We start from the raw sequence: 57671 nt of genomic DNA on the forward strand, positions 1-57671 counted from the left end.
ACGCTCAGGCGCGCCACCCGAGAGTGGGGCGTATTTGTTTCTCAATCGATCGCTTGGAATATCTCGGCAGCTTCCGGATGGTCGGCGGAATAGGCGTAGAGACGGCCGTAGCCTTCAGAGAGATGTTGGGACTGATACTGGAAGGAGAGATGGGAGAAGGCGAACAGCGTGGCGATGATGCCGGCGGCCTCTGCGGACACCTCCCCCTGAAATCCGGTGATCTCGCCGGTGATCCGAAACCGCGATTTGGATTGCGGAGCGAGGAACAGCGGCTTGCCCTCGTGTTCGTAGAAATTCCAGAAGCCGCCGCCATAGTCGAGCGGGCTCAGCCGCTCCATGAGGCTATAGACCGTGTTCTCGGCGACGATCAGGAGTGAACGTCCGAACAGGGTCGGCAGGAATTCCTGGCGACGCTCTTCGGGGACGATGGTGGCGCTTTGGGGTGCAATCGCGGATGTCGACATCGATTTGTCCTCCAGAGAGGCGACAGGGATCAGACCGGGCAACCCTCTCTCCATCGCCCGGCTTCGCCCCTCCTCCGGCCCCTCTCTTCCTCCTCCCGCGGACAGCCGCCCCTCCCCGGCAAGACATGCTTTGTCTCCAACGTTCAGAAATCAGAAAGGCCCGACACGATGGCCGGGCCTCCGATTGAGCAATGGGTTTGGCAGCAATTATTCCGCCGCTTCGCGATGCGGGCCGTCGCCCTCCGCACGATCGATGGATGCCTTTTCGGCATCCGCGCCTTCCGGCAGGAAGGCCGGCAATTTGATGCCAGCACTTTCCCCGGCATTGTCATCGATAATCCCGTCCGCATCCGCTACAGGGACAGAAGCGACCTCGACCGGGGTCTCGTCGACCGGGAGCCGCAGCACTTCAGGGAGCCATCCACTGCCTTCCAGCAGCCGGGCGGCCTCACGCGCCATGTCGGGCTTCTTGAGGTGATCGATGAGCTGCGCCGACTGTTCGCCTTTCGCCTCGCGGACAGCTTGCAGGATATGCGCCTTCGTGACGCGGCCGAGATAGTTGTCCACCGTCGGCGTCCAGCCTGTCTCGACCATGCTGAAGCCGATCGACTGGGCAAGCTGCTTCGCATGGGCGACTTCCCGCGAGCGCCGGTTCCAGGCCTGGACCGTGGCGTTCAGCGACAGCGAGACGCAATGAGCAAAAAGCGCCATGCGGCTCGCCTCGTCGAGGGCGATCAGATAGTCCCAGACTTCGTCGGCATTGCCGGGAAGATCATGGCCCCAGGACTCCTGCCGCTCACCGATCTCCTTCGCCCAGACCGTATCGCCGAGGCCCTGCGTCTGGCTGAAAGCGGTCTGCTGCGCGGTGATCTCCAGGCACGAGTCCGACCCGCGTCTGTAGAAGGTTTTCAGGACGAACACGTGCAGGGCGGCCACAAAGGCCATCACCGGATCATTGGCAAGCGCATTCCTGAGCGCGACAGTACGGGCGGCTGTCAGATCCTCGATGAGGCGGTCGGAGAGCGGGCGAATTTTCCCGTCATCTTCCTCCGATTCCTCGATACCGACAGGCTTGCCGTTGATCGAGACCCCGCCTGTTGCAGGAGCCGCAACGACACCGTCACCGCTTCTGCCGTTGTCGTCGCGATCATCGGCCTCGCCGCCATCCGTCTCGACCATAGGTTCATCTTCGGGCCGGACGAACCCGCGTTGGATATTCAGCTCACCATTGACACCAAGCGAGATGAAGGCGCCACCGCGGGCGACCTCTTGCCTGTCGAAGACATAAGGCCGATCGTTCAGGGCATCCAACGCGTTACCGAGTTCCTCAAGCCGGGCTTCGGTTTCCTCGGAATAATCTTCCGCCGCCGCATATTCGGCATCGAGCTTGTCATATTCCGCCTTCAGGGCATCATGGCGCACAAGCTCCTCCTCGGTGTACTCGATCCGTTCACCGTAGAAGCGGCGAAGGCCGGACGTGTGGCCATAAGGAAAGTCAAGGGCGGCATCGACCCATTTCCAGCCCTCGTCGGTCTTCAGTGCTTGGGCCTCGGCGCTCAGTTTTTCAAGCACGAGCTGTTCGAGCAGAGCTGGGTCCTGAAGCCATCCGCCGTTGTCCTCATCGAACAGGTCGCGCATCACCGCGCCGCCGGCGGCTTCATAGGCGCTGATGCCGACATACACGGCGCGTCGATCCGATGCCCGGACCGCGGTTTCGGTCAGCATCCGGCGGATATAATAGGCGTCCTGATTATGGGATCGTGAGATCGCGTCCCAAATTTGCTCCTGCCGGACGTGGTCATTGGTGATCGAAAATGCCATGACCTGGCCGAGCTTCATCTCGTCATTGGCATAGAATTCGAGCAGGCGCGGCGAGACGGAGGCCAGTCGCAGCCGCTGCTTCACCGTCGCAACCGAGATGTGGAAGCGGGCGGCGATCTCTTCCTCGTCAAGCCCCTGCTCGCGCAGCGCCATCATACCGCGAAATTCATCCAGAGGATGGAGATCGAGGCGCTTGACGTTCTCGGCAAGCGAATCCTCGACTTCCAGGGTTTCGCCCTTGCTGACGATGCAGGGTATTCCGGCGGTCTCGGACAGCTTCTTCTGGTTGACCAGCAGTTCCAGCGCACGGTAGCGACGGCCGCCCGCCGGAATACGGTAGATGCCGGTCTCTTTGCCGTCGCTGTCAACTTCGGCACGGACGTTGAGGCTTGTCAGCAGTCCGCGATGGGCAATGTCTTCGGCAAGCTCCTCGATCGATACGCCCGCCTTGGTCTTGCGCACGTTGTGCTGGCTGAGAACGAGTTTGTTGAAGGGAATGTCACGCCCGGCGTTGAGAGTGATTTTCTGGATGGCCTGTGCCATATCGTTTCTCCGTAGCGGGCTGGCCGGAGCCTCTCTCCAACAACCGCAACCCGCCGCGAATGCCCCCTTCCCCCTCTCCCTCCTTCTGCGTCCGCAGCCTTCGCCGTTCCGGCTGGCTTGCAAACCTCAGGTGAGGATCTTCCACTCGGCCACCGCCATTTCAGGACAAATTCAACAGGATGTCATAGTTCCGGGTCGGAGCTGTACGCACTGCTTTGGGCATCCCCCTGCTACCGGTTGGCGCCGCCGGAAGGCATCGAACTCCTTGACCTTTGCGGCCGGCAGGGCCTGTGGCGCATGCAACAGTCGGAGCGAAAGGCTTTGGGGCCGTCGTGCGAGGCTTCGAACTTCCCGATCACCAGGGGGCAATGAGCATAGGAGGCGGGGCGCACCGCCCAAAATCGCGGCCGCAACCGAGCAGCCGTGCCATAGCCGCCCGCAATGCCACTTCGCTGTTTGCAACGAATGTTTCGTTCTCCGCCCTCCATCTGGGGAACAATAAGCCAGCATTTGCATCCATGTCGCGGGATGGCTTCGCATTGCAGCGGCAACAAGGCCTGATTGCGCCCAACGGCAGAGTGTTGAATTCAATCAGTAGTCGCATGGTGAGCAAATTATCGTGAGAGATGAACTATATTGAGTCACCAACACCTCGCTGGAGGTAGCAGCGCGCGCTACTGGAAAAAACACCGGCGGACGTGTCCGCCGGGTCCGTTTTCACCCTCGTGAGACGTTATCAGGCGCGCAGTCTCTGCTGAGAATCCGCCGTTTCCGCCTGTTCCATTTCGCGTTCGCGCCTGTTGTAGCGGATCGACGACCAGAGCGAGATGCCGATGAGGGCAGCCCCACCGAGGCCGGTGATCACCTCCGGAATGTGGATCAGGGTCTGGAAGTACATGACCACCGAAAGGATCAGGATCGCGTAGAATGCGCCGTGTTCCAGGTAGCGGTATTCGCTGAGCGTACCCTTTTCCACCAGCATGATCGTCATGGAGCGCACATACATGGCGCCGATACCGAGGCCAATCGCGATGACGAAGAGGTTCTGCGTCAGCGCGAAGGCGCCGATGACGCCGTCGAACGAGAAGCTGGCATCAAGCACTTCGAGGTAGAGGAAGGCACCGAAGCCGCCCTTTGCCGCTGCACTCATGGTTTCCTGTGAGGCGTCGAGCAGGCCGCCGACCACCTCCACCACGAGGAACGTCAACAGACCGTAGATCGCCGAATAGACGAAGGTGTGAACCTCCGCCGGGTCGAGCAGGGTCGAAAAGCCGAGGATGAGTGCCAGAACGAAAGCGATCTCGATGCCCTTGATGGTCGCAAACCGCGCCATCTTGCTCTCGACCCATTTGATCCAGTGCACGTCCTTCTCATGGTCGAAGAAGTAGGTCAGACCGACCATCATCAGGAAGGTACCGCCGAAGGCGGCGATCGGCAGATGCGCGTCGTTCATGATGCGCGCATATTCCTCGGGCTTGCTTGCGGCGAGAACGATCGCTTCGATCGGGCCGATCTTCGCCGCGATGACGACGATCAACAGCGGGAAGACGATGCGCATGCCGAAAACCGCGATGATGATACCCCAGGTCAGGAAGCGATGCTGCCACTCGGGCGTCATGTCCTTGAGTTTGTTGGCATTGACGATCGCGTTGTCGAAGGACAACGAGATCTCCAGCACCGCAAGCACGGTGCAGATGAAGAAGACCGAGACCATCCCACCGACGGTTCCGGTCGACTGCCAGCCGAGCCAGGCGCCGAGCACAAGCCCGACCGCCGTGAAGATGAAGGCCCATTTGAAATAGCCGAGCGCGCTCGCGTGCGATTGAGGCTGTGTCATCGACGAGCCTCCTTCGCGCGAACAACGCGGGATTCGGTGAAGAAATTTGGTTTCAAAACGGAAATGCGCACAGCCGAAGGGGCACATGCGTGAGGCATGAGATCAGTTTTCATTGGAGCTAATCCGCCGGCTAATTTGCTGGCGGTACCGACATCACGAGAGCGCCGTAAAAACTCTCGCCAGAGGGGCCCGGCACCAGTGTTCCTCCCGCGTCTGATGTCTTAAGGGCGGGAGCGTCTTTTTACTTAGCAGCGTGCCGGCGAACGTCAAGGGGGCGTCTGTCGCTGCGATCAACAAACGGTTGTTACAGAGCGGTGTCTTGGTTCGGCGCCTGAACGCCCAAACCGATTCATTCGCAAAACTTATCGTTCCATATGCAGACGGCAATGGATCGAGGGGTCGGAATGTGTCATGGCGTGCGCAACTTGCTGAAGGCCTCAACATGACTGTGATCACCGCCCCCGTAACCGCCCCGAATGCCGCCCGGACCGGCGTCCTCATCATGCTGCTCGGCATGCTGATGTTCTCGCTGAACGACGTTATGGGGAAATGGCTGGTCGCGACCTATTCCGTCAGCCAGTTGATGGTGATCCGCAGCATTGCGGCCCTTTTGTTCCTCGCGCCCTTCATTCTCAGGCGCGGGTTGCGCTCGATGTTCCAGGTCGAGCGGCCCGGACTGCAGGCGCTTCGCTCGCTGCTTTTTGCGATCGATGCCTCCGCTTTTTATTTCGCGGTCGCCTATATGCCGCTTGCCGACACCATGACCTACTGGCTGGCTGCGCCGATCTATGTCGCTGCCGCCTCGCCGTTCCTGCTCGGCGAAAAGGTCGGCTGGCGGCGATGGACGGCGATCCTCATCGGATTCGCCGGTGTCTTGATCGCGCTCGAACCTTCCCAGGAAAGCCTTGGCCTGCCGGCATTGATCGCGCTTGCAGGCAGCACCGCCTTCGCCTTCGCGCTGATGCTTGGCCGCACACTGCGCTCGACACCGGACACCACCCTCGTCTTCTGGCAGATCGTCGGCGCATTGATCTTCTCGCTCGTCGGGGTCGCAGCCAATCCTTCCGGCTGGGCGCCGGTTGGCGGCGAAGCGCTGCTGCAACTCGGCATGCTCGGCGTCGTCGCAATGCTTGCGCATATGCTGGTCAACCGCTCGCTCAAGCTTGCCGATGCTGCGACGGTCGTGCCCTTGCAATACACGCTGCTTTTTTGGGCCGTGGTCTTCGGCTGGATCTTCTTCGGCGACACACCTCGTGCGACGGTGATCATCGGGGCGGCATTGATCGTCGCCTCGGGCCTCTTCATCTTCTTCCGCGAGCAACAATTGAAGAAGCGGCAGGCGAGGGCCTGATCGCAGCTCCCGCGCAAGCCGGCTTCACCGAGCGTGTTCCTGCTATCCCGCCCGCATTCAACGCCAAAGGAAACAATGATGGCCAAGGCAATCCATTCGATGATCCGCGTTCTCGACGAAAAGAAGTCAGTCGATTTTTATCGTTTGGCCTTCGGGCTTGAGGTCGCCGAAAGACTGGACTTCGAGACCTTTACCCTCATCTATCTCAGCAATGAGGAGAGCGACTTCGAACTCGAGCTGACGGTCAACAAGGATCGAACCGAGCCCTATGCACTCGGCGACGGCTATGGCCATCTTGCATTCTCGGTCGCCGATCTCGATGCCGAGCATCAACGCACCACCGATGCGGGCCTCAACCCTGGCAAGATCGTCGCCTTCAACCGTGATGGCACCCTGCTTGCCCGCTTCTTCTTCCTGGTCGATCCCGACGGCTACAAGATCGAGGTGCTTCAGGGCCACGGTCGCTACAAGTGACGCCACGCTGAAGGTGACAATCAACCAAAACAATACCGGTTATCGCGCCTATCTATTTCGCTTATAGACCTCGGCAGCATAGTCTTCCCCGGAAAGCATCAAGAATGATGCAAACAAGGGGAACGCGAATGAAGAAGCAGATTGCAGCAGCTGTACTCGCCATCATGGCGGCAATAGCCTCGTCGGCTCAGGCGGCGGAGAAGATCAAGATCGGTACCGAAGGCGCCTATCCTCCCTTCAACTTCATCGATCCCGCCGGCAAGATCAGCGGCTTCGATGTCGATGTCGGGCTTGCGCTCTGCGAGCGCATGAAGGTCGAGTGCGAAGTGGTGGCCCAGGATTGGGACGGCATCATTCCCGGCCTGCTCGCCAAGAAATACGACCTGATCATCGCCTCGATGTTCATCACCGAGGAACGCAAGAAGCAGGTTGCCTTCACCAATCCCTATTATCTTGCCGCGATGACGCATGCCGCGCCAAAGGGCTCGGGCATCACGGAGTTCAGCAACGAAGCGCTCAAGGGCAAGGTGATCGGCGCGCAGTCCGGCACCACCCAGGCCGAGTACATCACCGCGACCTATCCCGATGCCGAGATCAAGCTCTATCCGACCCAGGACGAGGCCAATCTCGACATGGTCAATGGTCGTCTCGATCTCCAGGTCGGCGACATGCTGCCGCTGCTCGATTGGGTCACAAAGAACGCGGATGGCAAGGGCTGCTGCGAGCTCATCGGCGAACCGATCACCGACAAGAAGTTCGTCGGCGATGGTGTCGGCATTGCCGTCCGCCAGGAAGACAACGATCTGCGCGAGAAAATCAACAAGGCGCTCGACGAGATTCGCGCTGACGGCACCTACAAGAAAATCAACGACAAATACTTCAGCATCGACGTCTACACGATGAAGTGACGCTCCGCGGCACGGTCGGCCAACCGGACGAAGGTCGACCGCGCCCTCAGGGCGCGGTCACACATCTCTCACATGCGGTGCGTTGCCGCTTTACGATCGCCTTGAACTCGGGATCACCGACGAGCGATTGCCTGGCCCATTGGCCCTCCAGCCATTCTGCTTCGCCTTTCCGGCCACCACCGACATGCGGGCGGAGAGCCGCCTTTGCCATCAAGGATCCAGGCATCGATCAAGGCCTGGTCGGCACAAGACGTTTCAACGCTGCATAGCGGCCGGCAGCCGGAGGAAAACCAGCCGGACAATAGGAGCCACCCTTCGCCAGCCGCGCGACGGTCAACGCGGACATTGCCACCGCTCGTGCCCTTGGGTGTGCCATCGGGCGCCGCCGAGACAGCCAGTGGCGCAAGGGCACGCGAGGGTATCCTTGGCGGATGCCGCGGCAGGCGCTAAAGCTCGTCTGTCGAGATTTGATCGACCTGAAAGCGGCCACTGAATCGGAGACAGATATGTTCGACCTCAGCGGAAAGACGGCACTGGTGACGGGCGGTGGTCGCGGCCTCGGCCTCGAAATGGCAAAGGCTCTCGCCAGAGCCGGCGCGGCAGTGACAATCAACGGTCGCAACCGCGAGGCACTTGAAGCGGCACGCGGCCGGCTTGTCGCCGATGGCATAGCGCTCGATATCGCCCCAGGCGACGTGGCGACGGACGCCACACAAATTGTCGACGCGGCGCTGGCTGGAACGGGACAGCTCGACATCCTGATCCATGCGGTCGGCGAGCGCGACCGGCGTGGTACGGACGCCATGGACCCCGCTTCCTTTGCTGCGCTGATCAACGCCGACCTGACGGCTGCCTATGGAATAGCGAAGGCGGCGCTTCCTTATCTTCGCCGCTCGGTCTCCGGCCGGCTGATTTTCGTCACCTCCATCGCCGCCTTCGTTGCGCGCCCCGGAGACCCCGCCTACACCGCCGCAAAGGGCGGCCTTGATGCCCTCACCCGCTCGCTCGCGGTCGAGCTCGGCTCCGACACGCTGACGGTCAATGCGATCGCGCCCGGCTGGTTCGCGACGGAGACCAATGCGGCGCTTGCCGCCGATCCGGCGCTCCAGGCCTTCGTCGATGTCCGCATTCCCCTAAAGCGCTGGGGGCGACCGGAAGAGATCGCGCCCGCGGCCGTGTTCCTGGCATCGCCCGCTGCAAGCTTCGTCAATGGCATTACCCTGACCGTCGATGGCGGCATGACCGTGCAGATGTAGTAGCCGCCCCTTCGCTCGATTCACGGCCTGCCGCCTTCGCCGGGCAAACCTTCGGCAAGAAGCGTCGCGAGACTGGAGGCAGCCTTGTTCGCCTTCGGCTTGAGCCGCAGAGAGAACTCCGCAATCGGTAGCGCCGGCAATGACAGAGCCTGGGGCGCGACGGCGATGCCCTCGCCTATAAATCGCGCGGTCCGCGCCGTGACCGCGATCCCGCTGCGAACTGCAGCGCGCAACCCCGAAAGGCTCGGGCTGGTCGCCGCGATACGATAGCTGTAGCCCGCTTTATCGAGCGCATCTGTGGCCGCTGACCGGAACCCGCAGGGTGGATCCAGCACCGCGATCGGCAATTCGCCGCCGGCGGTAGCCGGCTCACCCGATGCCGACAGCCACAGCATCGGCTCGCTCAACAAGGTGACCTCGTCCGGCTGCAGGCCCTCGCGCATGACGATCAGAACGTCGATCACTCCTTGATCATAGGCCGTCGTCAGCTCCCGTGACCGTCCGACCCTGAGATCAAGCCGGACGCGCGGATGCGTTCGGGCAAAGAGGCGCAGGAGATCAGGCAGATTGCTGTCGGCAAAGTCCTGGGTGCAGCCGAGCGCCAGGCGACCATCGGCCTTGGCGCCCTTGAAGCTGAGCCAGGCGTCACGGTGCACTTCGAGAATGCGCCGCGCGTGTACCAGCAGTTCCTCTCCTGCGGGCGTCAGCACACGTCCCCTTCCCGATGGAGCGAGAAGCGGCTCTCCCACCATTGTCTCCAACCGCTGCATCTGAGCGGTGACAGCGGAAGCGGTGCGGCCGACCGCGGCGGCCGCATGCGCGAGCGAGCCGCCTTCGGCAAAGGCGAGGAACGTTCGGAGCAGGTCAGGATCGAAGGCTTGCATCACTTCAACATAATCGAATCATCAATATCAAACAATTCGATTTTATCTCATCAACTGAAATGGCAGATTGAACGCAACAAGAGATCACAATCATCGAAAGGAGCCTTCAATGCCTATCATCAACATCACGGTCAGCGGCAAGGCCGACGCGGCTCTCTCTTCGCGGATTGCCGCCGCAGTCAGCGAGCTGACGGCCACGCACTTGCGCAAGGACCCGACGATCACCGCAATCGCCATCGCCTATATCGATCCCGCCCATTGGTTCGCCGGCGGCAGGTCGCTGGCGGAGCAGGATCTGAACAGCTTCTGGCTGGATATCAAGGTCGTCGACGGCACCAACACGAAGCCGGAAATGGCGGCCTATCTGGAAGCGGTCTACGGCCGCTTCGAACAACTGCTCGGCAATCTGCATTCAGAAAGCTACATTCTCGTGCACGAGGTTCCGGCCGCCGCCTACGGCTATGGCGGCAAGACGCAGGAGTTTCGGTACATCAGCGGGAAGCTGAAGATCACAGCATAGCTGGGGACACGCTCCCATCTGCCGCCCCTCCGCATAGCTCGGAAGGGGTGGGCAGATGCATTGCGCTGCCGAGTTCGCGCGGCGGAGGGCAACTCGCCGAAGGGAACAATCGCTTGGCAAGGCCGTTCGACGCTGAACCGACACCAGCAACGGAAGGCCGATCATGATGGATCCGGTCCGGCAGAGGGGGTTATTGGGCAAAGACGGCGACAGCAGAAAGTCCGAGCGGCGTTCGTCAACGACTTCGCGCGAACAGCATGGCGACAGCTTTTCGCGCAAGCTCGGCGCCGGCCTGATATCCGGTGCTGCCGATGACGATCCAAGCGGGATCGCCACCTACAGCCAGATCGGCGCGCAATTCGGCTTCTCGCTCGGCTGGACCGTGCTGTTCTGTTATCCGTTCATGGTTGGGGTGCAGGGTTTGAGCGCCCGGATTGGTGCCGTCACCGGTCAGGGTCTTGCGCTGAACCTGCGTCGGCACTACCCCGCGTCATTGGCGCGCGTGGCCACATTGATGTTGCTGATCGCGAACGTCATCAATATCGGCGCCGATCTCGCAGCGATGGGCGCGGCCCTGCGGCTGCTCGTCGGCGGGCCAGAGCTCGTCTATGCCGTGCTTTTTGGTATCGTCTGCGTGTTGCTCGAGATTTTCGTACCGTACCGACGTTATGCGATGTTTTTGAAGTGGCTGACGCTTTCGCTCTTTGCCTATGTCGCGGTCGTCTTCGTCGTCGATGTTCCCTGGATGGATGCGGCGCGTGGCGTTTTCATTCCCTCGTTTACCTTTGGCGGCGAACAGGCGATGGCGCTCGTCGCCGTGCTGGGAACGACGATCAGTCCCTACCTGCTTTTCTGGCAGGCGGGCCAAGAAGTCGAAGAGCTCGGACGACGGCATCACCCGAGATTGGGCGCCAACCCGCAAGCCGCCGAGCCGGAACTCGTGCGCATAGAGATCGACACCGTCGTCGGCATGGCATTGTCGTGCCTCGTGGCCCTCTCGATCATGATCGCGACCGCTACAACGCTTCACGCCAACGGCACCACACACATCGTATCGTCGGCGCAAGCGGCTGAGGTTCTGCAACCGATCGCCGGCAACGTCGCCTTCGCACTCTTTGCCGCTGGCATTATTGGAACGGGCATGTTGGCGGTCCCGGTTCTGGCGGGCTCGGCCGCCTACGCCGTTGCCGAACTGTTTCAATGGACAGAAGGGCTGGATCGCGCACCTCGGAGAGCGAAAGCTTTCTATGGCACGATCGCTCTGGCAACGTTCGGTAGCGTTGCTGTCTTTCTTGTGGGGGTAGATCCGTTTCTGCTGCTCTATTGGAGTGCGGTCATCAACGGTGTGCTCGCAGGTCCCCTCATCGCCATCATGACGATGATGGCTGCCAATCGCCGCATCATGGGCCAGCTCAATGCGCCGCGGTGGATGTTGGCACTCGGTGGTGCGACCGCCATGGTGATGGTATCCGCGACGGCCGCAATGTTGTTGCTCTAGGAGCATCCCGAGGAGCATCCCGCTTTCGTGTCGAACCAACGGAAGCGGAAAGATGCCTTAGAATTAAAGCCCTAAGCGTCCTTGTGTGTTCATCGGAACGCTTAAGGGATGCTCTATCCGGACTGTCGGCCGGGTCTCAAAGAAGAGGTGACGGTTTCTTTATTTCGTTTTCCGCGCCATCCGTAGCGCGGATTTCTGCGCGACTGACGATGTCCATCAATTCTTTGCTGAGGGCGTTCTGATAGGCAAAGTCCGGGCTTGGAACGACACCCGGATCCTCTTCGTGATCCTGAACGACGAGATCGTCGCGCAGATGGTCCATGAGCCTTTCCCAGCATGCATCATCGCGTGCAGCAACCGCCAGGAGCGCGGTCAGGATTTTTCGGTGAGCCATAAGCGTTAGTTCGATCTTCTCCATTTTGTACCTCGTCTTGGCCGACAAGCTCGGCTGGATTTCTTCCAAAGGCCTCTCCAACAGGAAAGCCATCTCCAACAGGAAGGAAGCGGCGTTGGTTCCATCGTGCCGCCGGGAGCGCCGGGCTCGGAACTTAAATGCCGACCGCGCATTGTCAAAAGAGCAACTCAGCTACTCCGAAAGGCAGTATCCCATGCAGTTCCCCCCTGAGATGGAAGACCAAATTCAGCCGCTGGAGACTCAGGTCATTGACCTCATTCCGGCATTGCGGGCGTTTGCGCGCACCTTCGTCACCTCCAACTTCGAGGCGGACGATCTCCTGCAGGAAACCCTTTTCCGCGCGTTGCGGGGCATCGATGGCTTTGAACCCGGCACAAATCTGAAGTCGTGGCTCTTCACCATCATGCACAATGCCTTCCGCACGCAGTACAAATTGCGGCGGCGTGAAGCGCCAGGCGTCGTCAATTGCGCCGAACTGCCGATACCAATGGCACCGCCACAGGAGTGGTGTGTGCTCAGCAGCGAATTGCGCACCGCGCTGGAAACGCTGGCGCCCGACCATCGGGAGGTCCTTGTCCTCGTCGCCGGCTATGGCCTGAGTTATAAGGAGGCGGCCGAGATCTGCGATTGCGCCGTTGGAACCATAAAGAGCAGATTGAGTCGAGCCCGCGATGAGCTCGCCTATCGCATGAACGGTGTGCCGGTAGGATGAACCGGCGCGCCTTCTGATCACTGCATGAAAATCAGGTAGAGCGCGCCGACGAGGACCAAGCAGAGCAGAACGACGAAAAATCGCTTCGCGACGCGATCGGCATTCTGCCTGCGAAGCGCCCGGCGGGCGGCATCACTACGTGCAGGCCGCGTCTCGCCCGCCAAGTTTGAGACGTCGGGCCCCAGGCCGTCAGCCGTTTCTTCCTGGTCTGCGAGCGTGTTCTTGCTGACCATTTCTTCTAGCAGGTGCAGCCGGCGTCCGTACTCGGCGCCACTTTTGCCTTGGCGTTCCAGCTGCGCGAGATTGTCGTTGAGATCCGCCCGCTTTACCTCGAGGCTAAGCGGGTTGGCTGTCGCGCGGATCGTCAACGCATCCTTCGTTTCACCCGGCCGCCGCGTCAGAGATTCGACAGCAGAAACGACCTCCGGAGAGAAGCCGGAATCCAGCAGCCTTTCAGCCGTCCATCCCGGCGATTTTTCAAGTACATCATGCAGGAAGGCAACCGTCTTGGCCTTGTCGCCCTGAACGGCATCGGCAACGCGTTGACAATGCCGAATGTATGGTTCGCCTGCCTTGTCGCGTTGGCCGGCATGGGCGTGAACGGCGACTTCTCGCGCCCAAGCATGCTCTTCGGACGCGGACAGCAGGACCGGGGAGCGCCACAGGGAACGTCGATCACGGGTGTCAGCCATTGCTACGGCCTTTGGTTGTGAGCGCCGCCCGGAGCGGTCACACCTCTGAGGCCGATCCCCGCCAAACCAGGGTCTCGACGCGCCGCATCTGCCAGCGAAACGATGCCGACAAGACGCTTGTTACGATCAACGACGGGCAAGCGGCGTACCTGCTCGTCGCCCATGTTGTGGGCTACCTCCGACACCTCTTCGTCGTCGAAGCAGTATTTGACGTCGGCGGTCATGACGTCGCCGACGCGGGTCTTGTCGTCACGACCGTCAGCGACACAACGTACGACGATATCACGGTCGGTAATCATGCCGACCAGGCGATCATTATCGCCGACCGGCAGAAATCCGATATCATTTTCGGCCATTTCCCGCGCAACCGCTGAGATCGTATCGTCCGGACTGGCAACGTGGACGTCCCTTGTCATGATTTCGGAAATTCGCATGGCTGTTCTCCGTTCCGTTCAGGATTCATCGGCTCCGCGGCCGGCCGTTCCGTGCGGAGCCGTCGACGGAGCAACCACGGTTCCGGTATCGTCGTCGGCGTCTTTCGCGGGATGGAGGCGTTCACGTTCTGCTATTTCACGGCTGGCCTGTTCCCAATGGCGCTGTTCGGCACCTTCTGGCCGTCCCTCGCTTTCCCAGATCGCATATGCGCGCCGGCGAATGAGTTCCTCCCTGTCGTCCATGACACTGGCCCTCCTTCTAGTGCTGCGCCTTGCAAACTCTGAATTCGTGGATTTGTTCCGGCACCCCTGCAAGGGCCCCGGATCGAATGCGCCGCACGCAATAATCCTCGAAAACTTCTCGGAACTATGCGGGGAACCGCCGGTTCTTCATGGGTAACGAGGAAAAAGGAATGAGCCCGACCCCACGCAGACCCGGCGAGCAACAGCCACCACCCCCGGAGCCGAACCGGACACCGCGGCCAATCGAGGAACCAGAACCCGAAGATCTGCCGGATGAGAAGCGGACGCCGAACCCGGACGAAGTCCGTGAACCACCCATGCACGCCGAACTTCGCCTATCGTCCATCTAGCCGCGAGTTACTGCTGTCAGTTTGGCCCATACGGGCTTTCGCCATGAATGATCATCATCAACTCGTGCAGCCATGCATCGAGCGGCTGTGTTCTCTGCCTCGTAGGGGCCAGGGCAATCGCACGTTCGAGCGTGCGCTCGACGAGGAAGTCCGCAGCCGTGACGCTCGACGTCAACACCCTGGCCCTGAGACGCAGGCCGGGAATGAGATCCGTAACGGGTTGATCGGGCAGGCTTCCGCAGATCGGGGCAAGCGTTGATAAATTCTGAAGATACTGCTCGAAAACCGCGCTCACCAAGTCTGACGAGCTAGTGCATTTGCTAAGGCGCGCGGCCGAGCTGAATCTTTCCGGAACGCTCAAATCATCGTAGCCGCTGAAGAAGATCAATGGCACCGATCGGCGCGCAAGCTCGTCCGCCACGGGAAAAACCAACTCGCCATTGAGGTTGATGTCGAGGACAGCAACCTGAATATCGTCAGCCTTCGAAAGCCGCTTCAGGGCATCTTGCACCGTTGGGGTGGGGCCAATGATGGTCGCGCCGGCCCGTTCGAGCCATAGGGCGATGTCATTCGCGACATAGAACTCATCCTCTGCCACCAGCACCCGCAATTGCTGCAGGTCCAGCATCATTTTCCGTCCTCAATCCTTCTGCCCATCTAAGTTCTTCTGGCGCTGTGCGCGGGCGGTCGCCGATGCTGCGGCTCGCCGGGATTCGAGAGCCCTCTGAAGCCTGTTGGCGAGTATGAGCAACCGATCCGGGATATCATCGACGAGCCCTGCATCCGGCTCGACCGCGCGAGGAGCCGAATTGTCCATCAACAAGGTCTCGTTTTCATTACCTGTTTTCTTGCCCGAAGCCATCGCTTCCACCTACTCGTCTATTACAGTGCACTCTCGGGCATGCTCGCCGCCGATAGCAGCAATACCGTAAGGATACGCCCCGCGGGAGCAGAAGCCAAGTTTTCCGGGTCCGGGGCGGCGGTCGCATTGTATCGGAACGAACGACGGCGCTGTCGGTTTGGTCCCCATGATGTTCCCGAACCGGATCAACAACGCTGGCATCTCTGGTCGAGCGAGATCAGCCGCTATCTCTGCGAAAAGCGCCCTGTTGGCTGTGCTCGCCATTATACCGACTGCCCATCCGACATTCCCCCAGACTGCCGATAAAGTTCCATCCGCCGATTGCCAAACCGGTCCCGAAACGCCTGAGAACGAGCAGTACGAGGACTGGACGCAGAAGCTCGAGAGATGCGCCGGCGTTCTTCTGCCGCCCAAGACAGGTGACCACGAACTGGTGGAACCGGCTCCGCCCACCGGGAACACACGCATTATCAAGCCCCACGAACTACCGCCCGATGAAGGCGCCGGTGACGGCATTGAGCAATGAGCCGCCGAAGCTCTCCGGCGCCGCGCATCCTTCAAGACACGAGAAGGTCGCCGTAGCATTTTGAATTGCTGCTATTTTTGCCCCTCGGCCGGCGAAGATTAAGGGAAATATGCAGTGGGCTTGCCTTCCGGCGCAGCGGTCGAATGGTTGATTCAAGCTCTATCGACTGACGCTGGTAGTCGCGTGCTCTACAGACGCTTTTGCGCTGAAGACTTGGCGCCGGCCTTCGGTGATTTCTAATTCGCGGATGTCCGATCTCGCCGCATCGAGTTTTGCTTCGACCTCAAGCAATCTCTTGCGCATGGTGATGACCGCAGCCGAAACCACGAGAATATCGGCGATCACGACAATGACTGCGCCGACAACACCTTCAACGCCAAACAGGATCAATATGACAGCGCCGACAAATATCGTAACGGCGCCGCATCGCAGGTTGCGGCCGCCTCTCAGGAAGAGCACGGCGGGAAAGGTCGCCAGCAGGACCGTTACGATCCCGGACTTGTCCGCAATGCTCTGCGAAGCGAATTCGATGAGTGTATCCATAGCGACCCACGGCTCGCTGAGACCAGTTCAAGTTGAGCGTCTGATCAACCGGGCGTTCCATCCGAACGCACCGATGTTCCGGTGAGGGCATTCATCAAAGTGTCGTCGAAAATGGCTAGGGTGCCAGCTCGGCGGCCTTTTCGGCGGCTCCGGTCTGCTCCGGCTCGACGATTACCATCTTGAGACACAGTTCGTCAGCAGTCTCATTCGCGTATTTCCCCCTTGGCCCTACCACAATAGTGGTACGCGCCATTCGCCTTTTGGCGATGCAGTTGGCCAAAAGTACTCGTCCTTTCATCCCTTGCTTCAGCTTACTACGCACTAGTGCTGATGGCACTGATATCAGCGAACCTGATATATTTTTCGGTGGCCGGCAGTTTGATCGGTCGACGGCGGAGCAGGATGACTTGGGCGTACGGCGAACCGGTGTGCGAATGCCGGGACTGCTGCGCGTGAGTTGCGCCTAACCATTAGCTCCTCAAACGTTTGTTTTACTGCAGGCCCCTCCGCTGGTGCAGCACCGGGAGAGCATAATCATTGTAGATATTTGAAGGGATTTGACGATGCAGGGCTCGACCGACCGCGTGATTGTGACACCGGAACCGGCGCTGCTCGACGTGAGGGAGATTATCGATTTTCTTTTCCGGCGCTGGAAGTTCATATCGTGCACCGCCGTCTTAACGCTCGGAGCTTTCGTCGGAATCTCGCTCGTCGTTACTCCGTCCTATACAGCGATCTCCAGGATTCTGCTCGACGCTCCCAAGGACTATATCCTCTCTCAGGACGCCGGGCCCGAACTGCGCGACAACTCCACATTCATCGAAAGCGAAATCGCCGTCCTGACGTCCGCCTCGCTGCTTCAGAAGGTTGTCGAAAGCGAGGGGTTGGCGCCAGACCCTGCGCTTGAGGCCGGGGCGCTGACGTGGCTCGAGGGCGCGCTCGAAGTCTCGCGCGTCGGACTGGCCGATGTCATCGAGCTCAACGTAACCTCGAATGACCCCGAACAGGCGGCACGCCTCGCCAATGCGCTTGCCCAGGTTTACGTGCAAGACCGCATCGAGTCTCGTTACGAGGGGGCCAAGAAGGCTTCCACCTGGTTGAGCGAACGCGCCGGAATTCTGCGCGAAGAACTGAGCCGCTCGGAAAACGCCGTGCAAAAGTTCCGCGCCGAGCATAATCTTCTGGCGACGCAGTCCGGGAGCCTGACCGGGCAGCAATTGTCCGAATTGAACATAGCGCTCATCAACGCCCGTGCTGAACTGGCGACGAAACGCTCTAAGTTCGAGCAGGCGGAGAAGGTCGTAAAGTCGGGTGGCGATGCCCAGACCCTGCCCGACGTGCTGCAGTCCGATGTCGTCAGCGCGCTGCGCACCCAGGCTGGAGTCGTGACGCGCAAGGAAGCAGATCTGCGGCTACGTTACGGCGACCAGCATCCTGAGGTGATGACGGTCCAGGCGGAGCACCGCGACATCGAGCAGCAGATCGCCGCCGAGATACAGCGGCTCGTCGGCAACCTCAGAAACGAGGTGGAAGCCGCCGAAGCGCGCGAAGCTGCGCTGTCTCGGGCACTTGCGTCGGTATCCGGTCAGTCGGCGGTCGAGGATCAGGTCGGCGTTCAGTTGCGCGATCTGGAGCGGATTGCGGCCGCGAACAAGGAACTGTTCCAGACATTCCTGTCGCGCGCCAAGATCGCCGAGGAGAAATCGACACTGCTGAGCAGCGGTGTGCGCGTTATTACACGCGCCGGCGTCCCGCTCGAGCCAAGCTTCCCGAATAGACCGCTTTTTGCGGCCGTGGGCCTGGTGGTCGGTGCTGCCTTGGGCGGAGCCGGCGCGCTTGTCCGCGAGCTGTTTTCATCCGGCTTCATGGCAAGGCGCCAGGTGGAAGAAGCACTGGCCGTTCCAGTTCTCGCCTCCCTGCCGCGTATGACGGAATGGACGCGGACAAAATCGCGCGTGCAGCCGGTGGCGTATCTGGAGCACCGCCCCCTGTCGCGCTACAGCGAGGCCGTCAGAAGGTTGCGCCTGGGTCTCGGCGGCATACCCGACACGGATCATTCGCCATCAATCACCCTCGTTACCTCGGCGATGCCGGGCGAAGGCAAGACGACGCTTGCACTCAGCCTTGCTTGCTCTGCCGCCGCAGATGGGGAGCGCGCGCTGGTAATCGATGCCGATCTCAGGGTTTCGGCCACCACCGCCTTCTTTGGCATGACCGAGAATGTCGGACTGGTCGACCTTCTGACACTCCCGATCGATCCTGCCAAGGCAATCCACCTGGACGGGCGCTCGGGCATTCACGTTCTGCCGGCCGGCGCAAAGACCTTGAACCCCCCCGCTCTCCTTGCCTCGGCACGGATGCGCTCCCTCATCAACGAGTTCCGGGCAAGCTATGACACGGTGATCATCGATGCGCCGCCGGTCGGCCCGGTGGCAGATGCCTCCATTCTCGCCGGACACGCCGACAAGGTGGTGTTCGTCGTGAAGTGGCGTGACACGTCCCGCGAAGCAGTGGCGGAAGGCATTCGATACCTCGGCGACAGATCCAAGCTCGCTGGGATTGCCCTGACGATGGTCGATGGGCCGAAATTGCCCAGATATGGACGCTACGCGTCTCTTGATGGCAATGGATATGACGGCCGCTACCTGAATTGATGAGCAACCTCGCTCGTTCCTTCGAGGAAAGGAAGAGATTCATCTTTAATAAATATAGTCAATACATTGATAACACATAACGGAAATCAATAAATCAAAGCAACAAATAGACATATACTGAATAAAAATCGAACAATTAAAAAACAGGAATGGAGGTGGAGAGATGCTGAGTGACAACTCACACGATGGTTCACGTTCGGTTCCACTTGACGATGCTCGCGATGCTCAGCCCGAACGCTGGTACGTGGTGCAGACACATCAACACTGTGAGACCCTGGCTGAAAAGCATCTGACTTCACAAAACTTGCGGACCTACCTGCCGAAACGGCGCCGAACCGTTCGCCATGCGCGCAGCATAAAGACTGTGTGCGGCGCCTATTTCGATGGCTACCTTTTCGTCTCACTGGATATTCAACGGCAGAGATGGTCGCCGATCAATTCGACCGTCGGCGTGCGCAAGCTCGTGATGAGCGACCGCAAGCCGATACCGGTCCCTTACGGAATCGTCGAAGCCTTGATCTTGGCGACCGACGAAGCGGGCTTCCTTCACCCCAAGGATATGTTCCAAGCGGGAAAAACAATTAAAGTAGAGAGCGGCCCCTTTGCAGATCAACTTGGCGTCCTTGACTACGTCGGGCGCTCAGGAGCAGTCCGCGTCTTGATGGATATTATGAATAGGGCCGTTCCAATTTATATAGACAGAGACAAGTGCTTGGTGATAAATTAACATCTTCTTAATTAGTGCTTTTGTTGAGTTTGTTGCTTTAGTTCTAGGTTTTTTGCGCGAACGATGAGCCAGATCGACTCACCCTCGCTGCGGCAGCCTGCGATGAATCGGCCAAGCCTGCGCTGCGTCGAAAGACTGGCAACGGCACATCACTGGATTTCACGGATGACGCTCCCGACAATCGATTGTGAAGAGCTCCCTCTGCCACTGGCCATGAGGACGGGCCTGTCTCATCATAGCCTCTCGAAGAGGCCCACGGAGCAAAAGAGCGGCAGTGAACTGTACTGGCAGATCCCATGAAGTCGCGGCCCATGTCGACTTGGCAAGAAAACGTCGTGACCAAGGAGGCCTCGACTTCGCAGGCGAGCGGTCTCGACCAGGCAGCGACGTTACGGAGCGGCCCAACCAGATGCCTCCCCTCACCTCCAGTTCCACCGTTGGCGATCGCGGCGGAACTGTTTGCGGCGCTGGATGCGGCCGATATCCACTATGGCATCGTCCAGGATCCGGGAAGCCTGCCGCAGGCCCTCGCCGGCCGTGACGACATCGACATGCTGCTCGATAAGCGGGACTACATGGCCTTTTGCGCGATCATGGCTCGGCTCCACGGCCGTCGCAGCGTCAGCCTCTCCTGCTACGACAATGTGTGTGACGGCAGAGAAGATTGGTTCGTTCCTGACTTCTCACGCAGCGCCTATCTACACATCGATCTTCATGTCGGCATCCGCGTCGGCTGGGAGTTCCGCAAGCGTTATCTGGCGTTCGACTATGCGGCCGTCGCGCAGTGGGAGCGCCTGTCGGTCGAGGGAGTAACCATCCCGGTCGCCTCTCTCGAGGACGAGATTCGGTTGACGATTGGTCGTTTCGCGTTTCGTCTTTGGGGATGGCCGTGGACACGATGGGTGGTCTTGCCTGGGGACTGGGAGGACCACCTTGCGCAACTGCCCTTTCGATCCGGCGAAGCAGGTGAACGTGTCATCGAATGCGCCGGTGGCGGCAGCGGCACTATAAGTTGCAGGATTCGGCCGAACGAAGGCGGCATCGAGGTCTGTCGCGCTGATCTCGCGCGGCTCAGGCACGCGATCCGTCATCGGTGCGGCTATTCCCGCGGCAGCGGTCTGGCGGATGCGACGGTCCACTACATCCGCAAGGCCTCCTATCTTTCGTTGAGGGTCCTGGGGAGACTGTGGCCAGGCAGCGTTCCGGCAAAGAGGCGTGCCTCTACGGGCGGGCTCGTGGTCGCACTCGTCGCGCCGGATGGCCTTGGCAAGAGCACGCAGACCGATCTGCTGACACGCATCTTCGCCTGGAAGCTCGGTTGCGCGCAGGTTTATGTCGGCACTGGAGAAGGCGATGGATGGTGGTTCCGCAAGGCATTGCAAAATCTGCTTTCCCCCCGCAGGCACCAATTCAAGGCGGTGATCCAGCGTGACCGCAAGGAACCGCGCGGCGGGGCGATAGGCAAGGTGCTCGCAGCCGGGCTGGCTTTGTGGGCCGTGCTGATTGCGATCGAGAGATACGGGGTCGTCAAGCGTGCGCATCGATGGGCGACACGCGGCCTGATCGTCGTGTGCGATCGGTGGCCGCAGACGCTTCGCAAGGGGTACCTGGACGGACCGATGATCCAGTCCGACCTGCCTGCCGTTCCCGGCCTTGCGGCGCTTGCCCGCTTCGAAGAGCGGCTTTATCACAAGATGAGCGAATGCAAGCCAGACCTTATCCTTCACCTCGTATCGGATTTCTCCGTCTCGCAGAGCAGAAAGCCGGGAGAGATCAGCAAGGAAGGGTTTGAGGCGCGGATGTCGTTGATGACCGAGCTTCGAGCACTCGACAAAGACATCAGGGTCGTCGACGCAAGCGGCAATACCGAAACCATCACCCGGGTTCTTTTCAAGCAAATCTGGCTTTCCCTGTAAGAGGCGACGCCTTCTCCCAAATCCCGGCAGGTCACACGCGCGACGTTCCGGCGCGGCCTTCTGCTTGTTCCCTAGAATCGTCGCCGACAAGGCGTGCGCGCCCCGAAACGCCGTCGTTTCGCAGCCAAGCCCCTCAACGAACTACCAGCAGTCATCAGCCTCGCGGAGATACACGCAGATGAAGATCGTTCATGTGTTGACTCGCCTACATCGCGCGGGTTCGGAGGAAAATACGCTGGCCTGTTGCAACGCCCAGGTGAAGCACGGTCATGAGGTCCTGTTGGTTCACGGCAACGAATATGATGCCAGCCTGCGGGCCTCCGTCGCCAAGACCATGCGGGTCGTCAGCCTTGACGCGCTGGTTCATCCGATATCCCCCATCAACGACTTCGCGGCCCTGCGGCAACTCAGCCGGCTTCTCCTCGAATGGCACCCCGACATCGTTCATACCCATCAAAGCAAGGCTGGCATTATCGGCCGGTTGGCGGCCAGGCAGGCCAATGTCCCGGGCATCATCCACGGCGTGCACATCCTACCTTTCGTGCACGTCGGCAATGCTCAGAAACTGACATTCCTTGCAGCCGAACGACTGACCGCACGGTTCACACGCGCCTTCATCGACGTCAGCCAATCGATGCGCGATATCTGCGTTTCCCACCATATCGGCAGCCCCGCACAGCACTATGTCGTCCATTCGGGTTTCGACCTTATGCGCTTTTCCCACGCCCATTGGCCGAGTGAGGCGCCGCGGCTTCTCGGCATTGCACCTGGCGAGCCCAAGCCGCCGGTCGTGTTGATGCTGGCGGCACTCGAACCGAGGAAGCGCCATGTCGAACTCATCGAAGCGTTTCCCAAGGTCATCGAGCGCGTTCCAGACGCGCGGTTGATCCTCGCCGGCGAAGGACCGGCACGGCGGGATATCGAAGCCGCCATTGCCCGCTCCCCGGTGGGCGGCAGTATCCACCTGATCGGATATCATTCCGAGCCAGAACAACTGATCAGCCTGGCCGATGTCTGCGTGCTGACATCAATGCGAGAAGGACTGCCGCGCGTGGTCATGCAATACCTGGCCGGCGGCAGGCCCTGTGTTGTTTCGGAGCTGCCTGGGCTGGAGGAAGTCGTCAGGCACGGTGTCAACGGCATCGTCACCCCCGCCGATGACGTGAACGCTGCGGCGACGGCCATTGCCGATCTCCTCGAAAACAAGGCGCTTCGCGCCCGTTTGGCCGAAGGCGCAAGACACACCGACCTCACATCCTGGGGAGTTGATGCGATGTGCGACAGCGTCGAGACGGTCTACCAGTCCGTACTCGGGGCGCTGCCCCAAAACGACCTTTCAGGCGCGCGGGCTTATCAGTCGCAACTGCAATAGCGATCACAGTGTCTGCAGATTTCCACACCTCGATCAGGGCGGGCTCACCGCTACCAAGGTAGCCGCGTCTGTCCTTCTCTTTCAAAGGCAATAGGTCTGTCCCGTTTCTCCTGGGAGATATATCGTGACTCAAATACCGGCCGAATCCTCACGTCCCTGGCACAAGGCGATTCCGCTCCCGATTGAGCAGATCAAGAATCGATTTGTGCTGCGCTGCCTGTTCTGCTCGCTGGCCATGCTCGGTGACCTCTGCGTGATCCTTGCAGCAGCCGTCACGACCAACCTGGTCAGCCTGCACATAACCGGCCGTGCGCACGGGCCAGAGCTCGCCTATGTCGTCTTGCCGACCTACCTGGTCGCCGCCTGGAACCTGGGCGCCTACCATTTGCCGACGCTGCGTTCGCGCTTGGCATCTGTCAGAAGTTGCCTTGCCTCCCTGGCGACCGCGGCCAGCTTCTCGCTCTTCGCAGCGCTCGCCTTCAGCGTCATCGGCAGCTTCTCATCGCGACAAACGGCCTTCTTCCTTGGGCTCACCGCCGTCGGCCTCACCGTCTTCCATTGGAGCGTGGCGGCCGGATTGCGCCGCCGGGAAGATCAAACGGAGACGAAAGTCATTCTTTTGGGCGACGACAGCGTCCGTTCAAATCGCCAGCGCAAAGTCGCAACGACCATTAACGTGAGAGCACGCGACTGGCGTCCGATGGAAATGGATCCGAACTTCCTCAATGACCTGTCGTTGGCGGTGGCGGACGCGGATCGGATCGTGTTGTCGTTCAGAGCCTTCAAGGAACAACAGAAATGGGCAAAGCTGCTCGGCGAACTCGGTTTCGAGACCGAGTTGCTTGAACCCGGACTTGCTGGCCTGAAACCGTTGGCGCTCCGCTACCTCGATTCCACGCCAACGCTCGTTGTCTCGACGGGACCGCTGACATTACACAAGCGCGCGCTCAAACGCGGCTTTGACCTGATGCTCGTGCTGCTCGCAGCGCCGATAATCGTGCCTCTAATCGCGGTACTCGCGGTTCTCGTACGCGCGGATTCGCCCGGGCCGGCGTTCTTTGTGCAGAAACGGATCGGCACCAACAACAGATATTTCAACTGCATCAAGTTCAGGACCATGCGCGTCGATCTGACCGATGCGGCCGGCAACCACCTTACCGAGCGCAACGACCCTCGGATAACACGGCTTGGGCATTTCCTGCGCCATACCAGTCTCGATGAACTGCCCCAACTTTGGAACGTCTTCATGGGGCAAATGAGCCTTGTCGGTCCTCGGCCACACGCGCTGGGCGCATCGGCAGAGGGTGCGCTTTATTGGGAAGTGGTGCCGGATTATTGGCATCGCCATTCGATGAAGCCTGGACTGACGGGCCTTGCCCAGATCCGCGGTTATCGAGGTCCGACCGAGAAGAAATGCGACATCGAAAGCCGCGTCGCCGCCGACATCGAATACATCCACACGTGGTCGCTCTGGCTGGATGTGAAGATCCTTTTCAGGACCTTGCGGGTCCTTGTGCACAGCAATGCATTCTGAAGTGTCTCGAGTATCGTCACGTCCCAGGCGTTGACGAAGGAGAAGGCGATGAAACCGTATGTCGATAGCTATGGCTCTTCACGGTTCGCCGGCGAATGCCGAGGCCCTGGAGACTTTCACGGCCCGATGCGCGTGGTCGATTGCGGCCGACTGCTGCTGCGAATTCTCGCGGTGGTGGCTGCCTTGCTGACCGCCAATCTCGCCCGTGCCGAGGGGTATGTGCTCGACACCGGCGATGTCGTGCGCGTCCTGGTCTTCGGTGAGGCGGCCTATCCTTTGGAGGTGGCGGTCGACGATCGCGGCTCGATCGCGCTTCCGCTTCTGGGTGACGTTCGCGCCCGTGGCCTGACGGCAGCCGCCCTCTCACAGAACATCCGACAAGCCTACCAGCAACGGAAATTGATCCTCGACCCCTATGTCAAAGTCGAGATCGGACAATATCGTCCGTTTTTCATATCCGGCGCCGTCGCGCACCCCGGCTCCTATCCGTTCCAGCCGGGGATAACCGTCCGGCACGCATTGGCGCTTGCCGGCGGCTTCCGCCCAACCACAGCCGGAGAAACCGTGCCGGCATTACAGATCGCGGACCTGCGTAGCGAGCGGGCAAACTTGATGATCGAAGAATATCGACTGAAGGTTCGCCTTGCCCGGCTCAACGCCGAGAGCAAGCTGGCCGACAGCTTTGCTATTCCGACTGATCCGCCAGCCGAACTTGGCCAGAGCCTGATTGACGAGATCATTGGAACCGAAAAGGCCCAGTTGAAGGCTCGGCTGGCCGCATACCGGGACGACGTATCTTATCTTGAAGCCTCGCTGGCGCGCCTGAAGAAGGAAGCCGAGACGCTGGCCGGCGCCAAGGACGAACGACAGCAGACGTTGAAGAGCCAGCTCGAAGAGTTGGAAGCTGTGCGGACCCTGCGCCAGAAAGGTTTGATTACCAATACGAACGTGATGGCGCTGGAGCGCGCCCAGAACAACTATCGCCTCGACCTCGCCCAGTTCGAAATGCAGCAGACGCGGTTGCAGCAGGATCTGCTCAACATGGAAAGCGAGCTGCGCAAGAAGCATCAGGACCACGAATTCCAGTTGATTTCGGACACGCAGGAGACACAGGTTCAACTGGCGAAGCTTGCAAGCCAGCTCAGATACCTGTCGGACAAACTGCTTTTCGTCTTCGAATATGGCGAGCATCGGACAATCGAAGAACTGCAGGGATCGGTAAGGATCCTGATTTTCCGGCGCGGCCAGAAGACGGGCCAGGAAGTCGCCGCAGACGAAGACACCGACGTCAATGCAGGCGACGTCATCGAAGTCTCGGTCGTGGCGAACAAGGGCTTCTATTCGTCGGGAGCTTCGCGTCCGGACCCGGCGGCGGACATGGAAAAGAAAGCGTTCTGACGGGAAGGCGAGCCGCCATCGATCATGTCGCGGGACGATACCTGCACCTTGCGACGCGATCGCAGCACCAGCAAGCCGGTTACGGACCCCAACTGAACCGTCATCACGGCGAGCAGGCTCAGTAAGATCACGGCGAATACACCATCGATGCCCCGGTGAAGCACCAGATAAACGGGCGTGATAAACAATACGACAATGGACGACAGGAAAATCCAGACGACCCGCCCGAAGCATCCTCCGAGAAATCCGATCGTCAGAAGGGTCGCGAACTCAAACACCTGATACCCCTCTCATGCTGCGCTCTTCGTCAGAGCGACAGTTGGAGTCACGTGTAAATATCGCAGTAACCATCAGCGAAAACAATGACAGTCGTGCAACAGTCCCACAAGTTTCGGATGCTCCGGCGTTGCTTTGCGGCCACTTCGGCGACCAGGATGCACTGAGTATGGTATTCAGCGGCCACAGTATTACCGACATTCTGACCTTCCTTTCAGGTGCAGTCTTCATGCTTGCGGCAAGTCATAGGCGCGCCGCGCCGCGCCGCAAGGCTGCGCCGGCGAAACATGGGCAGCTGTTGCGTGGGCCGCGGCAGAGGTCACGCCGTCGCCACAGCGCGGTCACGCCATTGCAGGTGGCCGGCGCATTCCTCTTCGTGCTCACCCTTCTCCGATTTGCATTCGAGTTCCTGCCCGCCAACAGCGCGTGGAAGACTGCGCGATCCGCGTTCGCCGTCGCCCCATGGCCGGCATGGATGGAGAGCCTCACCGCAAGCGCCGCCTCTCTAAGGGACCAACTGACGGAACTGACGGGCGTTGCTTTGGACGAGCCGTTATTTTGGCTGGCCATCGCGGTACTGGGCCTCATGCTGATGGTCGTTCCGCGGCGGCGCAGGCGAAGACGCGTTTCCGCCAACACGCCCGCAGCCACCCTTTCGGCCACGCAAAGGCGCGTGCCGGGCACGGAGCTTGCAGGCGCCTTGCGTTCCTGCCGCGGCGCACTCGCAGGTGTCGCGATCTTCAGCGGCGTCAGCAACATCCTGATGCTGAACGGCGCGATCTTCATGCTGCAAGTCTACGACCGCATCCTGCCGAGCCGGAGCGTGCCAACGCTCATCGGCCTGTCGATACTGGCTGCCGCCCTCTTCCTCGGGCAGGCGACCATAGATTTGCTGCGCGGCCGCATCATGACGCGGATCGGCGCCGAACTGGACGAATGCGTTTCGGGGCGGGTTTTCTCCGCAATCGCGCGCCTACCACTTCTCGTCGGGCAACAGGGCGAAGGACTGCAGCCTCAGCGCGACCTCGACAGCATCCGCACCTTCCTTGCCAGCCCGGGTCCCAACGCGCTTTTCGAGCTGCCGTGGCTTCCCTTCTACATCGCGATCATCTGGAGTTTCCACCCGATCCTCGGGCTGACGGCGATCGGCGGCGCGATCGTATTGGTGGCGTTGACGATCACGACCGAGATGCTGACACGCAAGCCGGCGAGCGCGGCGACATCTTCGGGAATCCGGCGCAACAACCTGGCGGAAGCCAGCCGCCGCAATGCGGAAGTTCTGGCCGCCATGGGCATGCGACGGCGCCTGCATGAGCAATGGCAGGAAACGAGCCGCGAACACATCGCCCAGCAGCAGCGCGTCAGTGATGTCGTCGGGGGCCTCGGCAGCCTTTCCAGGGCGTTGCGACTGATGCTTCAATCCGCGATGCTGGGTGTTGGTGCCTGGCTGGTGATCCATGGTGAGGCAACGGCTGGTGTCATCATCGCCGGCTCGATCCTGGCTGGACGGGCCCTTGCGCCCGTGGATCTCGCAATCGCTCATTGGCGCAATTTCATTTCTGCGCGCCAAAGCTGGCGCAGGCTGAGCCAGTTGCTTTCACGGCTGCCTGACGAGGTGGGGCCGATGGCCCTCCCGACGCCCCGTTCCAGCCTCACCGTCGATCGTGTCGCCGTCAGCGCGCCTGGCACGCAACGGCTGATCGTGCAGGGCATCGAGTTCAATCTCAGCGCAGGTGTCGGCCTTGGCGTGATCGGCGCCAGCGGTTCGGGCAAGTCAACCTTCGTACGCGCTCTCGTCGGCGCCTGGCGGCCGACGATCGGCCGCGTAAAGCTCGACGGGGCCGCACTCGATCAATGGCCGCAAGACCAACTTGGACGCTACATCGGCTATCTGCCGCAGGATGTGGAGCTCTTCTCGGGAACGGTTGCGACCAACATTGCGCGCTTTGAGCCGGTGGCGGATGCCGAGGCGGTTGTTGCCGCGGCACGGGCAGCCGGCGTCCATGACCTGATCGTCAGTCTGCCCAATGGATACGAGACCCAGATTGGCGAAGGCGGAACCGCACTTTCGGCCGGACAGCGTCAGCGCATAGCGCTCGCCCGAGCCCTCTATCGCGACCCATTTCTGATCGTGCTCGACGAGCCGAACTCCAACCTCGACGCGGATGGCGAGAGGGCCCTTGGCGAAGCGATCAAAAGGATCAAGGCTCGCGGCGGGATCGTCGTCATCGTCACGCATCGACCGAACATCCTCGCCGCGGTCGACCTGGTGATGGAAATGAAGGAGGGGCAGATGCAGACGTTGGGCCCGCGAGATCGGGTGCTTTCGAAGCTCTCCCCGCTGCAGCCGGCCAACAGTGATTTCCTCAGACCCATCGCCATCCACCCCAAACTGCCGAATTGAAGGCGGTTAAAACAATCGTCGCCATTCAAATGAACGGACCACACTCCCACCGACGCTCCATTCGCCGCAACCTCCTGGGTGGGGTCACGGTCATCGCCCTGCTTTTCGGCGTGGTCGGCGGCTTCGCTGCAACGATGGAGATCTCCGGCGCGATCATCGCTCACGGCGTGGTGGTCGTTGCCTCCAATGGCAAGAAAGTTCAGCACCCGACCGGCGGCATTGTCAGCAAGATCCTCGTGCGCGACGGTACGCATGTCGAAGCCGGCGATCTTCTCGTGCAGCTCAGCGATGTCGTGCCGCGCGCCAATCTGGCCTTCGTGACCAAGAGCCTGGACGAGCTCTATGCCCGAAAATCGCGCCTCGAGGCAGAGCGCGATGGCGGCGAGCAATTGACGATCGCCCCGACACTGGTGGCGCGGATGAGTGAGCCGGAGGTTGCAACGCTGGTCACGAGCGAGCGGCGACTGTTCGAAATTCGCCGCATCGAGCGCTCCGGCAACAAAGCGCGGCTTCGCGAGCGCATCGAGCAGCTCCAAAAGCAGATCGAGGGCTACTTGGCGCAAGGAAAGGCCAAGAGCAAGGAGATCGAACTGATCAGGGAAGAACTCGAGGGGATTCGCGATCTTGTCGCGATGAAGCTCACGCCGCTGTCGAAGCTGACGGCCTATGAGCGCGACGCGACCCGGATCGAGGGCGAGCGGGCGCAGCTGATCGCCAGCACTGCGCAGGCGCGGGGCGCGATCGCAGAGGTCCAGCTTCAGATCCTGCAGCTGGACAAGGAGTTTTCGAGCTCGACCGGCAGCGAGCTTCGCGACGTCGACGCCAAGATTGCCGAGTTCGAGGAACGACAGGTGACGGCCGCGGATCAACTGTTGCGCATCGAAATCCGTGCGCCCGTCAGCGGCTCCGTCTATCAGTCGACTGTGCACACCATCGGTGGCGTGATTGGTGCCGGCGAGCCGATCATGATGATCATACCGGACCAGGATGCCTTGGCGATCGAGGCAAAGGTCGCTCCTCAGGACATCGACCAGGTCCTTGTCGGCCAAAGCGCCCAGCTGCGGTTCACCGCCTTCAATCAGCGCATCACGCCGGAGTTCCAAGGTGTCGTCTCGATGGTCGCGGCCGACGTGACGCATGATCAGCGCACGAATGAGAGCTACTACGTCGCGCGGATCGCGCTAAAGCCCGATGGGTCGGAACACATGGGTTCCTTGGCCCTCCTTCCCGGCATGCCCGCCGAGGTGTTCATCACGATCGGGGACCGGACGATGCTCTCCTATCTGATGAAGCCCTTGTCAGACCAGATGATGCGAGCATTCCGGGACCAATAGGCGCAATGCAGGCGGCACCAACGCTGCCGCTCAATCGCTGTCTCCAGCGAAGGAGGATTGCTGTGATCGCGGACAAGCTCAGACCCCCGATATTCCTGATCGGCAACTATCGCTCGGGAACGACAATCACGCAGAAATTGATCGGCCTGCACCCGGACGTGGTGACCTGGTATGAACCGCGCACGCTCTGGCTCTACGCGGACCCCGGAAGGCAACATGATGTGTTCACCGAACGTGATGCGACGGAAAAGGTCATCCGCTACATTCGCGGACGCTTTCTCGAATTTCAGGTGAAGAACGGTGGCCGCCAGATCATGGAGAATACCCCGTCGAACGTCCTTCGCGCATCCTATGTGCACGAGATTTTCCCGGAGGCGACCTTCCTCTTCATCACACGAAATCCGTTCTCCTACATCAGCTCGATGGAGCTGAAATGGCAGAGAACGAAGACGCTGAAGGGCATGAAGAGAACGCTTTCGACCACGCCGCTGACGCAGCTCCACTACTATGCCGCCGTGCTCATCCGCCAAATGTTCGTCAAGAAAATACTGCGGAGGAAGTACGCGCCGATCTACGGGCCGAAGTACGAGGGGATCCACCAGGACCTGAAGGAACAGGACAAGCTGACGGTGATTGCGCGCCAGTGGGCACGTGGCAACCGCCGGGCCAGGGAGGATCTTGCCAAGCTCGGAGACGGTCGGGTGCTGACATGCCGATACGAGGACCTGATGCAGGATACTGAGACGACCTTGCGCCGCATCTACGACCACTGCGGGCTCGCCTGCAGCGATGATATCCTTCGTGCCGCCAAGGAGATGGTCGACCCCACCCGCCAGGAGAAGTGGCTTCGCTTCGATCGCGAGGAACTGCGGGCAATCCTTCCGGAGATCGAGGAAGAGATGCGCGTGTATGGCTACGAAGTTCCGCCTGCCCTTCAATGAGAGAGAGCCACAAGAGCAGCGTGCAGGTTCGTTCGCCCGAGGAGAGCAAGGCGTGAGCAACATTCGACAGGGGCTGGCAAGGCGGAGTGTCGTGGGCATGTTCTGGACGGGCCTGTCCATGGGGGCGCTCGCCGTGGCGGAGGTCATCGCGCTCCTCGTGCTCGCGCGGCTTCTTTCTCCCAATGAATTCGGGCTTTATGCCGCGGCCCTCGTCATCATCAAGCTGGCGACCATCTTCGAGAACCTCGGTGTCGCCCCGGCAATCGTGCAGCGGCCCGAGCTTGATGAACGTCACCTGCGGGTCGGCTTCACCTTGTCGCTGATCCTCAGTCTCGTGATCGCCGGGCTGGTCTGGTTGACGGCACCCGCAATCGCACATGCCATGCGACTTGCCGATCTGGCACCCATCGTGCGCGCCACCAGCGTCGTCTTCATTTGCCAGGGCGTCGCGCTGGTGGCGCAGGCCGTCGCGCAGCGAGCGCTGCGTTTCGAATGGCTGGCCGCTGTCGATGCGATATGCTTTGCGGTCGGCTTCGTGATTGCAGGACCGATCCTTGCCCTGGCTGGCTTCGGAATTTGGGCGCTCGTCGGTGCGCTGATGACCCAAAACTTTCTGCGCACGATTGTGTTGCTTGTCGGCCAGCCGCACCCGAAACGCCCTCTGCTGGAGCGGCGCGCAATCAGCGAATTGCTGTATTTCGGTGGCGGGTTCACCATTGCCAGAGTGTGCAACTATCTCGCAACCCAGGTCGACAAGCTCATCGTGGGCCGCTGGCTTGGAGCGGAAGCGCTCGGTATCTATTCGCTCTCCTCACAGCTCATGACCACGCCGGCGGTCATTATCGGCCAGATTCTCGACCGTGTCCTGTTTCCAACGATGGCGCTCGTACAACAGGAGCCCGCCCGGCTCGCCCGCGCCTATCGCAGCGCGGTTGCCGCCTGCGCTCTCGTGGTGCTGCCGGCAAGTCTCGTCGTCGCGATCGCGGCGCCCGAACTCGTCCAGGTTCTCCTCGGTCAAGGATGGGACGCGGTCGTCGCTCCCCTCCAGATCCTTGCCGTCGGCATGTTGTTTCGCACAAGCTACAAGCTCAGCGACTCCATTTCGCGCGCGACCGGCGTCGTCTATGCAAGGGCGTGGCGGCAGGCAATCTTCGTGGTCGCAGTGGCGGCAGGCGCTCTTCTTGGACATTTCTGGGGCGTGACGGGTGTGGCGGTCGGCGTTGTCGCGGCCGTCATGACCAATTTCATGCTGATGGCGCATCTCAGCCTGCGCGTCACCGGGATCGGCTGGTCCGCGTTCATCGGGGCGCATGTGCCGGCATTTGCGCTGGCGGCCGTGGTTGGCGCCAGTGCCTGGATCGCGGCGGATCAATTGCGCCAGGTTCACGTGATGCCGCTCGTCCTCCTCTTCAATGTCGCTATTGCCGCCGGCGCGACGGGCCTGGTGTCGTGCTGGCTGCTGCCGTCACTGTTTCTTGGTCGGGATGGGCAGTCGATGCTTCGCCTGGTCGCCGGGCTGGCGCCCGCTTGGCTGCGACGCAGTCGCCCGGGTTAGGCAGACAATCCTCCATCCGTTCGATGGCATGGCCCGAACGGCGAAACACAAGCGTTCCAAATTCCGTCCCGCGACCTGATCGAGTGACGTCGTCGTGTCCCAACGGCGACCCTCTTTCGGTCGCGGGTTTCGGCATGACCAGGGGTGCCCGTCCCAGCGAGCACCAAACGATCGCGGACCTGCAAAGGCCGGCTGAAAGGCCGCCTTGGTAAAGGAGATACGACATGACTAGTTTGGCTCGGTTTCCCAGTATCAAAGAGCTTTTGGCAGATATCGACCTCGACTACGGCCTTAAGGGCGGATTGGGTGATGACGGATCGCTGGCACTGACCGGCATCGCCGCTGCAAATGCTGCACTGACACCCCAGAACATTCTGCGCGCGACGGTCTCCTTCGAGGGGGGCAGCGACTGGGGTCTTTCACCAACGGACCTCGATCCGTGGCGGGAGCCAGGGCAGCGCGAGGATGGCGCCAGCGGCGCCACGGCACCGGCCGAAACCGGATTGGCGAAAGAGAGTGCAACAAGCCCATCCCCCGCCATGACGACCAGCGACGAGGAGGCGGCCACGACGATGGAGGTGCAGAGCCTTGCCGCTTCGACGAGCAGCACACCGACAGCGCTCGAAATCCGTGTGTCCGGCGCCGCCAATGACGCCGAGGAAAAGGCTTCAGGGACGATCTCGGGCAACATCAACGATCTCGAACTCGGCTTCGACGGTAACACGCGTCAAACGGTCGGGCTGCGCTTCACAGGCATCGACATCCCCAAGGGCGCCGTCATCACCAATGCCTATATCCAATTCACCACCGATGAAGTAAGCACGGGGGCGGTTTCGCTGCTGATCCGCGGTCAGGACGCGGACGACGCGGCAGCTTTCACAACCGCGAAGTTCGACGTTTCGTCCCGCCCGATTACGGATGCGTCGGTCGACTGGACACCAGGAGACTGGACAATACGCGGCGAGGCCGGAGCCGACCAACGCACGCCGGATCTCAAAGCGATCATCCAGGAAATCATCGATCGCGACGGCTGGGCGGCGCTGAACGACATTGCCTTCCTGATCACGGGCACCGGCAGGCGCACCGCCGAGTCCTTCGACGGCAACGCCGCCGCAGCCCCGCTCCTCCACCTCGAATATTACGTGCCGCCGCCAAGCGACCCGGTTGCCTTCGACACACCGCCAGATGCCAACTCCGGCGCCGACCAGATCGCGGAGCTGGCTGCCGTCGGCGCGGCCGTCGGCATCACCGCTTCAGCCAGTGACCCCGACGCCAACGACACGGTGAGCTACAGCATCGACGACGCGCGCTTTGTCATCGACAGCAATGGCGTCATTACACGATCGGGTGTCGGCACCCTGGATTTCGAGACCCAGGCCCAGATCACCCTGACAGTGACGGCGACCTCCTCCGACCGAAGCAGGGCCACCCAGACCTTTACCGTCAGCGTTCTCGACAGCCCGGAACCGGTCGCCTTCAACACCCCGGCGGATGCCAATACGGCCCCGAACCAGATTGCCCAGGACGCTGGCGCCGGCACCAAGGTCGGCATCACGGCCTCTGCAAGCGATCCTGATGCCGGCTCGACCGTCACCTATAGCCTCAGCGATGATCGTTTCGTCATCGATGCAGGCGGCATCATCACCCGCTCGGGAACCGGCACGCTCAATGCGCAATCCGAGCCTTCGATTACGCTAACGGTCACGGCCACCTCGTCAGACGGCAGCGCGGCCTTGCATGACTATACCGTCAACGTCACGACGGGGACGTCGAGCCCGCCCACTTCGGCAACCTTGGTGCACACCGTACTGACCTCTCAGTGGTCGCCGGCGAGCCCGGACCCGTCGGGTATCACTTACATCTCCCATCTCGGCACCCTGATGATTTCCGACGGTGAAGTCGATGAGATGTCGATATTCAAGGGAAAGAACCTGTTCGAGATGAGCCTGAACGGTACCTTGGTCAGATCGCTCACCACCACCAGTTTCTCGGACGAGCCATGTGGTGCTGCTTATAATCCGACCAACCGGCACCTCTATTTCTCAGATGATACCGGCACGAAGAGCGTCTACGAACTCAACCCGGGTTCGGACGGGCTTTACAACACCGCCGATGACATCGTGACCTCGTTCAAGACGTCCGCATTCGGAAGTTCCGACCCCGAGGGCCTCACCTACGACACGAAGCGCGGCGTCCTGTATCTCGCGGACGGCAACGCGAGGATCTACACGATCAACCCGGGCGCGAACGGCAAATTCGACGGAGTGGCCTCCACGGGCGGCGATGACGTGGTGACGAGCTTTTCGATCGGGACGCTTTCCAACGGGGATCCTTGCGTCGAGTATGACCCCGTTCACGACCTGCTCTATGTCGTCAAGTCGCGCACCCAGGTCGTGATGATGTCAACGACGGGGCAGCAATTGGGAACGCTCGATATATCGGCGGCCAATGCCCGCAAGGTGGCCGGCCTGGCGCTTGCGCCAAGCAGCGACGATGCGAACCAGATGAGTCTCTACATCGTCGACCGAGGTGTCGACAACGACTCCAACCCGAACGAGAACGACGGCAAGCTCTACGAGTTCCGGCTCGACCATTGGCTGCTCGCCTGATCGGGGGAATCGACCACTCCGCCAAAAAAGCATGTCGCGCAAAACTGCGCAGCGATTTTCGACAAATACATAAGAAATATCAATTATTTAAAGTGCAATAAGCGAATCTGAAAGATCGCCGCGCGCTTCAGTGATTTCGTCGCGTGGCACTGGCCGCATGACGAGCGTAGGGGTGGCCGCGTCCACTGGTTGGCCCCGATTATCCGCAAACCACGGAAAGGAGGTTGGACATGTCTAAGTTGTCCCGCGTTCCATCTGGCCTAGACATCCCAAAGCTCCTCACGATCGAGTTCGGGCTGAGTTTTGGCGGCCATGGCGGCTATGTGTTCGAGGATGACGCCGGAGAATCGATCTGGACCCTTCATCCGCAGGGGCTGGCGCAGCGACCGGTGGCTGACCTGAGCGAGAGCTGGGAGGAGCCCACGGTCGCCACTCATAGGCACCGCTCCTCTGTGGATGCCAGCATAGAGTACCAAGGCCTGCTCTTGGATCCGGCGGATACCGCGGTGGCTTCCAGCACCGACGAGAGGTCGCTTGGAAACGATACGCACGAGAGCACGCTGCTCTCCTTCAACGCAACCGCCCCGGAGCCGGCGTCAAGCAAGATTGACCCCGGCGTGGCCACGTTGAGCAGTGCCGCCGTCAGCACGCTTGCCGCCGATCCGATTTTCGAGACAAGGCTCGCCGCCGCCACTGATGACATCGAGGAAAAGAGCTCCGGCACGATATCCACCAACATCAACGATCTGGACATGGGCTATGATGGAACCACCCGCCAGACCATCGGACTTCGTTTCACCGGGATCGACGTTCCCCGGGGTGCGGTCATTACCAACGCCTATATCCAGTTCACCTCCGACGAGGTCGGCACCGGCGCGGCGTCATTTGTGATCCGTGGCGAGGATGCAGACGATTCGACCGCCTTTACGGCCATCAAGTTCAACGTCTCCTCGCGTCCGACCACGGACGCATCCGTTGACTGGACGCCGGCAAGCTGGACGGTGCGCGGTGAAGCCGGCATTGCCGAGCGAACGCCGGATCTCAAAGCGCTCGTCCAGGAGATCATCGATCGCGGCGGCTGGGCGGCCCTCAACGACATGGCGTTCGTCGTCACCGGCACCGGCACGCGCGTGGCGAAGTCTTATGAGGGCGGCGCCGCTGGCGCAGCTCTCCTGCACATCGAGTACACCGTTCCGGCGGCAGGCAGTCCTATTGTCTTCAACACGCCGGCCGATATCGATACGGCCACCAACCAGATTGTCGAACTCGCAACCGCAGGCACCGTGGTCGGCATCACCGCTTCGGCCAGCGATCCCGATGCCGGCGATACGGTCAGCTACAGCCTCGATGATTCACGCTTCGCCATCGACGCCAATGGCGTCATCACCCGGTCGGGCACCGGCACACTCGATTTCGAGACCCAGGCCTCGATCACGCTGACGGTAACGGCGACCTCGTCCGATCAAAGCGCCGCGACTCAAACCTTTACTATCGGCGTTCTCAACAGCCAGGAGCCGGTCGCCTTCAACACACCGGCCGACACCGACACGGCCACCAACCAGATCGCCGAAGGCGCTGCAGCCGGCACCGCGGTCGGCATCACGGCTTCGGCCAGCGATCCCGATGCCGGCGATACGGTGAGCTATAGCCTCGATGATTCACGTTTTACCATCGACGCCAACGGCGTCATCACCCGCTCGGGCACCGGCACGCTCGACTTCGAGACCCAGGCATCGATCACGCTGACGGTGACGGCAACCTCGTCCGATCAAAGCACCGCGACCCAGACCTTTACCCTTGGTGTTCTCAACAGCCAGGAGCCGGTTGCCTTCAACACGCCGGCCGATGCCGACACGACCACCAACCAGATTGCCCAGAATGCTGTCGCCGGCACCAAGGTCGGCATCACGGCTTCGGCCAGCGACCCGGACGCCGGTGATACGGTCACCTACAGCCTCAACGATTCACGCTTCGCCATCGACGCCAATGGCGTCATCACCCGTTCCGGCACCGGGACACTTAATGCCCAGTCCCAACCGTCGATCAACCTGATAGTCACGGCGACGTCGTCCGACGGCGGCACTGCTTCCGAAACCTTCAATTTGAACGTCACCAGCGGCGCGAACGGCCCGCCGACATCAGCGACCTTGGTCCATACCGTCCTCACCTCGCAATGGTCGCCCGCGAGCCCCGATCCCTCGGGGATCACCTATATTTCGCATCTCGGCACGCTATTCGTTTCCGACGGTGAGGTCGACGAGATGTCGATATTCGAGGGCAAGAATCTCTTTGAGACAAGCCTGAACGGCACGCTGGTAAGGTCGCTTACAACCATCAGTTTTTCCGATGAACCGAGTGGGGTCGCCTATAACCCCACAAACCATCATCTCTATTTTACGGACGACACCGGCACGAAGAGCGTCTACGAACTCAATCCCGGAACGGACGGACTTTACAACACGTCCGACGACATCGTGACCTCATTCAAGACCTCCGCGTTCGGCAGCACAGATCCGGAAGGGTTGTCCTATGACACAAACCGCGGAGTTCTGTACCTCGCGAATGGCGTCAATAACACCATCTATACGATCAATCCGGGTGCGAATGGCAAGTTCGACGGCGTGCCATCCGTGGGTGGTGATGACGTGGTGACGAGTTTTGCAATGGGCACGGTGTCAAACGGGGATCCCTGTGTCGAATACGACCCGGTTCACGATCTGCTCTACATCGTTAAGTCGCGTACCGAGGTGACGATGACCACACCGACAGGCGAATTCCTGGGAACTCTGGATATCTCCGCGGCCCATGCACGCAAAGTGGCGGGACTGGCGCTTGCGCCGAGCAGCGACGATCCGAACCAGATGAGCCTCTACATCGTCGATCGCGGCGTCGACAACCACTCGAACCCGAACGAGAACGACGGCAAGATGTATGAGTTCCGGCTCGATCATTGGCTGCTATCCTGAGGAGACTCGGGCACATTGCCCGACCAGCTGGGGCGATCGATCAACCGGATCGATAAGCCAGGGTACTTGCAGCTTCCTTCGGGCGGTCCGGGAAATGATCGGCTCCTGCAGCCATTGCTGCGGGGGCGAGCGCGACTAGGCACTCGCGCACCGCGTTAGAGCATGCCGCACGCCGAAAGCAACTTGTTCGACACGCCTCGGGATAGCACTCGTGGCTTCTGGCGTTATGGCGCTGCCCAAACCGTCCGGACAGGATTTCTTGTCTGAATGAACTGACTGGGTCTGCCGTCTTCGGCCGACGAAATAAGTCCTCGTCCAGCGGGGGGCATTTCGTCGCTTGTATCCCGTTACCGACCGGCTCCCGAAAATCCCCCTCCCCTGACGGACATGGAAGCGCCGGCGCGCACCGGTGGGCTCCGGCTGTCCGCAAGCCGTGCAAAGGAGATTGGACATGGCCAAGCTGTCCCGCATCCCGTCCGGCCTGGACGACCCAAAACTGCTCGCGATCGAGTTCGCACTTGGTTTTGACGTCGACGGCAATTACACCTTTGACGACCTCGCCGCTGTTCCAATCGGCTCCGTTCACCCGAAAGCAGCGCAACCGCGATCGGCAATTGACCTGGCTGGGAGCTGGGGGTCTTCTGCCTCGCTCGATCGCAGCGACCACTCGCTCGTCACTGTGACCAACGCGGAGGAAGAATCTGTCGCCGGCACGATCAGCACTGCGCCGACCTCTGGCACCCAGGGGCCCGACGACAATACGCTAGGAAGCGGGAGCCGACTGTCCGACGCGGCCACCCTGGAGGCGCCAGCCGAAACCGGCGCAACCGCGCCAAACAGCGCGACGATCGCCGCACTCGCAGTCGATCCAGTCTTCGAGACAAGGGTGGCCTCAAGCGCAGACGACGCAGAGGAACGGTCGAGCGGCTCGACGTCCTTGACCAGCAGCGATCTCGAGTTGGCCGTTGATGACGGCGTTGGCCAGACTGTTGGGATCCGCTTTACCGGCATCGACATTCCGAAGGGCGCCATCATTACCAATGCCTATATCCAGTTCACCGTTGATGAGGTGAGCACGGGGACGATTTCGCTCCTCATTCGCGGCCAGGATGTGGATGATGCCGCGGCTTTCGCCGCCACGACGTTCAACGTCACCTCGCGCCCGGCAACCGATGCATCCATCGCCTGGACGCCTGCAGACTGGGCGGTGCGCGGCGAGGCCGGCGCGGCGCAGCGCACGCCCGATCTCAGCGCAATCATCCAGGAGATCGTCAGCCGCGACGGTTGGGCGGCGCTCAACGACATGGTGTTCCTGATCACCGGCAGCGGCACGCGCACGGCCAGAGCCTATGATGGCAGCCCGACGGCCGCACCGCTCCTGCACGTTGAATATACCCTGCCGACATCCGGCGATCCGGTCGTCTTCAATACGCCCGCAGACGCCGATCCGGTCGCCAACGAGATCGCCGAGCTTGCGGCCGCCGGCACCGCCATCGGCATCACGGCTTCGGCGGCCGACCCCACCCCCGGCGACACCATTACCTACAGCGTCGACGACGCACGCTTTGCCATCGATGCAAACGGCGTCATCACCCGGTCGGACGTCGGCACACTGGACTTTGAGACCCAGACCTCGATTACGTTGACCGTGACGGCCACGTCCTCGGATTTCAGCAGGGCCTACCAAACCTTTACGGTCAGCGTTCTCAACACCCAGGAACCGGTCGCCTTCGGCAACCCGGCCGATAGCGACCCGACCGCCGACAGGATCGCCCAAAATGCTGCCGCCGGCACCAGGGTCGGGATCACCGCTTCGGCCCGCGATCCCGATGCGGGCTCGACCGTGACCTACGGTCTCAACGATCCGCGTTTCGCCATCGACGGCAATGGCGTCATCACGCGCTCCGCAATCGGAACCCTCGATGCTCAGGCCGAATCGGCGATTACGCTGCGTGTGACGGCGACTTCGTCCGATGGCAGTATCGCCACCCAGGATTACACCATCATCATCAGTCCGCCTGCCACTGACAGCGTGATCTTCGAAAGGAGAGTTGTCGCCAGCCTCGACGATGTTGAAGAAGCTCCTTCGGGCTCGGTCTCTGCCACCAGCGGCGACCTGGAACTGACCGTCGACGGCGCCAAGGTCCAGACCGTCGGTATGCGCTTCACCGGAATCGATATTCCCAAGGGCGCGATCATCACCAATGCCTATATCCAATTTACCGTCGACCAGGTGAGCACGGGGGCAGCATCGCTCATGATCCGCGGCCAGGATGTGGACGATGCCGCCGCCTTCACGACCGCTCAGTTCAATGTTTCTTCTCGCACGACAACCGACGCGTCGGTCGCCTGGACGCCTGCGGACTGGACAACACGCGGAGCGGCGGGCCTCGCACAGCGCACGCCGGACCTGAAGGCGATCGTGCAGGAGATCGTCGACCGCGACGGCTGGGCGGCACTCAATGACATGGTGCTCCTTGTCACCGGCACCGGCACGCGCACTGCAAGGGCCTTTGACGGCAACGTGGCTGCGGCTCCGTTGCTGCACGTCGAATATTATGTGCTGCCGACAAGCGCTCCGGTCGTCTTCAATACGCCTCCCGATGCCGATCCGGCTGACAGCCAGATCGCGGAGTTGGCTGCGGCCGGCACCGCCATAGGCATCACCGCTTCGGCCGGCGATCCGGACGCCGGTTCCACCGTTACCTACAGCATCGACGACGCGCGCTTCTCCATTGGTTCGAACGGCGTCATTACGCGCTCCGGTATCGGCACGCTGGACTTCGAGACCCAGAGCTCGATTACGCTGACGGTGACGGCAACCTCATCCGACCGAAGCACAGCCAGCCAGACCTTCACTCTCGGTATTCTCGACAGCCCCGAACCGATCGCCTTCAACGATCCGGCCGACGCCGACACAGCCAACAACCGCATCGTCCAGAGCGCGGCGGCAGGAACCCGGGTCGGCATCACCGCCTCGGCGAGAGACCCCGATGCCGGCTCGACGATCAGCTACAGCCTCACCGATAATCGCTTCGCGATCGATGCCAATGGGGTCATCACCCGTTCCGCCACGGGCACGCTCAATGCCCAGACCGAACCCTCAATCGCCCTTCGTGTGACGGCAACGTCGTCCGATGGAAGCACAGCCACGCACGATTACACCGTCAACGTTGCGGCCCAAGCCGGACCGCAGACCCTGTACCGCTTCGCGGTCTTCGGCGATTTCGGCGACACGAGCCTCAATGGAGAAAAGGCGGTCGCGGCGCTCGTCCACAACTGGAACGTCGATTTCATCCTCACTGTCGGCGACAACGTCTACGCGCCGCAGACATTGGACGCAGCCGTCGGCCAGCAGTACCACGACTATGTCGGCAACTACCAAGGCGCCTACGGCGCCGGCAGCGCCATCAATCGTTTCTTCCCCGTGCTCGGCAACCACGAGTACAACGAGAACAACGTCACCAATTATCTGAACTACTTCACGCTGCCCGACAACGAAAGATACTACGACTTCCAGATCGGGCCGGTGCATTTCTTTGCGCTGAACAGCAACAAGCAGGAAGCAGACGGCCGCAGCGCGACGTCAGTCCAGGGGCAATGGATGCACTCCACGCTCGATGCGTCGAACGCAAGCTTCAACGTCGCCTATTTCCATCACACGCCCTACAATCCAGGCGGCAGCACCAGCACCATGCGGTGGCCCTTCGAGCCGTGGGGTGTAAATGCGGTGTTTGCCGGCCACGAGCACAACTACTACCGTGAAAACCGCGATGACAACGGCGACGGTCTACAGCTTCCCTATACCACAACCGGCCTCGGCGGTGCGGGCCGCGACGTCCCGAATGTCGGCGCCAACCTTGTAACCATCACCGATCAGGGCATGTTGATTGAGTTCTACAACGTTACCAGCTTCAACGGGACCACCGCGACGAGTTCGCTCACCGACTCCTATTTCATCGCGACGCCGACCGGACGTGTCCCGACAATCGTCAACGGCGGCTATGTGCTGAACGGTACGACGGGTGCCGACTACCTCTGGGGGCTTGGAAGCAATGCGACGCTGACGGGCGGACGCGGCAACGATACGCTGGTCGGGGGCAAAGACAGCAATCGCTTCGTGTTCCAGACTGGTGATGGCAACGATGCAATCCTAAACTTCAGGGCCGGCGCTGCCACCGGCGACGTCCTCGACCTGCGTGCATTTGGCATCGACAGCGCCAGCGAATTCCGGCAGGTGGCATCGAACCAGGGCGCAAACGTGGTAGCCAATCTCAGCGGCACGGACCACCTGACCTTGCTCGGCGTGCATGCCGAGCAACTCCACGACGACAACTTCGTCCGGGCAGGACTGCTTGTCTAAATGATGTGATCTGATCTGCCGCTTTCGGCCCAGATAAGCCCAATTCGTACAACCGGCGAAACGACAAAGCCGGAGCCCTGATAACACGGGGCTCCGGCTTTGTCGTTCTACGGCACCGCTGTCTCTCAGAGGCGCAAGGTCACTGCAGCACTTTGAATTGCATCACGATCTGTCACCTCTATCCGGCTGCGATCAAAGCAAACCTGCAATCGTGCCCCGGAACGCAAGAAGCCGGCATTTCTGCCGGCTTGCTGAGACGAACGGCCTGTGTCTTAACACGGGCGCCTTCCCTCGTCGGGGATCATTTCTTGTGGTTCCAAAAATCGAGGTCCAGCTTGATAAGCTTTTTCAGTTGGCCGGGCGGCCCGTAGTGATGGTGGTTCTTGTCTCCCCATCCATATCCTGGCCGCGGGTATTTGGGGTGCGATCCGCTGGATTTGGCAATGGCGCGCGAACTCAGGCTGGTGCCAAGCAACAAGGTTATGGCGGGAGGAGTTACAGCAGCAAATTTTCCGGCCTTCATGAGAAAATTTCGGCGCGCTTCCGCTTCAGTATTAAGTCTTTCTGGCGAATTGTCTACGCCTTTTTGGGTATTTATCGACATGACACTTCCCTTTTTGCGCGGACTTAAATTATTCGGATACACTATCACTTTACACGCTAGGGTTCAATTGGCGATACGCATACATAAATACTTTAAATCTTTGAGCGAAGATCTTTATTCAAGAGGACGGCCGCGATCCGGCGGGCGAGATGGACCGGATTCCGTCGAGCGAGGTCGTGGACGCGTGAAAACCGCCTTGCACCCCAAAAAAGGTTGCCAGCCAGGCGCAAGGGTGCCCCCAGGATCGGATGACATGAGGCAAAGACGCGCCTCCAATGCTGGAATCGGATCGTCAACCGCTCCCCACACCCGGGCGGGATGCTCGTCCCGAAAAAGCGATGCAGGGTCAGCAACTGCATTTCGACAGCATTGCGCGCGCTTCTGCCCGCGAGCAATGCTCGAAGTGTGGCCCAGTCGATAGGTTCGCTTTCGGCCAGCTGTGCCAGGTCATACATGTGCCTGAGGTCGATCCTCCCTCGCCAGTAGTCTCCTTCCTTGAGAAGGTCATGCACGATCCAGTGCAGGGCACGCGACTGCGCAGGAGGGATTTTCACGGAGAGCTTCCCCTGCTGGACGAGCTTCGGGCGCCCAAGGCCATCCGCACGATAGGCCCGCAACTCCAGCACGCCCACGTCCCGGTCGCGCGCCATGCCACGACCATCGGGCACGCCAACATAGCCAAGCTGTTCCAGGCAGGCTTGCGCCAATGGTTCGTCGCGCGCCGCAACAGCCAGGTCGATGTCGCTGGTTATCCGATCCGGAACGGTTTGCGAGAGAAAGAGCGGAACCGCACCCTTCAACAGAACCGGAGCGACGCCAATAGCGTTCAGAGTGGCAACGGCTTCCTCCAACTGCAGCCGCAGTCGGACATTGCGCTCCCGATTGCAATCGCGAATGAACTGAAGATAGTCGCGCACGTCGCCGGGCACGTCCCCGATGCGGCCCGCCTGCTCGAGGGACGCGAACAGGGCCGGCGTCAGCAAGGTCTGGTTCGCCAGCGCAATTATCGCCGGCCAGTCCGGCTGGTCGACAACACGGCCGCAAAGGCCCGCAATCAACGCGTCGAGTGGGTTTGGTGCGGGCTTCATGAGCATGCCCGCCCAATCAGCCTGACCGCCTCATCGAGCCCGGAATAGGTCAGGCGATAGGCCTTCACGGATCCTATGACGCCAGCCAATACGTCAAAACCGGTATCGCCCAGCTCGCCGCCCGGCGCGAACGCACCACCAAGCAGGCCGCGCAGCACATCCACCGGGTCGACCTTGTCCAAACTCGGCCGCGCAGCGCGGTCACGATGGAGGAGGATGACGGCGCCGACCGGCCACGACTGCGCGGTCAGGGAGGCAGCGGCCTTCGGCACGACATAGCGCACGCGCCGGTTGTCCGGGCGTCGGAAGATCGGCGCTGCATCGAGGTCGGGAAAACGCTCCGCCAGCAAAGGCCATGCACCCGACTTGACGGCGGGTGCGAACGGCAGCCCGACACAGCGCCCGTCAGCATTCAGGAGGGTCACGTCGTCCGACGCGAAACCGAATCCGGCATGGGCCAACGCCATCGTCAGTGTCGTCTTGCCCGCCCCCGGCTCGCCGCAGAGCAGAACAAGCTGCTCATTCTTGAGGAGTGCTGCCGCGTGAAGGGCCAGTTCGTAGCTGCCGGCACCGAGGACATCGCTCAGCATTTCTCCCTTCAATATTGTCGCCATTTGGTCCGGAGCCGAAGCCAGGAGCCATTCGCCATCGCGAAACAAGTGGAGCCGGTCACCGTGCTCGGCCAACTGGAAGACGGTGTCGGGGGTGGCCTCCTCGACCTCGAGATGCCTGAATATGGCCATCGTCGGAAAGGCGTGGGCAATCGGATAGAGGATGCGCATACGGCGCCCGGCAACGCTCAGCATCTGGCTCACGTGCTCTTGCGCGGAAATATCGAGCGGCGAGATGCGGGGCCGGATCAAGCCCAGGCGCTGCCAATCCTCGATCGCCGCCTCGACCTGCCCATGCGCATCCCGGGCATCGACGCCGGCGCGCTCGACGGCCTCCGTCGGCTTTCCCTGCTCCAGCAGGCGCCAGATATAGGCGGCAGTGTCATTCAGGGTGAAGATCGCGTGTTGCGATGCACTGAACAGGACATTCTGCCCCCTGATCCGGACGAGCCGTGCCTGGGTGACGAAACGGGGCGCCACACCGTCGCCTCGCATTCCCAAATAAGCTCCCATAGCGGTTCATCCCTCCCCATCCCGCGGCGCAGGCGGCTTTCAAATTCTCACTCGGCCGGCGATCCGGCCAATCCGGCAAAGACTTTCGGATTGCGCACGAGCCGCCAACGCAACCACAGCCCGGTGGCAAACGAGGTCAGGATCGAGGCAAGCACCAGAGCCGTGAACATACGGCCGTCGATGATGCCCGCCGCATAGGCGACGCTGGCGAGCACGATGCCCGGCCCGCCACGCGTGTTCATGGAGACGCCGTAATCCAGCGCCCTCGCCCAGTCGCAGTCGGCGGCTCTTGCGGCAAGAGTGCAACTCACGAGCTTGATGGTCGTGCTCATGCCGATGAACAGAACGGTCAGCCCGGCATCGAACTCATGTGCGAGATTGAGCCGCTGTCCTACGAGCGCAAAGTAGATCGGAACAAAGAACCAGATCGCGATGTCGGCGATGTGCTGTTTGACGGGAGCGAGGTGCCGCGAGGGAAACCGCGCCATGACCAGGCCCGCAACGAGCGCTGCGAAAACGATGTTCACGTTCAAAAGGCTCGCACCGGCGACGAAGATCAGGCACAGCAGCATCGTGTAGCCGGTAAAAGGCGCTTCACTGAATTTGCCGATCATCCATCGGCGAAGCGCCCTTACGACTGCCGGTGCGAAAAACAGGGAGGCGAGCACGAAACCGAGCGTTATGGCGACCACGCGCCCGATGCCGGCCGCGCTCGCCGCCTCGCCATGCTGGACCGCCGTGGCGACGGCGAGGATCGTCCAGAGGATGAGATCCTGAATCGTGGCGGCCCCGATGACGTTGCGCGCGAAGGGCGTTCCCATCAGGCCCAGATCGAGAAATATCCGCGAGATGACCGGGATCGACGTAACCGCGGCAGCTATTCCCATAACGAGCTTGAAGGCGAAGGGATCACCACGCTGGGTGTCCGCGAATAGCGAGGCGCTCGCATAGCCGAGCACGAACGGGATCATCAGCGCGCCGACCACCAGGGCGATCACGATGCGGCCTGCGGCCCCACCGCCCTCTGCCTGAACCTTGAAGCCCGCCGTGAACATCAGGAGGACGAGGCCGAACCAGTAGAAGGCCGTCAGCAGAGCGGACTGCGCCGGAAAGGCCGCGAACAGCCATTCGTGCGCTTCGGGCGAAATCGTGCCAAGCACCGATGGACCAAGGACGATACCGCCGGCTATCTCGCCGATGACCCGGGGCATCTTCAGGCGCTCGAACAGGTGACCGCCGCCCAGCGCTCCGATAAGCAGCAGCACCAGCGACAGGAAAAAACGCGCGGTTTCGGAATCGCTCATGACGCAGCCTCAAAGGGCGGCGCCCGGTGAACCATGCGGCTGCCGATGTCACGCACGGCCGTCAATCCGGGTGTAGGTGGCAACGACGCGGGCTGCCAGCTCATCGAGCGAATAGAGTTCCGTGTCGAGGACGAAGTCGGGGTTTTCCGGTGGTCTGTAGGTGGTGTTATAGCCGATCAGCGTATCGATCTCGCCGCGCATGGCCTTGCCGTAAAGCCCCTTCGGATCCCGTTCGGCGCAGCCCTGGATCGAACAGGCGACGTAGCCGGTCGTCAGGTTTCTGACATTCTTGCGAACATATTCGCGCGCGTCTTCACCGGCCGTCAGGGCCGCCACGACCACATTGAGGCCGGCCTCTGCCGCCTTGTTCGCCAGGTGCGCGAGAATAGAAACGACGTGCAGCCGGCTTTCTGCGCCGAAGCCAAGCTTTGCGCCGAAGAAGTCGCGGACCTCATCACCATCGAAGAGAATGGCGGGAATCCCGGCCGCCCTCAGATCGGCGACGACACGTGTCGCGAGCGTCGTCTTGCCCGCCGACGTCGGTCCGAGCAGCCACAGTACCGTTCCAGCCTGTAGCGAAGCGCGCGGATGCCGCGTTTCGGGCTGTAGATGCATTCTTCCCTGCACGGTCTATACTCCCCTGTCCTGCTGCTATTCCTGGAACAGCGCTCGTTTCATCATCAACTCGGCCCGAACGACGTCCTGCACTTCGGAGCGCATCATCCAGTTCGGCAGCGCTTCGCCAGCCTTCAGGGCGCGCCGGATTTCCGTGCCGCTGATCGGTCTGGCTGTTCCGCAGGCGCTCAAGTCGACATAGCGCTCGGACTGGGTGTCGTAGCCGACGGCATCGAAGAAAATCGGTTCGATGCCGATATCTCCGAGCTCCTCGAAGAGTTCGCGACCGGCATTTACCCCGTAGAAGTCGCCGACGCCTGAGTGATCGCGCCCGACAATGATGTGACTGCAGCCCATGTTCTTGCGGCAAAGCGCGGTAAAGACTGCTTCGCGGGGACCGGCAAATCGCGGATAGGTGATGAAGCTTGCCAGCACCACCTTGCCCGGCGGGTAGATGCCGTAGTCCAGCATCGCCTGATAGCCATCGAGGATCACGTGCGGCAGAAAATCTCCGCGCTTGGTATGGCCAACGATCGGGTTGACCAACAGGCCATCGGCATAGGTCCGTTCCAGGGCCTCGAGCTGAATCATCTCGTGACCGCGATGGACGAGATTGCGGCTATGGAATGCAACCACCCGGGTCCAGCCCTTGTGAGCAAAAACCGTCCGCAATTGCGAAGGGGTCAGATCATAGCGTCGCCAGGGCAAGAGCAGCGGCTGCACGAGCGTGACCTGGCCAGCGAGGAAATGACCGCCGCGCGTCAGCACGCGCGCGACGCCGGGGTGTTCGCGTGACTCGGTGCCGAACCATTTGCGCGCCAGAAGCTCCGGCTGGAATTCGTAGGTTTCCGACACGTCGAGCACGGAATGCGGCGACCCGTCTTGCGTGGTCAGGAGGACCCGGTCGCCCTTGGCGTAGCGGATCGCCATTTCCTCCGGCACGGCGAGCAGAATCGGCATCGTCCAGATCGGCCCGCCGGGCAGACGCTTTTCCTCCAGCACGCTTTCCAGGCAGGCCCGGTCCATGAAACCGCGCAGCGGCGAGAAGGTGCCGCGGCAAATCTGCTCGACGTCGGTCAATTCCTCGTCAGCGACCCTGATCGTCGGCAAATGCTTGATGTCGGGGATTTCGACGGGACCCGGCGCCTGGCAGACCAGGCGCCCGCCATGCGGCTCGACACCCGGCATCAGTGCCGAAGGGCGAACACGGATGGGGCGCCCACCATTGTTCGTGTTCCGCAGGAATTGCTGGGCGACCTTTGTCACCATCCGCGCACAATTGACCGGATATTGACCGATCGCGGTTTCCGCCGCCAGAACGAGGCCATCGGCGCCATCCGCCAGGGTGTTGTAGATGTCGTTGACTTCGGCGCGAGTGGGCGTCGGTGCGCTGGTCATCGATTCAAGCAGGTTCGTCGCGACATAGGCCTTGGCGCCATGCGCCTTCGCCTGGCTGATGATCATCTTCTGTATTGCGGGGATTTGCTCGATCGGAACTTCGCGGGAGAGATCGCCGCGGTCGATGAGGATCGCCTCAGATTTTTCGGCAATCGCCGCCAGATGACGCAGCCCGCCGAGGCACTCTATCTTGGAAATGATGGTCGCGTCGCTGCCGGCATGCGAGCGGATCACGTCCACGTCTGAGGCGCGATGAGCGAAGGAAAGCGCGAAGTGGCGGATTCCCATCCGCCGGCCGATGGCGATCGCGGCGACATCCTTCGCTGTGAGCGGCGGCATTTCGATCGTTCGCTGAACCGTCACCGCCTTGTTCTGCCCGATCTCCCCACCGTTCAGAACCCTAAGCACGACCTCGTCGTCACGCTTCTCGACAACCTGGGACAGAACCGCGTTAAAGTCGATACTGACGAAATCGCCGACTTCGAGCTTGTTGACGATATAGGGCGGGTAGAGGCTGATGGCGGACTGGTTTCCCGTGACCGGTCTGGCATGCGCGGTCAGGAAACGATTTTCTCGTACCGTCACCTTGCCGTCGGCAAATGGCCCGGTACGAACCTGGGCTCCTTCCGTATCCAGGCAGAGTGGCACAGACGTGCGTTGCTTGACGTAGCCGATGATCCGCTCGATCTCCTCGACCTTCGTGTGGGAAAGATTGAGGCGCAGCAGCGACGTGCCTGTTCTTTCCAACCAATGGATCACCCTGTCATTGAGCGATGCGGGACCCAGGGTGCAAAGGAGCTCGACTTGTCTGGCTTTCATGGGGCTTTTACCTTCGGTCGGGTTCAAATGGGTGGAAGGTCATACGCGCTCGTCACGTGTCTGACCTGGTGCATCTCGAGCAGCCGGCTGCGATCTCGTCACAGTTCGTCATCGGAAAAGCGGGCAACGTCAGGGTGGGCACTGATCCACTGTCGGCGGGCATTGTTCCAATAGTCGCGGGCGTCGTTGCCGGTCAGCAGATCAAATCCGTCCGGCGGAAGCGGCAGTTCCGGCGGAATCGGATCGTCCGGGAGCCACAAGAGTGCGTTGCCGTGGTTTTCAAACGCTCTTTGCCAGGTTCGTTCCAATCGCCGAAATCCCCGCATCTTTGCGGAGGAAAAGGCAAAAACCGAATTGGTAATTTTCAGCTTCGGAGAGACTTCGGAGGCTTTGACCGGGGCTTGATGCGTTATGTCACCTTTGGCGAGGAAGGCCTGCATCCGGATCAGCGATCGATCGATCGTCACCACTTCTTCGTGCCCGTCGCGATCATTCGATGCCGGGTCGAGACTTACGCCTGAAAAACAACCGTCGAACAGGCAATCCTCGATGATGCCCCCGAGAAGGTAGTCATCTTCCACGGCGTCGTCCCGAATCTCGCTCAGCCAGCAGCCTTTGAGATAGAAGCCGCTCGCCTGGTCGGTGAAGCGGATGCCATCCCAGCAGCGGCGCGCGCGCACGCCTTCGATCGTCGGTCGTGTCGTTCCGTCTCTGATGAGCAAGCCGGCACTGTTGCAATAGGTGTGCGCCCAGTCCGACTGAAGCGGCACTTCGCCATTGATGCGGCCGCCGACGAAATGAACGCCGGGACAATTGCGAAGGACGATCGGATAGGGATTGACCGGCTGCATACCGATGTCGCAGCCGAGAATCGCATTCGGAGCCGCGTTCCGGCTGTTGGCGACAGTGAAGAGGGCCCGTCTGGCATCGATGGCGGTTTCGGGCGGAAGGTTGCGAATGGTCTTCTGCGCATAGCCGTATTCGCCACTCAGCACGATGCGTGTGCCGTCCCCGTCGTCTTCATCGACCGAAGTCGGTCGTTCACTCGTGACGCCCGAACCGGTTAACAACGCGAGGGCGGGACCGGCACCGGCGAGGCGCATGAATGACCGTCGATCGAGCTTCACGTTCAGTGGCTCCCCGACTCGATGGATCTTTGTCTGCGCTCATAGGCCAGAAGCACGGCCTGCAGCGTCTTGTCCGCTACCTCCTCGGGCGAGGCCGAGGCGCTCATGTCCACGACCGCAAGCATGGGCATGCTGTGTGCCGCGTTCTGTCGTCTCCAAAGATCGGCAGCGATCGTGCAATAGGCGCGTTCCGCCTTGGTCCAGAGCGCCCCCTCGCCCGTCGCGGTTTGGCGCTGAAGGCGAGAAGCGCGATCGTCCCTGCTTCGAATCCGATTTCGCGCAAGATCGATGCCGCCGCGCAATTCGACGAAGACGATGTCGTCGAGTCCGATCGCGGCGATGATATCCAGCCAGTGCTCGGAGGTACCTCGATGACGGCTCTTCAGCAGAACGGACCAGAATCCCTGCAGCAGCCCCTGATCCAAGACCGTGACCTTGTCGCCCTTTGATCGCTGGTCGGCCATATAGGCGGCGACCGACCAGAGAGACCAGGTCCAACGCAGGAGGTCGACCGGCGCCTCCTGTCCGTCCTCGGCAACGAACTTCGCAATGCGCGATGCTATCGAGCGAAAGTCGCCGTGGCGCAGTCTTGGCAGGACGAGGTTCAGGCGATTGAGTTGCCGCGCGACGAGCGCCTTGTCTTCCCATGTCGTCCTTTTTTCGTCGACGACGGAGCCGGCGCTTCGCAGCCGTTCGGCCAACAGGCGGGAAGCCGTGGTCTTGCCGATGCCCGGAAGACCGAAGAATTCGATGAAACGAATGCCTGCTGGCAGCGCGTAGCCGCCGACGCTTCGCGGTTCGCCCCCAGCCATCGCACCCGGCCCCTTCGCAGCCGCCGGCCCCAGATCCACGCCGGCCACCCTCATATCTCCAACGTCCGCGCAGCAGCCGGCATCGGCCGGCCGTAAGTCACCCGGCTCTGGTCTGCCTTTGCTGCCACCGGCGATCGCTGCATGCTGCGATAGGCGATCAGCAGCGCGAGCGGGATCCAGAAGAATGGCGCCGTCGACGGGCCGAAAGAATCGCTCATCTGGTTTGCTACCAGATAGTTCCAGACACAGACCGCCGATCCGAGCAGCATGACATTGGTGACGGTCGCATGCCTGCTCTCGCCGTGCCCCATCAGGGTGGGAACCACGGCACTGACGAGAAATATGACGATCAGCAGCACCATGATGGTGATCAGTCCGACGCCGGGCACGCCGAGGGTGCGAAAATATTCGATGAACAGGTTGTGGCTGTGGGGAGCGATGTCGCCGATCGGTTGGCCCGCACCTACGCCCGTGAACGGATGCGCGAGACCCAGGTCGATCGAGATGGTCCAAAGCCGTTCGCGCGACACCATGGAATGAGCCTCGCCGCCGGACACCTGGGTCATCAACAGCCGATATGCCCGCGGATTGAGGGATTGCAGGATGACCAGCGCCATCTGGAGCGCCACTGGTGCCGCAATCACGCCGGCGACGACCGACAGGGGGCGCTGCCTCCGTACCGCAAGATAGATTGCATACAAGGCGAAGAAGAGCCCGAGCCCGATGACACCGACGACGAAATTGGTTTTGGAGCCTGATTTGACCAGGCCAAGGAGTACGACGACCATACAACCGGCAAGCAGCAATCGGTGTTTGCGGGTCGTCACCATCCGGGCGGCGACAAGGGGCAAGCCGGCCGAAAGCGCGATGCCTAACTGGTTTGAATGTTTGAAGTAGCCTTCCGCCCTGTCGGCGAACCTGCCTCCACCGAGGCCGACGACGACGAGGCACGCCGTTGCAACACTCATGACGATCATCGCCGTCACCAGCCGGTCGATCAAAACCTGACCATTCGGCCTGGTGGACAGGGCGGCAACCGCCGGGATCGTGGCAAAACCGAAGATCTGCGCGAAGATCGCTCGCATGGCCCGCATCGGATTGTCGGCGTGGAGCATGGACAACAGGGATAGAGCGATGATCAGGGCGGCGGTGGTCAGCAATGCCGTCGCCAAGGTCGCCTCGGTGCGGTGAATGCGTTTTCCGAGCTCTCCGTATGATGCCACGCCGACGACGGCGCAAAACAGCGCCAGCAGGAAGGAAAGCGAACCATCCGTCCCTGCAATCCGTGTGGCGCCCGGGAACCAGATCGACGCAATCAGCAGGAGGAGAGAGATTTGAAGCAATGATCGCTCGGGCGACGAGGGCGCACGGCTCGATCAGGCAAGATGCTTGCGAGCTGGCATCGCGTTGAGGGAAAGGATCTTCAGGGTGCCGGACTTTCGCAGCGGCCGACGGCTCACGTAGAGATGTGAGCGAGAATATGTTGGGAAAGGTCGAAAGGAAATTTTAAGTACGCTGCCGCACTGCAGGTGAGTATTCCCTGCATTTCCAGTGCATTTCTTGTTTGCGGCGCCGATCGGATACCAACGTAACCTCACGCACACCCAGCTGAACTCGCTGAACCCTTACAATAAACGGAAGCCTTTACTTATGCAAGCGATGTGCTTCTCGGACCGGTCCGAGCGGGCCCAAGGCACTGAGGCCATGGGTCTTCGCTCTTGGTCAAGCGCGGCGTCCAGCGACACGTCCCGTCAGCGATACCGCTGGCCGATGCCGTCGACTGGCGGATCCGCGGGGAACAGATCGTTTATCTTGTAGGCGACCTCGGTCCTGTTCGTCGCCTTTATCTTCTTCATGATATTGCGGATATGAACCTTGACGGTGCTTTCGCGCAGATTGAGTTCATAGGCGATGATCTTGTTGGCCTTTCCACGTCGGAGGGCTTCGACCACTTCCGCCTGGCGCGCCGTGAACATGCCGGCGAGCGGACGTGCGGCCGTGCTGCCCGTTTCCAGCAACTGGCGCATGGCGAACACGCTGCTGGCAGGAACGAATGTGCCGCCGGCCAAAGCAAGGTAGACAGCCTCTATGCACACATCGATGCTGACGGAGGACGGAATGTAGCCCTTTGCTCCGCATTCAAGCGCCTTCATGATCTGGCTAAGTTCGTCTGTGTCTGCCAGGACGATAACGGGCGCCGGCTCAAAATCCGACGATATCTTGCGAATTTCTTCGGCGACGGCCGGCTCAGAAATTCTTCTCCCGCCGATGTTCAGCAGGATCGCGGACAGTTGAGGCCACTGGCTGTGTCGCTGTCTCCATTCCTCGATTGACCCAAAGGCCAGCACACGCAGCTCCGCCTTGTGGGCAACGATGCTCTGCGCCAGGCATTGTCGGTCCAGCGCGCGTCCGTCGATGATAACCAGCAGACGCTCCCGTTGCGGGGCTGCCTCCGGGCCCACTTCGACGGTTTCGAAGTGTTTACCGGACAAGTGGAAGGTATCGTGAGCTAATTGCTTTCCGTTCGATTTTTTTAAGATCATAATTACATTTCCCCCAGACCCGAAAATATTCAGACCATGAGCCGCAATGAAACCACCGGAGCTGGGCTACCAGGTCATATCAATACTTCGGTTTATACTTTGAGAGCATTCCGCCGCATTAACTTGACAGAGACTCTCCGCTAAAAATTTTTACGAACACGCTTACTCTACAACAACCAATATATTAGAGACTACTGCAAAAGGCGTCTTCAGAATACGATCAAATTGGGGTGCTGCGGATGAAAAAGGAAGTAGTTCATCCGTGCCTTCTACTTTGAAATGAGTATCGAACATCATGCCTAAGTATTATGCGGCCAAAGAAGTCGAGCTGCGTTCGTGACGCGCCGTTCACCAGGAACGCCTGATCTTTCGGAAAGATGCGCTGGTGATACCAGGCACATCGAACTCAGTGCCGCGTATTGCTTTTGGGAACGAACCTGGCGTGCGCCACGGGGGGTTCCAACGGCGTGCGCATGGCGGCGACATAGTCGTCGGTCAGCTCCAGCAAGGCCATGGCGATTTCGTCCCAGGACCACCCGGCATGTTCGGCGAATTCCGTCAGGAGCCGAAATTGATCGCTCATTGCCAACTGACATTCGAAGTCACGTCCGGCACCAGCGTCGACGTTGGTTTCGATCGTTTTCACCATTGGTTCCTCCTGTTCGATAAATAAACTCGGAGGACGACGACGGGTTCCGGGCGAAGTTGAAGGCGTCGGCCGCAACCCCGCGAACAGGACCCGTGGCCGAAGTTCGAAAAGCGAGATGTTTCCCGAGGATAGGCTGCGGATGCGCAGCCGCTGACGATCGTCATCTCGACACCCGTGCGGTGCGACGGGCGCACGGGCGAAAGCGGCCGCCACCCTATACCCGCTCGGCCTGCCGCCATCGGCTGCATTTCGGAACCATTCTCGCAATCGTCGGTTAGTCCACACCAGTTAGGAGGCTTGATCATGAAGAAAGTAATCCTGGCAAGTTTGTTCGCGGGCCTGTCCTTCGGTGGTGTCGCCGTCGCGCAGACCGCAACCGTCGTCGTGCCCGGCGAAGTCAAAAGCTATGTTCTTGAGCAGAGCGGCCCTTCGGTCGTCTATCAGGGCGATCTGGACGTCGGCACTCGCCTTCCCGATACCGTCGAGATCCATACGATCCCAAATCAGCCCGCCTACGGCTATGTCGTGCTCAACGACCGCAAAGTGCTGATCAACCCTCAGACCCGTGAAGTCATCGAAGTCTGGTGATTCAAGGAGCAAATAGCGGAAGGACTGAAAGATGCTTGGAACAATACTGCTGATCATCCTGATCCTGCTGCTGGTCGGCGCCTTTCCCGCGTGGCCCTATTCTGCGAATTGGGGCTACGGCCCGTCCGGCCTGCTGGGCGTTCTGGTCGTCGTACTGGTGGTACTGCTGTTGATGGGGCGGGTCTGATTGGCCACAGGCCAGAGCGTGTCACCGGCTGAGCACGACCTTGTCTACGTTTCCGACAAGGAACCGGGCTACAGTCGGTCACGTGTCGGAAAGGGCTTTTGTTATCGAGGCCCGAACGGCGAACCCTTGAAAGACCCCCGCATCATTGAACGCATCGAAGCGCTTGGGTTGCCGCCAGCCTACGAACATGTGTGGATTTGCGCAAACAGGAACGGCCACCTTCAGGCGACCGGTTACGATGCGCGCGGCCGGAAACAATATCGCTACCACGATGCCTGGCAGGAATTGCGAAGCCGCGCCAAATACGACCAACTTCCTGCCTTTGCCAATGCACTCCCGCGGATGCGCCGAACGATCCGCAAGCATATGAGCGGGCCGATCGACGATCCGACCACAATTTTCGCCGCGCTGGCTGCGCTGCTCGATCAGGCACCGCTTCGCATCGGGAGTGCCAACTATGTCGAGCAGAACGGCAGCTACGGCGCCGTCACGCTTCTCAAGCGGCATCTCAAGATCCGGGACGATTGCATCGAACTGAACTTCAGGGGCAAGGGCGGGCAGCGTATCCGCAGACGCCTGCGCAACCCCAGACTGCAACGAATTCTGGAGGAAATTGCTGAACTTCCGGGGCGACAACTCTTTGTTTACGTGGAGTCTAACGGCAAGGCACAGCCGATCGATTCCGGCCGTTTCAATCGCTATCTCGCCGAGATCGCCGGCACCCAGATCTCCGCCAAGACGTTCAGAACCTGGGCGGGAAGCGTTGCTGCTTTTGCCGTCGCGCGACAAGCCCTCAACGAAGGCGGGCGCCCGACAATCAAGCAAATGTGCGAAGCGGCAGCGAAGGTCCTCCACAACACAGCCGCCGTCTGCCGCAAGAGCTATGTCCATCCCGCCGTCCTCGCCCTTTCCGATCCTGGCGAAACAATCCCGAAAGGCAGCGCCAACCCAAAGCCTCTTGCGGGACTTCGGGCTGACGAAGCCCAGTTCGTCCGATTTCTAAGACGTCGCCGCTCGAAGAAGAGCAGGTAGGTCGATGAGCGGCTTCAAGACGCCACCTTAATTTGTCGCGTGCCCGGGCGACGCAAGGGCTGGCTTGCGCACACATCGGGAACCTTTCCTGTCGGCGCTTGGTTCAACAGGAGCACGCGAAACAGTTCCCGCATGATCGATGCCCAAACAGCAGGAGGACAGCACCATGTACGACAACCAGATGTCCGAGATGAGCGAATGCATCGACGATTGCCTCGTTTGCCATCGTGAATGCCTGGACACAGCCATGCAACGGTGCATTGAACTTGGGGGAAAACATGTGGAACCGCGGCATCTTCGGCTCATTCTCTCCTGTTCCGAGCTATGCCAGGCGTCCGCGCGCTTGATGATGATCGGCACCGAACACCACCGGCAAGTCTGCCGGATTTGCGCTGACCTCTGCCAAGAGTGTGCGGATGATTGCATGCATCTCGGCAACATGGAAAGTTGCGTCGAAGCGTGTCGCCGCTGCGCCGAAAGCTGCCGCAGAATGGCAGCATGAGGCCTGATACACCCGCTTCAGCGCGCCATTGGGCAGCAAAACCAACCGGCCCTAGAAAGGGCACCGAAGCGTAATCCGATTTTGGTGGTCCTTGCTCATGGCAAAGCCCTTTCGCAGGAACAAAATCGCGCAGCGCAAGTTGGATGGGGCTTCTCCAGGAGAAAACCCCATGCACACCAACAGGCAAGATCCAAGCAGAGTAATTCGCCCACACGAGATGGCGATGCTGCAAGACGTGCTCAATCAACTGTTGAGAGAGAAGACGATTTCGCCCGCGGACATCCGCGCGCAGACCCTTGCGGCGCGCGTCATCGAACTGTTTCGATCGGGCGTCCACGATCCGGAGGCTCTCAAGCTCATGGTCGGATAACAGCGAAGCTCGATCGCAGCACTCCGGCTGCACGCTATCCCCGGCGAAATTAATGGCCGGGAACCAATTGCGCGTAGGCCGGTTCGGCTGCCGGAGGAGTGCACGGTGATGCGCAAGGAAACGCCGACGCTCGATGCTGGACGGCATAACCAGTCATATTTCGATGCAGATGCGGATGCACATCCGCTCGAAGAACAATTGGCAATGTTGCGGCAAATGACGAAAGAGCTCGAACACGAGATCGACGACATCCTTGCGGAAGCGAGCGAAGTCGTTGGCGTGGCTCCCGACATGAACCGCTCCAAGGTGATCAAAGGGCTCGTTGCCGACAATCGGAAGAAGCTTCTCCGCCTGCAATCCTACCTGGCGAGGCTGGAGGAACGCGTGAGCCGCGAGGCGATCAATTCCGATTGATCGTTGCTCGCGGCAGCGCTTGTCGCCGAAGGCACCCGCCTCTCTTCCGCGGAGGTAGAAATGCCCATGTTGTTGCGTTTTCTCCTTTGGCATCTGTCGTCCGGCTTCCTGTT

48 protein-coding genes and 2 pseudogenes (1 of these 50 cut by a window edge) are annotated in these 57671 nt (G+C 60.8%); 27 read left to right on the top strand and 23 right to left on the bottom strand.

Annotated elements, in window-relative coordinates; translation table 11 throughout:
- Positions 1-41: 41 nt before the first annotated feature.
- The 3 genes from BHMPCIPO_RS27955 to BHMPCIPO_RS27965 all read right to left on the bottom strand — a co-directional run bounded on the left by BHMPCIPO_RS27955 (position 42) and on the right by BHMPCIPO_RS27965 (position 4665).
- Positions 42-464 (bottom strand): antirestriction protein, encoded by a 423-nt coding sequence (locus BHMPCIPO_RS27955; protein WP_173519964.1) that lies wholly within the window; start codon positions 462-464, stop codon positions 42-44.
- A gap of 207 nt (positions 465-671) precedes the next feature.
- Positions 672-2828 carry a ParB/RepB/Spo0J family partition protein gene (locus tag BHMPCIPO_RS27960; RefSeq protein WP_173519965.1) on the bottom strand — a complete coding sequence of 719 codons (2157 nt, stop codon included), beginning with the start codon at positions 2826-2828 and terminating at the stop codon, positions 672-674.
- Between the two features lie 736 nt (positions 2829-3564).
- On the bottom strand, positions 3565-4665 hold the full coding sequence (locus BHMPCIPO_RS27965; RefSeq protein WP_173519966.1) for a DUF475 domain-containing protein: 1101 nt from the start codon (positions 4663-4665) through the stop codon (positions 3565-3567).
- Positions 4666-5107: 442 nt separating this feature from the next.
- Between BHMPCIPO_RS27965 and BHMPCIPO_RS27970 the strand changes: the two genes are divergently transcribed.
- The 4 genes from BHMPCIPO_RS27970 to BHMPCIPO_RS27985 all read left to right on the top strand — a co-directional run bounded on the left by BHMPCIPO_RS27970 (position 5108) and on the right by BHMPCIPO_RS27985 (position 8654).
- Positions 5108-6016, top strand: coding sequence for a DMT family transporter (locus tag BHMPCIPO_RS27970; protein ID WP_173519967.1), 909 nt, complete (start codon positions 5108-5110; stop codon positions 6014-6016).
- Positions 6017-6094: 78 nt separating this feature from the next.
- A complete protein-coding gene (locus tag BHMPCIPO_RS27975) occupies positions 6095-6490 on the top strand; it encodes a VOC family protein (protein WP_173519968.1) in 396 nt (131 codons plus the stop codon).
- A gap of 128 nt (positions 6491-6618) precedes the next feature.
- Positions 6619-7398, top strand: coding sequence for an ABC transporter substrate-binding protein (locus tag BHMPCIPO_RS27980; RefSeq protein ID WP_173519969.1), 780 nt, complete (start codon positions 6619-6621; stop codon positions 7396-7398).
- A 506-nt stretch (positions 7399-7904) separates the two neighbouring features.
- Positions 7905-8654 (top strand): SDR family oxidoreductase, encoded by a 750-nt coding sequence (locus BHMPCIPO_RS27985; protein ID WP_173519970.1) that lies wholly within the window; start codon positions 7905-7907, stop codon positions 8652-8654.
- 20 nt (positions 8655-8674) lie between these two features.
- Here BHMPCIPO_RS27985 and BHMPCIPO_RS27990 read toward each other — a convergent pair whose 3' ends face one another.
- The gene (locus BHMPCIPO_RS27990) at positions 8675-9538 is read right to left on the bottom strand and encodes a LysR substrate-binding domain-containing protein (protein WP_173519971.1); all 864 of its coding nucleotides are present in this window, start codon (positions 9536-9538) and stop codon (positions 8675-8677) included.
- 109 nt (positions 9539-9647) lie between these two features.
- Between BHMPCIPO_RS27990 and BHMPCIPO_RS27995 the strand changes: the two genes are divergently transcribed.
- Positions 9648-10058: a tautomerase family protein gene (locus BHMPCIPO_RS27995; protein WP_173519972.1), complete on the top strand. Its 411-nt coding sequence runs from the start codon at positions 9648-9650 to the stop codon at positions 10056-10058.
- Between the two features lie 163 nt (positions 10059-10221).
- Positions 10222-11556 (top strand): NRAMP family divalent metal transporter, encoded by a 1335-nt coding sequence (locus tag BHMPCIPO_RS28000; protein ID WP_246304584.1) that lies wholly within the window; start codon positions 10222-10224, stop codon positions 11554-11556.
- A gap of 136 nt (positions 11557-11692) precedes the next feature.
- Here BHMPCIPO_RS28000 and BHMPCIPO_RS28005 read toward each other — a convergent pair whose 3' ends face one another.
- Positions 11693-11974 carry a hypothetical protein gene (locus tag BHMPCIPO_RS28005; protein ID WP_173519973.1) on the bottom strand — a complete coding sequence of 94 codons (282 nt, stop codon included), beginning with the start codon at positions 11972-11974 and terminating at the stop codon, positions 11693-11695.
- A 13-nt stretch (positions 11975-11987) separates the two neighbouring features.
- On the opposite strand from BHMPCIPO_RS28005, the gene BHMPCIPO_RS28010 reads away from it, so the two are divergent.
- Positions 11988-12683 (top strand): sigma-70 family RNA polymerase sigma factor, encoded by a 696-nt coding sequence (locus tag BHMPCIPO_RS28010; RefSeq protein WP_246304585.1) that lies wholly within the window; start codon positions 11988-11990, stop codon positions 12681-12683.
- Between the two features lie 230 nt (positions 12684-12913).
- On the opposite strand, the pseudogene BHMPCIPO_RS33220 reads toward BHMPCIPO_RS28010, so the two are convergent.
- From BHMPCIPO_RS33220 to BHMPCIPO_RS28040, 6 genes and pseudogenes are all read right to left on the bottom strand, one after another.
- Positions 12914-13327: pseudogene (locus tag BHMPCIPO_RS33220) on the bottom strand (HD domain-containing protein); the annotation flags it as partial.
- Positions 13328-13377: 50 nt separating this feature from the next.
- On the bottom strand, positions 13378-13809 hold the full coding sequence (locus BHMPCIPO_RS28020) for a CBS domain-containing protein (protein ID WP_173519975.1): 432 nt from the start codon (positions 13807-13809) through the stop codon (positions 13378-13380).
- A 134-nt stretch (positions 13810-13943) separates the two neighbouring features.
- Positions 13944-14052, bottom strand: a pseudogene (locus tag BHMPCIPO_RS33225) (DUF2934 domain-containing protein); the annotation flags it as partial.
- Positions 14053-14418: 366 nt separating this feature from the next.
- Positions 14419-15033 carry a response regulator gene (locus BHMPCIPO_RS28030; protein ID WP_173519977.1) on the bottom strand — a complete coding sequence of 205 codons (615 nt, stop codon included), beginning with the start codon at positions 15031-15033 and terminating at the stop codon, positions 14419-14421.
- Between the two features lie 9 nt (positions 15034-15042).
- Positions 15043-15264 carry a hypothetical protein gene (locus tag BHMPCIPO_RS28035; protein WP_173519978.1) on the bottom strand — a complete coding sequence of 74 codons (222 nt, stop codon included), beginning with the start codon at positions 15262-15264 and terminating at the stop codon, positions 15043-15045.
- A 685-nt stretch (positions 15265-15949) separates the two neighbouring features.
- The gene (locus BHMPCIPO_RS28040; protein WP_210266664.1) at positions 15950-16333 is read right to left on the bottom strand and encodes a hypothetical protein; all 384 of its coding nucleotides are present in this window, start codon (positions 16331-16333) and stop codon (positions 15950-15952) included.
- A gap of 563 nt (positions 16334-16896) precedes the next feature.
- Between BHMPCIPO_RS28040 and BHMPCIPO_RS28045 the strand changes: the two genes are divergently transcribed.
- The 6 genes from BHMPCIPO_RS28045 (at position 16897) to BHMPCIPO_RS28070 (ending at position 25934) form a co-directional block, all read left to right on the top strand.
- Positions 16897-18987: a GumC family protein gene (locus BHMPCIPO_RS28045; protein WP_173519980.1), complete on the top strand. Its 2091-nt coding sequence runs from the start codon at positions 16897-16899 to the stop codon at positions 18985-18987.
- 163 nt (positions 18988-19150) lie between these two features.
- The gene (gene nusG, locus BHMPCIPO_RS28050) at positions 19151-19714 is read left to right on the top strand and encodes a transcription termination/antitermination protein NusG (protein ID WP_173519981.1); all 564 of its coding nucleotides are present in this window, start codon (positions 19151-19153) and stop codon (positions 19712-19714) included.
- Positions 19715-20025: 311 nt separating this feature from the next.
- Positions 20026-21630: a hypothetical protein gene (locus tag BHMPCIPO_RS28055; RefSeq protein ID WP_173519982.1), complete on the top strand. Its 1605-nt coding sequence runs from the start codon at positions 20026-20028 to the stop codon at positions 21628-21630.
- Between the two features lie 178 nt (positions 21631-21808).
- Positions 21809-23002 carry a glycosyltransferase family 4 protein gene (locus tag BHMPCIPO_RS28060; RefSeq protein WP_173519983.1) on the top strand — a complete coding sequence of 398 codons (1194 nt, stop codon included), beginning with the start codon at positions 21809-21811 and terminating at the stop codon, positions 23000-23002.
- 235 nt (positions 23003-23237) lie between these two features.
- A complete protein-coding gene (locus tag BHMPCIPO_RS28065) occupies positions 23238-24536 on the top strand; it encodes an exopolysaccharide biosynthesis polyprenyl glycosylphosphotransferase (protein WP_246304701.1) in 1299 nt (432 codons plus the stop codon).
- Positions 24537-24584: 48 nt separating this feature from the next.
- Entirely contained in the window at positions 24585-25934 is a 1350-nt protein-coding gene (locus BHMPCIPO_RS28070; protein WP_246304586.1) for a polysaccharide biosynthesis/export family protein, read from the top strand.
- Here BHMPCIPO_RS28070 and BHMPCIPO_RS28075 read toward each other — a convergent pair.
- Positions 25874-26212, bottom strand: coding sequence for a hypothetical protein (locus tag BHMPCIPO_RS28075; protein WP_173519985.1), 339 nt, complete (start codon positions 26210-26212; stop codon positions 25874-25876). The two genes, BHMPCIPO_RS28070 and BHMPCIPO_RS28075, sit on opposite strands and share 61 nt — an antisense overlap.
- 590 nt (positions 26213-26802) lie before the next feature.
- Here BHMPCIPO_RS28075 and BHMPCIPO_RS28080 point away from each other — a divergent pair.
- From BHMPCIPO_RS28080 to BHMPCIPO_RS28110, 7 genes are all read left to right on the top strand, one after another.
- Positions 26803-28614, top strand: a complete 1812-nt coding sequence (locus BHMPCIPO_RS28080; RefSeq protein ID WP_376741725.1) for a type I secretion system permease/ATPase — start codon at positions 26803-26805, stop codon at positions 28612-28614.
- A 29-nt stretch (positions 28615-28643) separates the two neighbouring features.
- Complete coding sequence (locus BHMPCIPO_RS28085) at positions 28644-29948, top strand: HlyD family type I secretion periplasmic adaptor subunit (protein WP_173519986.1); 1305 nt, start codon at positions 28644-28646, stop codon at positions 29946-29948.
- Positions 29949-30010: 62 nt separating this feature from the next.
- On the top strand, positions 30011-30889 hold the full coding sequence (locus BHMPCIPO_RS28090; protein ID WP_173519987.1) for a sulfotransferase family protein: 879 nt from the start codon (positions 30011-30013) through the stop codon (positions 30887-30889).
- A gap of 52 nt (positions 30890-30941) precedes the next feature.
- A complete protein-coding gene (locus BHMPCIPO_RS28095; protein WP_312033069.1) occupies positions 30942-32444 on the top strand; it encodes a lipopolysaccharide biosynthesis protein in 1503 nt (500 codons plus the stop codon).
- A gap of 224 nt (positions 32445-32668) precedes the next feature.
- Positions 32669-35053, top strand: a complete 2385-nt coding sequence (locus tag BHMPCIPO_RS28100) for an RTX toxin (RefSeq protein ID WP_246304587.1) — start codon at positions 32669-32671, stop codon at positions 35051-35053.
- Positions 35054-35283: 230 nt separating this feature from the next.
- Complete coding sequence (locus tag BHMPCIPO_RS28105; protein ID WP_173519988.1) at positions 35284-38019, top strand: RTX toxin; 2736 nt, start codon at positions 35284-35286, stop codon at positions 38017-38019.
- A gap of 451 nt (positions 38020-38470) precedes the next feature.
- Positions 38471-42382, top strand: a complete 3912-nt coding sequence (locus BHMPCIPO_RS28110; RefSeq protein ID WP_173519989.1) for a metallophosphoesterase — start codon at positions 38471-38473, stop codon at positions 42380-42382.
- Positions 42383-42683: 301 nt separating this feature from the next.
- On the opposite strand, the gene BHMPCIPO_RS28115 is transcribed toward BHMPCIPO_RS28110, so the two are convergent.
- From BHMPCIPO_RS28115 to BHMPCIPO_RS28165, 11 genes are all read right to left on the bottom strand, one after another.
- Positions 42684-42986, bottom strand: a complete 303-nt coding sequence (locus BHMPCIPO_RS28115) for a hypothetical protein (RefSeq protein WP_173519990.1) — start codon at positions 42984-42986, stop codon at positions 42684-42686.
- A 92-nt stretch (positions 42987-43078) separates the two neighbouring features.
- A complete protein-coding gene (locus BHMPCIPO_RS28120; protein ID WP_246304588.1) occupies positions 43079-44080 on the bottom strand; it encodes a nucleotidyltransferase family protein in 1002 nt (333 codons plus the stop codon).
- The gene (locus BHMPCIPO_RS28125; RefSeq protein WP_173519992.1) at positions 44071-45198 is read right to left on the bottom strand and encodes a PqqD family protein; all 1128 of its coding nucleotides are present in this window, start codon (positions 45196-45198) and stop codon (positions 44071-44073) included. Before BHMPCIPO_RS28125 ends, BHMPCIPO_RS28120 begins: the two co-directional genes overlap by 10 nt.
- Before the next feature lie 47 nt (positions 45199-45245).
- A complete protein-coding gene (locus BHMPCIPO_RS28130; protein WP_173519993.1) occupies positions 45246-46502 on the bottom strand; it encodes a cation:proton antiporter in 1257 nt (418 codons plus the stop codon).
- Between the two features lie 48 nt (positions 46503-46550).
- On the bottom strand, positions 46551-47117 hold the full coding sequence (locus BHMPCIPO_RS28135; RefSeq protein ID WP_173519994.1) for an adenylyl-sulfate kinase: 567 nt from the start codon (positions 47115-47117) through the stop codon (positions 46551-46553).
- Positions 47118-47153: 36 nt separating this feature from the next.
- Positions 47154-49334, bottom strand: a complete 2181-nt coding sequence (locus BHMPCIPO_RS28140; protein WP_173519995.1) for a pyruvate kinase — start codon at positions 49332-49334, stop codon at positions 47154-47156.
- A gap of 98 nt (positions 49335-49432) precedes the next feature.
- Positions 49433-50461, bottom strand: a complete 1029-nt coding sequence (locus BHMPCIPO_RS28145) for a hypothetical protein (protein WP_173519996.1) — start codon at positions 50459-50461, stop codon at positions 49433-49435.
- Between the two features lie 2 nt (positions 50462-50463).
- Positions 50464-51321, bottom strand: a complete 858-nt coding sequence (locus BHMPCIPO_RS28150) for a nucleoside/nucleotide kinase family protein (RefSeq protein ID WP_173519997.1) — start codon at positions 51319-51321, stop codon at positions 50464-50466.
- 2 nt (positions 51322-51323) lie between these two features.
- Positions 51324-52616: an O-antigen ligase family protein gene (locus tag BHMPCIPO_RS28155; protein WP_173519998.1), complete on the bottom strand. Its 1293-nt coding sequence runs from the start codon at positions 52614-52616 to the stop codon at positions 51324-51326.
- A 408-nt stretch (positions 52617-53024) separates the two neighbouring features.
- Positions 53025-53816, bottom strand: coding sequence for a response regulator transcription factor (locus BHMPCIPO_RS28160; RefSeq protein ID WP_173519999.1), 792 nt, complete (start codon positions 53814-53816; stop codon positions 53025-53027).
- Positions 53817-54222: 406 nt separating this feature from the next.
- Positions 54223-54465 (bottom strand): hypothetical protein, encoded by a 243-nt coding sequence (locus tag BHMPCIPO_RS28165; protein ID WP_246304589.1) that lies wholly within the window; start codon positions 54463-54465, stop codon positions 54223-54225.
- Positions 54466-54768: 303 nt separating this feature from the next.
- Here BHMPCIPO_RS28165 and BHMPCIPO_RS28170 point away from each other — a divergent pair, with 303 nt between their 5' ends.
- From BHMPCIPO_RS28170 to BHMPCIPO_RS28200, 7 genes are all read left to right on the top strand, one after another.
- On the top strand, positions 54769-55053 hold the full coding sequence (locus BHMPCIPO_RS28170; RefSeq protein WP_173520000.1) for a DUF1236 domain-containing protein: 285 nt from the start codon (positions 54769-54771) through the stop codon (positions 55051-55053).
- Between the two features lie 31 nt (positions 55054-55084).
- Entirely contained in the window at positions 55085-55240 is a 156-nt protein-coding gene (locus tag BHMPCIPO_RS28175; protein WP_173520001.1) for a DUF3309 family protein, read from the top strand.
- A gap of 18 nt (positions 55241-55258) precedes the next feature.
- Positions 55259-56272, top strand: coding sequence for a DNA topoisomerase IB (locus tag BHMPCIPO_RS28180; protein WP_376741726.1), 1014 nt, complete (start codon positions 55259-55261; stop codon positions 56270-56272).
- A gap of 166 nt (positions 56273-56438) precedes the next feature.
- Complete coding sequence (locus tag BHMPCIPO_RS28185; RefSeq protein WP_173520003.1) at positions 56439-56774, top strand: four-helix bundle copper-binding protein; 336 nt, start codon at positions 56439-56441, stop codon at positions 56772-56774.
- A gap of 97 nt (positions 56775-56871) precedes the next feature.
- Positions 56872-57144 carry a hypothetical protein gene (locus BHMPCIPO_RS28190; protein ID WP_173520004.1) on the top strand — a complete coding sequence of 91 codons (273 nt, stop codon included), beginning with the start codon at positions 56872-56874 and terminating at the stop codon, positions 57142-57144.
- 108 nt (positions 57145-57252) lie between these two features.
- A complete protein-coding gene (locus BHMPCIPO_RS28195) occupies positions 57253-57558 on the top strand; it encodes a hypothetical protein (RefSeq protein ID WP_173520005.1) in 306 nt (101 codons plus the stop codon).
- Between the two features lie 3 nt (positions 57559-57561).
- On the top strand, positions 57562-57671 hold the beginning of the coding sequence (locus BHMPCIPO_RS28200) for a hypothetical protein (protein ID WP_173520006.1). It continues 160 nt past the right edge of the window; the window shows 110 of its 270 coding nt (coding positions 1-110); it begins with the start codon at positions 57562-57564; its stop codon lies off the right edge, out of view.

Origin of the sequence: Ensifer sesbaniae, assembly GCF_013283665.1 — a bacterium.
GTDB lineage: Bacteria > Pseudomonadota > Alphaproteobacteria > Rhizobiales > Rhizobiaceae > Ensifer > Ensifer sesbaniae.

Coding starts and splice junctions, on each gene's coding strand:
- BHMPCIPO_RS27955 (WP_173519964.1), bottom strand. CDS start 464: ATGTCGACATCCGCGATTGCACCCCAAAGCGCCACCATCGTCCCCGAA.
- BHMPCIPO_RS27960 (WP_173519965.1), bottom strand. CDS start 2,828: ATGGCACAGGCCATCCAGAAAATCACTCTCAACGCCGGGCGTGACATT.
- BHMPCIPO_RS27965 (WP_173519966.1), bottom strand. CDS start 4,665: ATGACACAGCCTCAATCGCACGCGAGCGCGCTCGGCTATTTCAAATGG.
- BHMPCIPO_RS27970 (WP_173519967.1), top strand. CDS start 5,108: ATGACTGTGATCACCGCCCCCGTAACCGCCCCGAATGCCGCCCGGACC.
- BHMPCIPO_RS27975 (WP_173519968.1), top strand. CDS start 6,095: ATGGCCAAGGCAATCCATTCGATGATCCGCGTTCTCGACGAAAAGAAG.
- BHMPCIPO_RS27980 (WP_173519969.1), top strand. CDS start 6,619: ATGAAGAAGCAGATTGCAGCAGCTGTACTCGCCATCATGGCGGCAATA.
- BHMPCIPO_RS27985 (WP_173519970.1), top strand. CDS start 7,905: ATGTTCGACCTCAGCGGAAAGACGGCACTGGTGACGGGCGGTGGTCGC.
- BHMPCIPO_RS27990 (WP_173519971.1), bottom strand. CDS start 9,538: ATGCAAGCCTTCGATCCTGACCTGCTCCGAACGTTCCTCGCCTTTGCC.
- BHMPCIPO_RS27995 (WP_173519972.1), top strand. CDS start 9,648: ATGCCTATCATCAACATCACGGTCAGCGGCAAGGCCGACGCGGCTCTC.
- BHMPCIPO_RS28000 (WP_246304584.1), top strand. CDS start 10,222: ATGATGGATCCGGTCCGGCAGAGGGGGTTATTGGGCAAAGACGGCGAC.
- BHMPCIPO_RS28005 (WP_173519973.1), bottom strand. CDS start 11,974: ATGGAGAAGATCGAACTAACGCTTATGGCTCACCGAAAAATCCTGACC.
- BHMPCIPO_RS28020 (WP_173519975.1), bottom strand. CDS start 13,809: ATGCGAATTTCCGAAATCATGACAAGGGACGTCCACGTTGCCAGTCCG.
- BHMPCIPO_RS28030 (WP_173519977.1), bottom strand. CDS start 15,033: ATGATGCTGGACCTGCAGCAATTGCGGGTGCTGGTGGCAGAGGATGAG.
- BHMPCIPO_RS28035 (WP_173519978.1), bottom strand. CDS start 15,264: ATGGCTTCGGGCAAGAAAACAGGTAATGAAAACGAGACCTTGTTGATG.
- BHMPCIPO_RS28040 (WP_210266664.1), bottom strand. CDS start 16,333: ATGGATACACTCATCGAATTCGCTTCGCAGAGCATTGCGGACAAGTCC.
- BHMPCIPO_RS28045 (WP_173519980.1), top strand. CDS start 16,897: ATGCAGGGCTCGACCGACCGCGTGATTGTGACACCGGAACCGGCGCTG.
- nusG (WP_173519981.1), top strand. CDS start 19,151: ATGCTGAGTGACAACTCACACGATGGTTCACGTTCGGTTCCACTTGAC.
- BHMPCIPO_RS28055 (WP_173519982.1), top strand. CDS start 20,026: ATGTCGACTTGGCAAGAAAACGTCGTGACCAAGGAGGCCTCGACTTCG.
- BHMPCIPO_RS28060 (WP_173519983.1), top strand. CDS start 21,809: ATGAAGATCGTTCATGTGTTGACTCGCCTACATCGCGCGGGTTCGGAG.
- BHMPCIPO_RS28065 (WP_246304701.1), top strand. CDS start 23,238: ATGCTCGGTGACCTCTGCGTGATCCTTGCAGCAGCCGTCACGACCAAC.
- BHMPCIPO_RS28070 (WP_246304586.1), top strand. CDS start 24,585: ATGAAACCGTATGTCGATAGCTATGGCTCTTCACGGTTCGCCGGCGAA.
- BHMPCIPO_RS28080 (WP_376741725.1), top strand. CDS start 26,803: ATGGTCGTTCCGCGGCGGCGCAGGCGAAGACGCGTTTCCGCCAACACG.
- BHMPCIPO_RS28085 (WP_173519986.1), top strand. CDS start 28,644: ATGAACGGACCACACTCCCACCGACGCTCCATTCGCCGCAACCTCCTG.
- BHMPCIPO_RS28100 (WP_246304587.1), top strand. CDS start 32,669: ATGACTAGTTTGGCTCGGTTTCCCAGTATCAAAGAGCTTTTGGCAGAT.
- BHMPCIPO_RS28105 (WP_173519988.1), top strand. CDS start 35,284: ATGTCTAAGTTGTCCCGCGTTCCATCTGGCCTAGACATCCCAAAGCTC.
- BHMPCIPO_RS28110 (WP_173519989.1), top strand. CDS start 38,471: ATGGCCAAGCTGTCCCGCATCCCGTCCGGCCTGGACGACCCAAAACTG.
- BHMPCIPO_RS28115 (WP_173519990.1), bottom strand. CDS start 42,986: ATGTCGATAAATACCCAAAAAGGCGTAGACAATTCGCCAGAAAGACTT.
- BHMPCIPO_RS28120 (WP_246304588.1), bottom strand. CDS start 44,080: ATGCTCATGAAGCCCGCACCAAACCCACTCGACGCGTTGATTGCGGGC.
- BHMPCIPO_RS28125 (WP_173519992.1), bottom strand. CDS start 45,198: ATGGGAGCTTATTTGGGAATGCGAGGCGACGGTGTGGCGCCCCGTTTC.
- BHMPCIPO_RS28130 (WP_173519993.1), bottom strand. CDS start 46,502: ATGAGCGATTCCGAAACCGCGCGTTTTTTCCTGTCGCTGGTGCTGCTG.
- BHMPCIPO_RS28135 (WP_173519994.1), bottom strand. CDS start 47,117: ATGCATCTACAGCCCGAAACGCGGCATCCGCGCGCTTCGCTACAGGCT.
- BHMPCIPO_RS28140 (WP_173519995.1), bottom strand. CDS start 49,334: ATGAAAGCCAGACAAGTCGAGCTCCTTTGCACCCTGGGTCCCGCATCG.
- BHMPCIPO_RS28160 (WP_173519999.1), bottom strand. CDS start 53,816: ATGATCTTAAAAAAATCGAACGGAAAGCAATTAGCTCACGATACCTTC.
- BHMPCIPO_RS28165 (WP_246304589.1), bottom strand. CDS start 54,465: ATGGTGAAAACGATCGAAACCAACGTCGACGCTGGTGCCGGACGTGAC.
- BHMPCIPO_RS28170 (WP_173520000.1), top strand. CDS start 54,769: ATGAAGAAAGTAATCCTGGCAAGTTTGTTCGCGGGCCTGTCCTTCGGT.
- BHMPCIPO_RS28175 (WP_173520001.1), top strand. CDS start 55,085: ATGCTTGGAACAATACTGCTGATCATCCTGATCCTGCTGCTGGTCGGC.
- BHMPCIPO_RS28185 (WP_173520003.1), top strand. CDS start 56,439: ATGTACGACAACCAGATGTCCGAGATGAGCGAATGCATCGACGATTGC.
- BHMPCIPO_RS28190 (WP_173520004.1), top strand. CDS start 56,872: ATGGCAAAGCCCTTTCGCAGGAACAAAATCGCGCAGCGCAAGTTGGAT.
- BHMPCIPO_RS28195 (WP_173520005.1), top strand. CDS start 57,253: ATGCGCAAGGAAACGCCGACGCTCGATGCTGGACGGCATAACCAGTCA.